Origin of the sequence: Streptomyces sp. NPDC020362, from assembly GCF_040642095.1 — a bacterium.
GTDB lineage: Bacteria > Actinomycetota > Actinomycetes > Streptomycetales > Streptomycetaceae > Streptomyces.
The window spans coordinates 1-57,671 of the sequence record NZ_JBFAET010000034.1 but is presented as its reverse complement, the minus strand read 5'-3'; the positions used below and the strand labels follow the sequence as shown (position 1 = coordinate 57,671).

Sequence of the window (57,671 nt, the reverse complement as noted above, 5' to 3'; positions counted from 1 at the left end):
CCATGCCGCCTGGTGTCGTACCGGATTCCGGAGCCACCACAGGAGCCAGCTCAGCCTCCACCGTCGGTAAGGGCGCAACAATGCTTGCTGTTGTCGGCAGAAGATTTCTGGAAACTCCGCCCGCTGTTGCTGGCCCTTCGCCGGATACGGGCACATCTCGAAGGGGCAGTCCGGCATACACATGCTGCCTGGCGCCGCATCGTCGGCTCTGCCAACGGTTCGGTCGGGGTGCAGAGGTTCACGACTCTTCGTGAGGCAGGGCGGGAGAATTGTCTGGTTCGCTTTCTCCAGGCGCGCGTCCACTTCGTCCGGATCCCCCTCGCGCTCGGCAAGATTGATGAGCAGGAGCACATCGGCGAGCAACTGCTGAGCCCGGGGGTGAAGGGCACTCCAGCCGGCCGACGGCGGGATCCAGAGGTTGTGCTTTCGGGGGGCGCTGGGATTGCAGGACGCAGAGCCCACGTTTTCCATCGCCCCCTTCTCATCGATCCACAAATACCTTTCCGGGCGTCCCGTCTCGATCGCCAGGGCCCCCAGCTCGGCGGCTTCCGCCACAAAGGGGTGCAGCCGCTCCCTCCCATCGCTCCCGATGTCCCCGAATTTTATACTCCTTGGATCTCGTTTGCTGCCTGCCATACCCAGCCAGCGCCCCACGATCCGCGAAGCATCACCCTTCGGGACAGCCCTGCTGTCGCCCAATGACGTCTCCCCCAGAGCATCGGGAAGCTTCCACAGACACAGCGCATGTATGAGCGTGAGCTGCGAATACCAGTAGCGTGCCCGCGAAAGCATGAACTCGGCTTGCTGCACCATGAACTCACGGGTCTCCTCATTTGCACTCGGATGCCGCCGACGCCGATTGGCCGCGAATTTGAAACCCTGCGCCAGGGAAATCTCCAAAATTACCGGAAGTTCCGCCCTGCCAGCACCCGGCCTGTCACAGTCCAAGTGCCGAAGCCACAATTCCACCCTCTCCTTGGCCTGCCTCCGGTACCTCTTGGTGACCGAGCCCACCATCATGGGTACCAGCCACGCCCGCGCAATGTATTCGCGACGGATCCGCAATTTTTTCTCACTGTAATAGCGCTCACGCTCACGGAATGCAGGATCCACAGACCCTCGCATTTCACCTTCACGCGTCAGCCTCTCAAGTTCAGCCCTCTCCTCCCTCTGCACCTTTCGATATGTCGTTCGATACTGTTTCCATGGGTCGTACTGGATAGGCGAGGGCCGTTTGCCGGTGGAGACGGGGAACCGGCGACGCAGCTCCCCGAAGGCATCGTCACCGGAAGCACCAAATTCCTGTACCGCGGCCAGCCTGATGTGGTAGGTCGGCTCCTTGAGGACGATTTCAAAGAGCTGATCGAAGGCCGGCCTCTTCGCATGCGCCGGGTCGCTCGGGTCTTTCCTTGCCCTGGCCGCACCGAGTTCTCGAGCGGTCTCTCCAAACCTGTGGACAAGATTCTCCTTTGCCGCATCAATCGATTGCTTGTCACCAACGGTGACTTCATTCCAATTCCGAACGATCTCCTCGGCGATCCACTGATGCAAGTCTCCTTCAGATTGACCTGCCATTCTGTCGATCTGCAGCGCCGCGGCGTACATGTCGAAGACTTTCCCATCCTTTCGGGACCCGAACTCACCTACAAGCAGATCCGCTGCGGCAAGCCTGCGGTACTGCTGCCGCGTCCGCCAGCTCAGGCCAAGATCTGGTCTATCCGCTTTCCGCCCAGCCATCCGCGAGTTGAGAACCAATGCCATAAGAAGTTCCCGGCCGGGCTTTGGGGCACGGAGTGCATTCCGGAGATGATCATCAGAAATCACGCTCATGAAGCGGGATCCCAGATATGCCTGGATGATGCTGTGATGGAACCTGACTTTGTCGCCCTTCGTCTCTACGAGACCCAAATTATCCCCTTGGGTCGCATAGAGGCAGAGGGCGTTGAGGCAGGCAGACACATCCCGGCCATACGGCAGAGAATTGCCAGCACCATCAGCCACTCGATCCCTGAGCGCCTGCCAAATCTCAGGGAACTCGGATGCCGATACCGTCCGACGCCTACGCGCCATGGCCTGACGCCCCAGGCGCAACGCGGCGATCGCCACTTTCTCAAGACTGGACGTGTCTGTCGTGTCCTCGGTCCGCTCCTTCTGATCCTCGGACGAAACTTCTGCCGGGTCGATCAGCTCATTGAATCTCACTTCTATCGTGTCTTTCAGAAGACCTATGCACGCCAATGCCGAAATAACCTCCAACGTCTCGTAGCGGTGCCTGGCGGGCAAGGCGTACTTCTCGTAGATGCGCCCCTTGATCAGCGCGTTTTTCCATTCGTCGAGCAAACGCAGCCGCAGCGCCCAACGGTCGGCGCGACGGGTGTCAAGATCCTCCCATTCTTTTTTGTTGGTCAAATACTCCAGGCGATGATGCTGGCGCAACTGTCGTGCTATTTGCAGATACAGCGGAGACTCGGACACCACGGCGGTTTCGACGATCCAGTCCAGCCGCAGCTTGTCCGGAGCCGGGTAATTTGCAGCCAAATAATCGAGTGCCGCCTCCTCGCTCAACGGTTCCAGATTGATGATGGCCGCATCAGACTCCTCCAACGGCGGGTGCGGACGGGAGGCGATCACCAACGGAAGCCGCTGTTTTTCCGCCAGTTTGATCGCGTTCCGAATGGCAATGTCCCGCTCTTTCTCCTGCTCCCCTTCCGCGAACAGCTCCTCAAGTCCGTCCGCGATGACGACCGCTCTCTCGTCGGCGAGCAGCTGCCGCCACGCCCGCTCACCATGCTGCCCGGACACGAGGTCGGTATCGACTATTTCACAGAACCGTTTTCTGGCGGCCTCCGCGAAATCAAGCGACGAATCACCTTTGCTGACGTCACGAAGGCGCACCGGAACAGGCACGGCATTCTTTTGAGCCAGCATCTGAGTGAGTTGAACGAGAACCGCCGTCTTCCCGGTACCAACACTGCCCACTACAATGTAGGGCCGCCGAATTTTTCGGTCGTGGAGTGCCCTCATGAGGATCTGGCAGAGCTCCTGCCGACCGACGACATCCTCAATGATGGTGCCGGCCGTCGGCACCAAAGAGTGAGGGTCTTCCTTGGCCAGTTTTCTGGCCCTGCGGGAGGCCTTCGGATAGAAGACGATCAGGAAAACCGCTGTTGTGAAGCCCAGGGTCAGCAGCGGGCTCAGGGTGCCGCTGACGATGCCGCACGCCATTCCTGCGTCGCCACACCAGCGCGCGAGCCAAGTTCCCGAATAGCCGAATACAAGAGTGTACAATCCGAGCAAGAACCAGAAAATAAAAACCGCAGCCAATATCCACGCCATGCATCTCCACAGCGGCCACTTCATACGCCAGGTGCTCGGCGAAGGGATCCGCCGCTGCGCCACCAGCCGCATGTGGAATGAATTCCATGCCTGTCGCATGGAGTGCGTGACTCGACTGGCGTAATTCCGCACGAACAGGGGCCACCATGAGCGGTGCTCCCAGTTCTTCCCTTCGGGCGTATTGACGATTCTCGTCATGTCTCAGACCTCCCGCCTGACCTGCTTCAACGGTCATCGCGCGACGGCCGGAGGAGCAGCGCGTCATGGCAAGGTCCGACCCGCGGGCGGGCGGCGGCTGGAGGGAGGTGACCGGCTTTGCATGATGTCTTCAGCGGCGGCCACTGCGGAGCGCCAGGAGCCACGCCCGACAAGCTGCCGCCCTCCTGTTGACGAATCAACTCCCTGCTCGCGCAACAGAGGTTCAACAGGGGTTGCAGACCCCGCCTTCTCCCAGGATGCAACGGTTCTCGAGCGCGCGCACGTGGCCGCACACGCAGCTGGGCGGGGCTGTTTGTTCAAGGTGAAACTGACGCAGCCTCGGAAACGGCCCTGCCCAGTGAGTCGATGTGATTCCGTGGATTGGAAAGCCTGACAACGGCCAGGTGCCCGGGACGAGCCCTGGGCACCCGTGGCGTCTCGGATGCCTGGCAGAGGGATGCTTCTACGTCATCCCTCGCGCTTCGCCGCCATCATGCCGACGCATTCGTCGAGCGCCGCATGCAAGGGCGGTACGAAGGCGGCGAGTTCGGCGTCCGACGCCTCGCCGGCCTCCAGTACGGCGCCGACGACTGCCACCAGGACGGCGGCGGCCTCCAGGGCATGCGCGTCGGCCAGCGACTCCAGCAGTCCGCCAGGGCGCGCGACCACGAACGCTTCCTTGCCGGTGGCCGGGTCGACACCGAGGCTGCGTGGGCGCCAGGCGCTCATACGGCGGCCTCCCACGGGCAGTAGTAATGCCGCTCCCGTTCGTCACGCTCGCGTTCCCAGACGACGACGTAGGGCCGGACCAGCGGCAGACCGTCGGCGGCGATGACGTCCGTCGGGTACGGCCTCGTCCTTCGCACGGGAGTGAGTCGGTACGCGGGAACCGACGGGCAGGCGAGGAGGGGCGGGGGCGTGTCGGCACGGCGCGCTCCGCGCGGAGGCAGGAAGAGGCTTAAGAATGCGGCCAGTAGGCTGCGCATAGGTCGACTCCAGTTCAGTCGGCTGAGGCCCCGGTGAGGAAGTGGCCGCTTCCCGTCGGGGCCGTCCTGTGTGCAGAGCCTACCGTGGATAACCGCAGATAACCACGGATGCGCAGAATGCCATGGTCACCCACGCTGGAGTTCATGGAGCTTGACCGCACGCGCCCGCTATGGCGTCAGATTGCCGCGGAGATCATCCAGCGCATCAAGGACGGCACGTATCCGCCGGGAAGCCGCGTGCCGTCCACTCTCGAGATCGCCCAGGAGTTCGGCGTGGTGAACGCGACGGCCGCGAAAGCCATGCGTCATGTACGGGAACAGGGCTGGACGCGGGGCGAAGTCGGACTGGGAACCTTCGTGGTCGACTCTCTTCCGCCCTCCCCCACCTCCCCCGCCTAGCCGAAGCAGCCATCACGGCAACACCCTGCACAACGCCGCCAACGCCCCCGCCCACGCACTGTCCGGCGGTGTCCCGTACCCCACCACCAGCGCGTCCAGCGGCTCGGCGATCGCCTGCTCGTGGCGGTGGAAGGCGAGGCCGTGCAGGGCCAGGCCCTGCCAGGTGGCTGCCTGGATCACCGACTGCTCGGTGCCGGGCGGCAGCCGTAGTACGGCGTGCAGGCCGGCCGCGATGCCGGTGACCCGGACGTCGGGCGCCAGGTCGGCGACAGCCGCGGCGAGGGCGTCGCGGCGGCGCCGGTAGCGCAGGCGGGCCGAGCGCACGTGGCGGTCGTACGCGCCGGAGGCGAGGAACTCGGCCAGCGTCAGCTGGTCCAGCACGCCGCAGGTGTCGATCTGCCCCTTGGCCGCGGCCGCCTCCTCCACCAGGGACGGCGGCAGCGCCATCCAGCCGAGCCTGAGGCCGGGGGCGAGGGACTTGCTCGCGGTGCCGAGGTACACGACCCGGTCGGGGTCGAGGCCCTGCAGGGCGCCGACGGGCTGGCGGTCGTAGCGGAACTCGCCGTCGTAGTCGTCCTCCAGGACCAGCCCGCCGGTGCGCCGCGCCCAGTCCACGACGGCGGCCCGCCGGTCGGGGTGCAGCGGCGTGCCCATCGGGAACTGGTGGGCGGGGGTGAGCAGGACCGCGCCCGCGCCCGACTCCTCGTCCAGCGGGCCGGGGTCCGTGCCCAGGCCGTCGTAGGGCAGCGCGGGGGTCGTGAGGCCCGCGGCCCGCAGCAGGCCCCAGTGCACGTCGAGGCCGTACGACTCCACCGCCACCGAGCGCACCCCGCGCGCCCGCAGCAGCGGGCCGAGGATGCGCAGTGCGTGCGAGAAGCCCGCGGTGATCACGATCGCGTCGGGGTCGGTGCGCACGCCCCGGGCGCGGGCGAGGTAGCCGGCGAGGGCGGTGCGCAGTTCGGGGCGGCCGCGCGGATCGCCGTAGCCGAGGGCGTGGAAGGGGGCGGTGGCCAGGGCGCGGCGGGCGGCCTTGAGCCACTCGGTGCGCGGGAAGGAGGCGAGGTCGGGGGTGCCGGGGACGAGGCTGTGAGCGGGCTCGCCCGGCTCGCGGCGCCGGGGTGCCGTGGGCGCGGCCGCGGGCCTCCCCCGCTGCCCGGAAGGCGTGGCCGGCATCCCCGTCGCCACCCGGGTGCCGGAGCCCTGGCGGGCGCTGAGCCAGCCCTCGGCCACCAGGTCGGCGTAGGCCTCGGCGACGGTGTTGCGGGCGATGCCGAGGTCGGCCGCGAGGGTGCGGGAGGAGGGCAGCCGGGTGCCGGGGACCAGGCGGCCGCTGCGCACGGCCTCCCGCAGCGCGTCGGTCAGGCCCCTGCGCAGTCCGCCGGAGCCGGCCGGTTCCAGGTGCAGGTCGACGCCCAAAGTGGCCCAAGGATTCGCCATGGAAATGGACCATACTCCTGGGCTGCCTCGCTCCTAGGGTCGAGGACATGAGCACTGCACAGAACACCGCACAGGGAACCGCCGAGTACGCCCCCGAACACGCCCCGCGGATGGAGTGGGCCAAGCACGCGCCCGAGGTCTACCGGGCGATGATCCGGCTGGACTCGGCCGCCAGGAAGGGCCTGGACCCCACGCTGTACGAGCTGGTGAAGATCCGCGCCTCGCAGATCAACCACTGCGCGTTCTGCCTGGACATGCACACCAAGGACGCGCTCGCGGCCGGTGAGAGCGTGGAGCGGATCGTCCAGCTCAGCGCGTGGGAGGAGTCGCGGCACTTCTACACGGAGAAGGAGCTGGCGGCGATCGAGCTGACCGAGGCGATCACCGTGCTGACCGACGGCTTCGTGCCGGACGAGGTGTACGACCGGGCCGCCGAGCAGTTCGAGGAGGCCGAGCTGGCCCAGCTGATCGCGGCGATCACCGTGATCAACGCCTGGAACCGGTTCGGCGTGAGCACACGGATGACGCCGGGGCACTACCGGCCGGGGCAGTACAAGTGAGCCGTACCCAGCTGCTGGACCCGGAGGTCGGCCGGGCCATGTCCCGGCTCAGCGCGGCCGCCAAGAAGGGGCTCGGCGATCCGGTCCTCGCCGAGCTGGTCATGATCCGCGCCTCGCAGATCAACCACTGCGCGTTCTGCCTCGACATGCACCTGCGGGTGGCCCGCGAGAACGGGGAGTCGCAGGACCGCCTCCAGCTCCTCGACGCCTGGGAGGAGACCGAGGACCTCTACAGCGAGCAGGAGCGGGCCGCGCTCGCCCTGACCGAGGCCGTCACCGTCCTGACCGGGGGCACCTCCCGGACGAAGTCCGGGGGAGGCTTCGTGCCCGACGAGGTGTACGACACCGCCGCCAAGCACTTCGGCGAGGCCGAACTCGCCCATCTCATCGGCCTGATCACCGTCATCAACGGCTGGAACCGCCTCATGGTCAGCCGTCGCGTCCCACCAGGGGGGTACCAGCCGTGAGCAAGGTGGATGTGTTCCGCGCGCTGCATCTGCATCGTGTTCCGGGCGACCCGCTCGTCCTGCCCGGTCCCTGGGACGCGGCCAGTGCGCGGGTGTGCGCCGAGGCCGGGTTCCCGGCACTGGCCACGCCGAGCGCGGGCGTCGCCGCCTGTCTCGGGTACGAGGACGGGGCGACCCCGGCCGACGAGATGTTCGCGGCGGTGGCCCGGATCGTGCGGGCGGTGGACGTACCGGTGTCGGCGGACGTCGAGAGCGGCTACGGGCTTGCGCCGAAGGAACTGGTGGAGCGGCTGCTGGAGGCCGGTGCCGTGGGGTGCAACCTCGAGGACTCCAGCGGGGGTGTCCTCAAGGACCCGCACGAGCAGGCCGAGTTCCTCGCCGAGGTCCGCTCGGCCGCCGCCGACCGGCTGTTCGTCAACGCCCGCGTCGACACCTTCGTCCACGGGGACGGCGACCCGGAACGGGCCGTCGAGCGGGCCGCGTTGTACGTGGCGGCAGGGGCGGACTGCGTGTACCCGATCCTCGCCCCCGCGGACGTGCTGCCGCTGCTGCGGTCCGCGATCCAGGGGCCGCTCAACATGCTGGCCCGGCTGGACGGCGAGGGCCCCTCGCCCGCCGGACTCGGCGAACTCGGGGCCACCCGCATCACGTTCGGGCCGGGACTCCAGCGGCGGGCAGCGGCCGCGCTGCGGGAGATCGCCGACGGGCTCCGCTAGACCGGCTCGGGACAGCCGCTGCGACGGGCTCCGCCGGACCGGCTCAGGACAGCCACTGCTTCCACACGGAGGGGTGGCTGTCCACCCACTTCTTCGCCGCGTCCGCCGGTGAGAGCTTCTGCTGGGCGATCATCAGCGAGACCTCGTTCTGGTCCTCGGTGGTCCACTTGAACTTCTTCAGGAAGGCCGCCGCCCTGCCACCGGACTTCGCGAAGTCGGCGTTGAGGTACTTCTGCAGCGGGGTGTGCGGGTACGCGCAGGCGATCTTGGCCGCGTCCGCGTCGCAGCCCTCCTTGTACGGCGGCAGCTTCACCTCCGTCATGGGGACCTTCTTGAACAGCCACTGCGGCGAGTACCAGTAGGTCAGGAAGGGCTTCTTCTCCTTGGCGAACTGCTTGATCTGGGTGATCTGCGCCGCCTCGGAACCGGCGAAGACGACCTGGTAGTCCAGCTTCAGGTTGTTCACCAGCGCCTTGTCGTTGGTGACGTAGGACGGGGAGCCGTCCATCAGCTGGCCCTTGCCGCCGCTCTCCGGGGTGCGGAACAGCGAGGCGTACTTGTTCAGGTTCTTCCAGTCGGTGATGTCCGGGTGCTGCTCGACCAGGTACGTGGGCACGAACCAGCCGATGTGCCCGGTCACCCCGAGGTCGCCGCCGTGGGCGATCGTCTTCTTGTCGGTGACGTACCGCTTCTCCTGGTCCGGGTGGCCCCAGTCCTCCAGGATCGCGTCGACCCGGCCCTGGCTGAGCGCGTCCCAGGCGGGCACCTCGTCCACCTGGACCGTGTCGACGCGGTAGCCCAGCTTGTGCTCCAGGAGGTACTGGGCGACGGCCACGTTCGACTGGGCGCCGACCCAGGACTGCACGGACAGGGTGACCGTCTTCGAGCCCTGGGCGTTCGCGAACGGCGAGGCCTGCTTGGTCATGTCGGCGGCGCCACAGCCGGTCAGCAGCGCGAGCGAGCCCAGGGCCGCGGTCGCGGCCACGGCAGTCGTACGGATGCGCATGTCAGGCTCCTTCCCTCGCGCGGCGTTCGGTCGGCTGGGTCACCCGGTCCAGCATCAGGCCCAGGCAGACGATGGCCGCACCGGCGACCAGGCCGGTCGCCAGGTCGCCCTGGGCGAGGCCGAAGGCGACGTTGTAGCCGAGGGCACCGCCGCCCACCAGGCCGCCGATGATGACGACGGCGAGGACCAGGACCACGCCCTGGTTGACGGCGAGCAGCAGCGACCGCCTGGCGAGCGGGAGCTGGACCTGCCACAGCTGCTGGCGGCCGGTCGCGCCGAGCGAGCGCGCCGACTCCAGCGCGGCCGGGTCGACCTGGCGCAGGCCCTGCGCGGTGATCCGGACGACGGCCGGCAGGGCGTAGACGACGGCCGCGGCGACGGCGGGGGCACGGCCGACCCCGAACAGGGCGACGACCGGGATCAGGTACACGAACTGCGGCATGGTCTGGAAGACGTCCAGGACCGGGCGCAGCGCCCTCTCGAAGCGGTCGCTGCGGGCGGCGGCGATGCCGGCGGCGAAGCCGAGGACGAGGGTGACGGCGACGGCCGCGAGCACCTGCGAGAGCGTGTCGAGGGACGGCTCCCACACCCCGAGCACACCGATCGCGGCCATGGCGAGGACAGCGGTCAGCGCGGTGCGCCAGGTGCCGATCACCCAGGCCAGCGCGGCGACAATGAGCAGCACCGACCACCAGGGCAGCCACTGCAGGCCGCTGCGGACCGGGTCCAGGATCCAGGTGGTGAAGTGTCCCGCCCAGTCGGCGGTGCCGCCGACGACCGGGACGCCGGAGTAGAGGTGGGCGGTCATCCACTCGACGGCGCGGTTGACCGGATCGGCGATGGGCACCGTCCAGCCGGAGGGCCAGTCGAGGCGGCCGAGGAGACGGGCGGCCAGGGCGACGGCCACGGTGACGGCGAGCGCGTACGGCCGGCCGATCGTGCGGGGGCGGTCGCTCGCGTCGGTGCCGTCGCCGGCCGCCGCGGTGACGCGGTCCAGGACGACCGCGAGCAGCACGATCGGGATGCCGGCCGAGAGGGCCGCGCCCACGTCGACGGAGGCGAGCGCCTGGTAGACGCGGTCACCGAGGCCGCCGGCGCCGATGACCGAGGCGATCACGGCCATGGACAGCGCCATCATGATCGTCTGGTTGAGGCCGAGCAGGAGTTCCTTGCGGGCCAGCGGTATGCGGGCGGTCAGCAGCCGCTGCCGGCCGGTGGCGCCGAGCGACTCCACGGCCTCCAGGACCTCGGGGTCGGCGCCGCGCAGGCCGAGTGCCGTGAGGCGGGCCATCGGCGGGGCGGCGTAGACGACGGTGGCGAGGACGGCCGCGGGGACGCCGATGCCGAAGACCAGGACGACGGGGAGGAGGTACGCGAACGCCGGGAGCACCTGCATGGTGTCCAGCACCGGGCGCAGGGCGCGGTTCAGACGGTCGGAGAGGCCGGCGGCGAGGCCCAGCACGGCGCCCACGGCCACGGAGGCGAGGACGGCGACGACCATGAGCGCGAGGGTCTGCATGGTCGGCACCCACATGCCGAGCGCGCCGCAGGTCAGGAAGGCGAGCGCCGTGCCGGCGGCCAGGCGGACGCCGGCGACCCGCCAGGCGACGAGGGCGCCGAAGACGGTGACGCCCGTCCAGCCCGCCGCGAGCAGGGTGAGGTAGACGGCGCGTACGGAGAGGACGACCGCGTTGCTGATGTAGCCGAAGAAGTAGAGGAACAGGGGGTGGCTGTCGCGGTTGTCGATGACCCAGTTGCTGGCGCTTGCGAGGGGTTTGGAGAGGTCGACGGTGAGCGCGTGCGGCCAGGCGCCGCCGCCCCAGTGGGCGTTCAGCGGGGGGACGACGACCGCGGCGGCGAGCGCGAGCAGGAGGAGTTTGGCCACCGCGCGGTTGTTGAGGACGGGGAGTCTGCGGCGGGTGGGGACGGTGAGGGTGACCATCAGACGTCCTCCGGGCTGGTGCGGGGACGGGGTACATCCGTGTCCGCGTCCGCGGCCACGCCTGCCACCACGCCCAGCAGTTGCTCGTGGCCGACCACGCCGACGCACCTGCCCTCCTCCATGACCCGGGCCGGGGCGCCCGCGCGGGCCACTGCCTCGATCGCCTCGGCCACCGGGGCCTCCGGGCGGACCACGGGGCCGCCCGCCGCGTCCTGCGGGGACGCCGGGCGCATGGCCGTGCGGCAGGTGACGACCTGTTCGCGCGGGACGTCGCGGACGAACTCACGGACGTAGTCGTCGGCCGGGGAGGAGACGATCTCCTCGGGGGTGCCGAGCTGGACCACACGGCCGTCGCGCATCAGGGCGATGCGGTCGCCGAGCTTCAGGGCCTCGGCGAGGTCGTGGGTGATGAAGACCATCGTGCGGCCCTCCTCGCGGTGCAGGCGGGCCACCTCGTCCTGCATGTCGCGCCGGATGAGCGGGTCGAGGGCGCTGAACGGCTCGTCGAACAGGAGGACCTCGGGGTCGACGGCGAGCGCGCGGGCGAGTCCGACGCGCTGGCGCTGGCCGCCGGAGAGCTGGCCGGGGCGGCGCTTCTCCATGCCCTCCAGGCCGACCTTGGCGACGATCTCGGCGGCCCGCTCGCGCCGTTCGGCCTTGCCGACGCCCTGGATCTCCAGGCCGTACGCCACGTTGTCCAGGACCGTGCGGTGCGGGAGCAGGCCGAAGTGCTGGAAGACCATCGCGGCGCGGTGGCGGCGCAGTTCGCGCAGGCGGGCGCGGTCCATGGCGCGCACGTCCTCGCCGTCGATGGCGATGGCGCCCGCGGTCGGCTCGATCAGCCGGGTCAGGCAGCGCACGAGGGTGGACTTGCCGGAGCCGGACAGGCCCATCACCACGAAGACCTCGCCCTTGCGCACGTCGAAGGAGACGTCCCGGACGGCGGCCGTGCAGCCGGTGCGGGAGCGCAGGTCGGCGGGGCTCAGCGCGCTGAGTTCCGGGTCGGCCGGGACACGGTCGGCCTTCGGGCCGAAGACCTTCCACAGGCCGTCCACGGAGAAGACGGGGGTGCCGGCGGTGGGGGGCTTGCGAGTGGGAACAGTGAGCGTCATCGCGCATCACCTCCTATCAGGTCGACGGCCTTCTCCCCGACCATGAGCACCCCGATCATCGGGTTGACGGCGGTCATGGTCGGGAAGACGGAGGCGTCGGCGATGCGGATGCCGTCGAGACCGCGGATCTTCAGATCAGGGTCCACTACGGCGAGTTGGTCGTCGGCGGCGCCCATCTTGCAGGTGCCGGCCGGGTGGTACACGGTGTGGGCGACCTTGCGGGCGTACTCGCTCAGCTCGGCGTCACCCACGACGTCCGGGCCGGGGCAGACCTCGCGCTTGAGCCAGCCCGCGAGCGGCTCGGCCCGGGCGACCTCACGGGCGATACGGATGCCGTCGACCAGGGTCCGGGCGTCGTAGTCGTCCTCGTCGGTGAAGTACCGGAAGTCCAGCGCGGGCTTCACGGACGGGTCGGCGCTGGTCAGGTAGAGGCGGCCGCGGCTCTTCGGCTTGGGGATGTTGGGGGTCATCGAGACGCCGTACTGCGGGCGTTCGTAGCCGAGGCGCTCGGGGTTGTCCGTGAACGGGACCTGGTAGAAGTGGAACATCAGGTCCGGGCCCTCGTGTTCGGGGTCCCGGCGCACGAACAGGCCCGCGTCGGAGTCCATCGCGGAGTTCTCCGGGATCGGTCCGTGGGTCTCCCAGACGATGACCGACTCGGGGTGGTCGAGCAGGTTCTCGCCGACGCCCGGCAGGTCGTGCACGACGGGGATGCCGAGCGCCTCCAGGTCCGCGCGAGGCCCGATGCCCGAGTGCAGCAGCAGACGGGGCGAGTCGACGGCGCCCGCGCTCAGGACGACCTCGTTCCGCGCCCTGATCAGCAGTTCCTCTCCGTCCTTGGTGCGCACGTGCACGCCCTCGGCACGGGTGCCGTTCAGCTCCAGCCTGTGCGCCCAGGTCTCCAGGAAGATGCGGAGGCCCGGGCGCTCGTCCATCACCGGGTGCAGGTAGGCCACCGAGGCGGAGGAGCGCTTGTTGTTCTCGGGGTGGTAGGCGAGGTCGAAGAAGCCGACGCCGTCGGTGAACGGCTTGCGGTTGAAGCCCTCGACGAGGGGGACCCCGAGCGCCGACCGGGCGGCGTCCACGAAGTCGCGGGCGATGGCGTTCCGGTCCTTCTCGTCCACGGAGACGATGTTGTTGAGGAGGCGGGCGAAGTAGGCCTCCATGGGGACGGCGCCCCACCCCTTGGCGCCGGCCGCCTCCCACTCGTCCCAGTCGGACGGGAGCGGCTTGAAGGAGATGAGGGTGTTGTGCGAGGAGCAGCCGCCGAGGACGCGGGCGCGGCTGTGCCGGATGCGGGAGTTGCCGCGGGGCTGTTCGGTGGTCGGGTAGTCGTAGTCGAGGTCGCCGCCGAGCAGGCCCATCCAGCGGCGCAGGGTCAGCACGTCGTCGCGGCCGACGTCGCTGGGGCCGCCCTCGATGACGGCCACGGTGACGTCGGGGTTCTCGGTGAGGCGGGAGGCGATGACGGATCCCGCGGTGCCGCCGCCGATGACGACGTAGTCATAGGTGTGGGTGTTGTCGGGCAGGGGGTGGGGCATGGGGTGGTACTCCAGATAGAGGGGTCGGCTGGGGGCGGCGGCTCAGCCTGCGAACCAGCGCACCGGCTTCGGCGCGAGGTTCTGGTACACGTGCTTGGTCTCGCGGTACTCGGCGAGCCCGGCCGGCCCCAGCTCGCGGCCCGTGCCGCTCTTGCCGAACCCTCCCCACTCCGCCTGCGGCAGGTAGGGGTGGAAGTCGTTGATCCAGACGGTGCCGTGGCGCAGCCGTCCCGCGACCCGCCGGGCGCGGCCGGCGTCGGTGGTCCAGACGGCTCCGGCAAGGCCGTACTCGGTGTCGTTGGCGAGGAACACCGCCTCCTCCTCCGTGCGGAAGGTCTCGACGGTGAGGACCGGTCCGAAGACCTCCTCGCGGACGACCTTCATCTCGCGGTGGCAGTGGTCGAGGACGGTCGGCTCGTAGAAGTAGCCGGACTCCGGCCTGTGCGCGGCGGGCTCCGGGCGCTTGCCGCCGCAGCGCAGCACCGCACCCTCGGCGAGCGCGGAGGCGACGTACGTCTCGACCTTGGCGCGCTGCTGTTCGGAGACGAGCGGGCCGCACTCGACGCCGTCCTCGGTGCCGCGGCCGAGCCTGATCCGCTGGGCGCGGCGGGCGAGTTCGGTGACGAAACGGTCGCGGACGGACTCCTCGACGATGAGGCGGCCGCCGGCCGAGCAGACCTGGCCGCTGTGGATGAACGCGGCGTTGAGGGCCTGGTCGACGGCGGTGTCGAAGCCCTCATCGGTGGCACAGGCGTCGGCGAAGACCACGTTGGGGTTCTTGCCGCCGAGTTCGAGGGCGACCTTCTTGACGGTGGGGGCGGCGGCCTGGGCGACCTTGGTGCCGCTGACCAGGCCGCCGGTGAAGGAGACCAGGTCCACGCCGGGGTGCTCGGCGAGGCGGGCGCCGACGGTGTGGCCCGCTCCGGTGACCAGGTTGGCGACGCCGGCAGGCAGGCCGGCCTCGGCCAGCAGGTCGATCAGCGCGATGGTCGTCATCGGCGTGATCTCGCTGGGCTTGATCACGAAGGTGTTGCCCGCGGCGAGCGCCGGGGCGATCTTCCAACTGGCCTGGAGCAGCGGGTAGTTCCAGGGCGTGATCATGGCGCAGACGCCGACCGGCTCATGGACGACGACGCTGTGGATGTCGGGCGAGCCCGCGTCGACCACCCGGCCGGGCGCCTCGGCGGCGACCAGGTCGGCGAAGTAGCGGAAGGCGTCGGCGACGCAGTCGATGTCGACGCGTCCCTCCTCGAGGGTCTTGCCCGCGTCCCGGCTCTCCAGCAGGCCGAGTTCCTCACGGTCGCGGACGAGGAGGTCGGCGACGCGGCGCAGCAGGGCGGCGCGCTCGGCGACGGGGGTGCCGGGCCAGGGGCCCTGGTCGAATGCCTGCCGGGCCGCGGCCACCGCCCGTTCCGCGTCCTTCTCGTCGCCCTCCGCGACCACGGCGAGGGGCCGGGCGTCCGCGGGGTCGAGGATCTCGCGCGTCGCGCCGGAGATCGCTTCCAACCACTCGCCTCCCGCGTGGATGGTCGCCCGGGCCTGTCGTTCCGTTCTGTCCGCCATGATCGGTATTGCCTTCCGTTCCTGTTCAGTGCCCCTGTGTCACAGACGTGTCACAGTCAGGGACCGTCACCGCCTGCCCCGGGGGGCGCATCGCATGCGCAATCGACGACCGAAAGTGCGCCGGGTCACTGAAAGGCGTGGATGTATGCGAACAATTCGGACATCGTCGGTGAGGTTGTCCGGTGGATGAGCGGGCTCGGCCACGTCTCCCTGCGCTCGGGCGGGCCGGACGGTCACCACCGGCCGCGTGCCCGGCCGGGCACGGCTACGGATGCGTCACGCCCTCGGGCGAGGCAGACTGGTCAAGGAGTGCGAGGCACTCAAGCCCCCCTGACACACCGTTCCCACCTCGCTGGACACATGTGGGCGACGAAAGGTCGAGTCGGTGGACGGCATACGAGAGCATCGCCGGGCAACCGCCTGGTTGCAGCAGGCTCGCGCCGCACAGACCCGCGGCTCCCCTCCTGGAATCGCACGCACCACCAGCCACGCCGTCCTGGACGCCCTGGGCGATACGGACGTCGAGGGCCGGGAAGCGCCGAGGCTGTACCGCTTCGTCGTGGGCGTCGACCGGCAGGCCCGTCCGCTGGACGCCCAGGAGCTGGCGGCGCTGGGGGATCCGATGGCGGCGCTGTTCTTCCGCAAAGGCACCTTCCCGTCGACGGTGCATGATCTCCTCGCCGGGCTGCCCGAGCCGGCGACGAAAGAGAACCAGTCCGTCTATCTGATCGGCGAGGCCGGGCAGGTGCCGCCCGGCTCCGCCCCCGAGCTGCCGCGTGCCATGCGGTTCGCCGTCGCTCGGGCCGCCACCGGCCGGGACGTGGACCTGCTGGTGAGCACAGGGGCGAACGAGGATCCGGCCGCGACGTTCCTGCAGGTTGCCGCCTGGGATCCGGCCGCGAAGGTCTTCAACTACTACATGCGGATCAGCCCCGTGTGGGTGTGGGCGGGCAACTCCTGGTCCGCTCTCGCCCCCGGCTCCCGCGGGCACGGCTGCTTCGACAGCCACATCAACGGCAGCGTCGTGATGAAGGAGCTGAAGGAGCCCTGGATCAACTGGCAGTCCCAGGCGGCGGCGATTCGGCTGGCCCCGGACGACCCCTTCCGCGACGACCCGCTGTATCAGCAGGTCATCGGCGCCGAGAACCTCGAACTGACCGTCCGCGCGCTGATCAGCCGCTGGACGGCCGCCCGCCTGGCAGCCGTCACGCGGGACGGCACCGTGGAGCATCCCGAGCAGCTGATGCGCCATCTGTTCACCACGAGCGCCGTGAACCTGACGAGTACGGCGACCCAGAGTTCGACGATCACCCCTTCCAGCGGTGACCTGCTCCTGCCCCCGGGCTTCTGGCTGAACGGCGACGCGCTCCTGGGGGATCTCGAACTGCCCGTCACGGCCGCCCTTCCTCCCATGGCGCCCGCCGCCCACTACGTGGCGAGCCTGGCGGCCTTCGGCTTCGCCCTGGAGGAGAAGAGCAGCGGTTTCTCCCAGCCTGGGGACACCTTCTTCGCGTTCGTCGTACCGGAGGCGGCCTGCGAGGACAACGACGTGGTGCGGCAGATGGTGGAACAGGGCCTGATCACGGCCAAGTTCGCCGCCTGCGCCCTCATGGTCGATTTCACCAACCCGGTCTTCAGCTCCGCCCGCACGCAGTTGACGGCCCACGTCCCCACCGCGCCGACCGCCGTGACCGAGCTGCAGGACCACATCGCACTGGCGATCGCGGATGCCGCCACCGGACTGCCGCCCGGCAGCCCTGAAGGCCGTTTCACCGCCGACTGGGCCCTGGCCGACGACACCTGGCCCAAGGTTTTCGCCCAGCGGATCGACGACTACCTCGGACACGTCGGCCGACGGATCCGCGAGTCCGCCGGCTTCGACGACTACGTCCGGCTGGCGGAGTCCCGCCGCCGCGACTTCAAGGCGATGCGGCTCAACGAGTTCGAGCTGACGCTGCCGACCACCGACATCCCCGCGGACGCCCTGCGGCTCGGGATGAACGACGACGGCACGGTCGCACCCGCCTCGTGACGGCCGCCGCCGTCCGCGGCTCGTCCGCCCCCGGCCACCTCTCAGCGAAGGAGTGCCCCATGAGCCTGCTCGCCGCCTACGGCCCGCCCGGTCGCCTCGACGATCTCGACGAGACCGGCCTGAAGGCCTGGAACGTGTTCATCAGCGACCGGGTCGACGCCTCGATCTCGGGCCCCGATCCCCACCAGGTGCTCAACGACAGCCCGCGCAGCCAGTTCTACAACCTCACCAGGACCGACACGGCGGACGACGCCCGGGAGGCCACCGTCACCTGGACGGCCTTCCCCCGTCTGATCAAGATCCAGTCCCTGTCCGACGCCCAGCGGTGGCAGCGGGCCGACGCCAGCCGGGACGTCCAGGACGAGTACTGCGAGTGGAGCGTCTCCCGCAATGCCGCCGGGAAGATCACCAAGGTCATGTTCACCTGCGAGGGCCCCGAGTACTGGCACCTGCTCGCCCAGTCGGACCCCGCCAAGGTTCTCGAGCTCTACCGGACGCACATCAGCCCGGACGTCCAGCACGGCGACCTCTTCGGAGCCACCGGCACCTACAACCCCCGTAACCGGTGGAACGACTCCACGGCGCACGGCGCCATGCATCTGATCCAGCCCAACAACACCCTGGGCGCCGAGATCGAACTCGCGGCCGCGGCCACCATCGTGCGGGTCATCGACGGCCACGAGCTGACCACCGAGCAGGAACTCGTCCACTGCAGCAAGTACGGCGAGCCCGAGCGCAACAGCGACCCGCACATCGGCGGAGCCGTGAACGACCTCGCCCGGCAGAAGGCGGACGTCTCCCTCGCCGACCCGGTCGGTCTCTACTTCGAAAAGCTGGCAACGGACGGCTGGGCCACCCCGGACGGCTCCGATCCCAAGGACTACTGGGTCAGGCAGCGCGGCGACGTGACCCACCCCGTTCGGTTCGTCTACGAAGTGCCCGAGGACAAGGGCTTCACCGTCGGCGACATCAAGATCAACGGCAGGCCCGTCCAGTTCGGCGCGCAGATCGCCGACTTCATCACCATCAAACTGACCGGCGTGGCCTGCCGGTTCGGGCAGAGCACCACGACGCCGAAAACCGCCTGCGTGCAGATGGCCCCCGCGCCCGTCGAGCCGGACGCGGTCGCACGGAACCTCAGCGCGGCTTCGGTCCCCGGCTACCGCGCCGCGCCACTCGCCACCTCCTGGACCCGCCGCCGCTGAGCGGTCCGCACGGACGGCGCACCCGGTCACCGGTGCGCGGCCGGCTCCGGGACCGTCAGCTCCCGTACGCAACCGCGCAGCCAGGCATGGGACGGGTCGCCGTCGTGGCGCGGATGCCAGGCCATCCCCAGCCGCAGCGGGGGCAGGGGCACCGGCACCGGGAAGGTCCTCAGACCGAGCGCCGTCACCATCGGCTCGGTCCTGCCGCCGATCATCCCCACCAGATCGGTGTCACGGATGGCGAAGAGGGAGGCGAGGAAGGTTGCCACACTGCCCACCACCCGCCGTTCGAGGCCGAGTTCGGCGAGCGCCGCGTCAACGGGGCCGTACAGCCTGCCCCGTCGCGAGACGGTGATGTGAGGGGCCTCGGCGGCGAACCGCTCCGGTGTCACCTCCCCCTCCAGGAGCGGGTGTCCGCCACGGACCACACCGACCATCCGGTCCTCGGCCAGTGCCTCCACGTGCACCTCGGGCGCCACCGTGTCGATCACCCCCAGTTCCAGGTCGGCGGTTCCCTCCCGCAGGAACGGCACGTCCACATGGCTCTCCGCCAGAAAGCGGATACGGATGCCGGGCGCCTCCCGGGCGGCGCGCGCGAAGAGGGCCGGGCCGAGGGACGCGGCGATCATGTCTTGGCCGAGGATCGTGAAGGTGCGCTCCACCGTCCTGAGGTCGGTGTCCCGGCCGGGCCGGAACAGCGCACGGGCCCGCTCCACCACCGCGCTCACCTCGGCGCGCACGGCGAGCGCGTGCGGTGTCGGCACCATGCGACGGCCGGCCCGGACGAGGACCGGATCACCGAGGGCCTTGCGGATCCGGCCGAGGGTGCGGCTCATCGCCGGCTCGGACAGGTGCAGCCGGCGGGCGGCGCCCTGCACGCTCTGCTCCTCCAGCAGAACGTCCAGCGCGAGCAGCAGGTTCAGGTCCAGGCCCGTGGATTGCGTCATGCGCAAGTATCCCTTGCAAAGGTTGCACTGGAAAGCAAGTCAGGGGCGAGCCTACGGTGAGAGGGCATCCCACACCAACCGCCCAGCTCCCGGGAGGAGCCGTGCCCTCGCACGCCCCGAAACGCTCGACACTCCTCGCGCTGTGCGCCTGCGTCCTGGTCGCCCAGAGCATGGTCGCCGCCATCAACCTGCTGATACCCCAGCTGAGTTCGTCGTCGCTGCACCCCTCGCACAGCGAGATCCTGTGGACGGTCGACGCGTACGTCATCGTCTTCGCCGGGCTCCTCGTCCCGGCCGGTGCGCTCGGCGACCGGCACGGCCGCAAGGGTGCGCTGCTCGCCGGGCTCGGCCTGTTCGCGGCGGGCGCCGCCACCAGCGCGCTGGCGTCCGGCCCGGCCGTACTGATCGCGGGCCGGGGGCTGTCCGGCGCCGGAGCGGCCCTGATCACCCCGGCCACCCTGTCGATCCTGATGCAGCTGTCCGGACCCGAGCACCGGGCCCGTTCCATGGCCGCCTGGACCCTGTCGCTCGGCCTGGGCGGCGCGGCGGGCAACCTGGGCGGCGGGCTGGTCGGCCAGTTCCTGTCCTGGCGCGCCCTGTTCGCGGTCATGGTCCCGCTCGCCGCGGTGCTCGCCGCCGCCGTCGTCGTCACCACCCCGCGCACCGACCGCTCCACCGCCGGAAACCTCGACCCGCTCGGCACCCTCCTGCTCACCGCGGGCCTGGTCGCGGTCCTGTTCGGCATCATCGAGGGCCCGGCCCACGGCTGGGCCTCCGCACGCATCCTCGGCGCCTTCACCGCGGGAGCCCTGCTCGTCGCCGCCTTCACCGTGCACGCACTGCGCTCCACCGCCCCGCTGTTCGACCCGCGCGTCTTCGCCTCCTCCCGGCTGCGCGCCGCCTCCCTCGGCACGGCCACCGGATTCTTCGGCCTGTTCTCCCTCTTCTTCGTCAACTCCCAGTACCTGCAGGAGCTGAAGGGTTTCGGGGCCGCCGTCACCGGCGTCGCGATCCTGCCGCTGCCCTTCGGGATGGCGCTGTTCCAGAAGCTGGCGGGCCGCTGGGCGGGCCGCCCCCGCGCGGTCATCGGCACCGGACTCGCCCTGATCGGCCTCGGCCTGCTCGGCGTCTCCACCGTGGACGCGGGCACCCCCTACACGGTGTACGCCGGCTGGCTGCTGGTCATCGCGGCCGGCACCGGTCTGTCCATGCCCGCCCTGACCTTCGGCGTGGTCACCTCGCTCCCGCCCCACCAGGCGGGCCTCGGCTCCGGCCTCGCCACCACCGCCCGCGAGACCGGCGCGGCCCTGGGCGTCGCGGTCACCGGAACCGTCCTGTCCTCCCACACCGACCTGGCCGGCGGCATGGGCCCGGCCCTGCGCACGACCGCCCTGGTGGTGCTGGCCGCGACCGCGCTGGTGGTCGTCGGACACGGCGACCGGGCCCGATCGCGCTCTATCGCGTCCGGCCCCGAACGCGTAATGTCGCGTTCGGCGCGCTCCTGAGCTCCGGCGCCCGCCGCAGACAACCGGGTTGCCCCCTCCCCCGTTCACCACGACACCCACGACACCGAGGAGCCGTCCGTGCCGGCCCTGCTGAACCCCGTCCTCGACCTGCTGATGCTCCGGGGCACCGTCACCGGGACCGAACCGATCGCCGCGCGCATGCGACGCCTGCGCATCGAGGGCGACGCGCTGGCCGGGCTGGAGGTGCGGCCCGGCCAGCAGATGCGGGTCCTGGTCGGCACCGGGCTGACCCGGCGCACCTATTCGGTGTGGCGCTACGAGCCCTCCGGAGCCGTCGAGTTGTGCGTCCTGGACCATCCGGAGGCCGGGCCCGGCGCACGCTGGGGACGGGCCGCCGGGGTGGGCGACGAGGTGCGGCTGGGCAGACCGGAGGGTTCGTTCGTGCTGCGCCCCGAGGCCGCGCACCATGTGTTCGTCGGCGAGGAGACGGCGTCCGTCGCCTTCGGGGCCATGCTCGCGGCACTGCCCGCAGGGGCGCGGATCTCGGGATGCATCGAGACGGGGACGGTGGCGGACCGTCTGCCGCTGTGCCACGCGGAGCGCCTCGACTGGTCGCTGCGCGACGACACCTCGCTGCCCCAGTCGGTACGACGGCTCGCCCCCGAGCCCGGCGGCGTCGCGTACGTCGCCGGTCAGGCACGGACCGTCCAGGAGGTACGGCGGGTGCTCGTCCGGGAGGCGGGGTGGGACCGGCGCTCGGTCCTCACCAAACCGTTCTGGGCGCCGGGCAAGCGCGGCATGGAGTGACCGCGCCCGCTACGCGCATGCGGCGCCCGTCGGGCAGAAGGACGCAAGCGCCGTCGTGAGCGGCCCGCGGACCTGGCCGTCGGGCAGGCTCTCGGGGCCACTTGCGCGGATCGCGTACAGCGTGCCGTCGGCCGCCCGGAAGCGGTGGTCCACCACCTGGCGGGCCCCCTTGCTCCGGTCGTCGTAGCGGTACGACAACTCGGCCCAGCCGGCTCCGGAGCGGCGGGCGAGGGCCCGGTAGCCGGGCTCGTGGGAGTAGCCGTAGCCCGGGGCGTTCTCGGCCAGGTCCAGGGACTCGGTCACGGTGGGCTCGGCCAGCTCGAAGATCTGCAGCAGTCGGCCGTCGGACGGGGAGTCGTAGAAGACCACGGCCGCCTTCTCCCCCTGCTCCTGCCGCCTGGTCCAGCCATCGGGGACGGCGAGGGCGTAGCCGACGGGGTCGTGGACGAGGCGGTAGCCGACGGGGGGCCGCGCGGATGCCTGCGGAGTGGACGGGGAGGCGTCGGGTGCGGTGGTACCGGCCCGGGGCGAAGGGGCCGAGGCGGAGACGGTGACGCCGGTGGCCCCGGAGGACGCCGCCGGGGAGCCGCTGCCGCCGCGGTCCCGGCCGAGGTACCAGACCCCGAGGCCGGAGCCGGCACCGACCAGGACCATGGCGACGACGAGGGCGACCAGCCTGTCGCCCCGGGCGCGCCGGGTGTCGTACGACGGTGCGGGGGCCGCCACGGGTGTGCCGCCGGCGTGGGTGGGGACGGGGGCCGCCACGGGCGTGCCGCCGGCGTGGGTGGGGACGGTGGCCCAGGGCGGGGGCGGAGGCGGCGGGGTGGCGGCGGGGCCGGGGTCCGCGGTCGGCGGTACGGGGGTCGTGCGGGTCTCCTCGTAGGCCCAGGGCGGCGGGGCGCCCGCGGGTGACCAGACCGCCCGGCCCCTGTCCTCACCGGGCCCGCCGTCGCGCCCCTCCTCGCTGTTGAAGCCGCCGCTCCAGCCGCTCATCACGAACCCCCCGAATCACCCTTGCGCGCACTGCTTTTGACAGTAGCGCCGAAAACGGGCACGGGCCCCGCTCCGGACGAAACCGGAACGGGGCCCGTACAGGGTCGCTGCGAAAGCGGCCGGAGGCGGACTCAGATGAGGCCCAGGCCGCGGACCGCCTCGCGCTCCTCCTCGAGCTCCTTGACGGAGGCGTCGATGCGGGCGCGGGAGAACTCGTTGATGTCCAGGCCCTGGACGATCTCGTACTTGCCGTCCTTGGTGGTGACCGGGAAGGAGGAGATCAGGCCCTCCGGGACGCCGTAGGAGCCGTCCGACGGGATGCCCATGGAGGTCCAGTCGCCCTCGGCGGTGCCGTTGACCCAGGTGTACACGTGGTCGATCGCGGCGTTGGCGGCGGAGGCCGCGGAGGAGGCGCCACGGGCCTCGATGATCGCGGCACCGCGCTTGGCGACGGTCGGGATGAAGTCCTCGGCCAGCCACTTCTCGTCGTTCACGGTCTCGGCGGCGTTCTTGCCGGCGACCGTGGCGTGGAAGATGTCCGGGTACTGGGTGGCGGAGTGGTTGCCCCAGATGGTCAGGCGCTTGATGTCGGCGACCGTGGAGCCCGTCTTCTTCGCGAGCTGGGTCAGCGCGCGGTTGTGGTCCAGGCGGGTCATCGCGGTGAAGCGCTCGGCCGGGACGTCCGGCGCGGCGGCCTGCGCGATGAGCGCGTTGGTGTTGGCCGGGTTGCCGACGACGAGGACCTTGATGTCGTCCGCGGCGTGGTCGTTGATGGCCTTGCCCTGCGGCTTGAAGATGCCACCGTTGGCCTGCAGCAGGTCACCGCGCTCCATGCCCTTGGTGCGGGGGCGGGCACCCACCAGGAGGCCTACGTTGGCGCCGTCGAAGGCGACGTTCGGGTCGTCCGTGATGTCGATGCCCTGGAGCAGCGGGAACGCGCAGTCGTCCAGCTCCATGGCCGTGCCCTCCGCGGCCTTCAGCGCCGGGGTGATCTCCAGGAGGCGCAGCTTGACCGGCACGTCCGCGCCGAGCAGCTGGCCGGAGGCGATGCGGAAGAGCAGGGCGTAACCGATCTGGCCGGCCGCGCCGGTGACGGTGACGTTCACGGGAGTGCGGGTCATGGCGTTCTCCGTATGACAGCTGGCGGTGGGGCGTCACTGCCCCGGCGGATGATCGATCTCTTGGCGTCAAGAGAATCCAGCGGTCAGGCTATCGCGCATCCGGCATGCGAGATGTCCGGGGCCATGTGGCTCAGCCCACAGACCGGACCCACCGGGCGAATCCCGCAAGCCGGGCCCGCCACCTGAACGGCGGCCGCCCGTCCGGGAGAGGAGGACGAGGACGGCCGCCGATGGGGGTACCGGTTCACCGGATCCCGTGGGGGTACGGTTCGCGTGCCCAGGATCCGGCGGCCCATGCATCCGCATCCCGAATTCCACCCGAATTGATTCGTGATCCCCGTTACTTCGTGCACCCCGTCCGCCCGGAGGCGAGGGTCGCGCAGGCCTTGGCCTCGGCCGCGTCCTTCACGGCGACCATCGGCGTGTAGGCGATGGTGTCCCCGACGTCGGTGATGTCCCCGGTCCGGCGGGCCTTGCCGGCCGAGACCTGGACCCGGTCGCCCCGGGAGGCACCGGTGATCCGCCCCCAGGCCGCGCCGCAGGCCTTGCTGTAACGAACCTCCAGGGTGGTGGTGCCGACGGTGGCGCTCTGCGCGGTGGTCACCAGGTCGCCGGTGCATCCCATGGCCTCCGCGTCCTTGCCCGCGCAGGCGGAGCCGCTGCACTTGACCCCGGGGGGCAGGCTCGTGCGGGCCGTCGGCGACGGCGACTTGGCCGCTTCCGGCTTCTTGCCGCCGCCGTGGTGGGTGAAGAAGAAGACGGCCGCGACCACGACGAGGACACCGACGGCGCCCGCGAGGAACATCGTCAGCCAGGCCCTGCCGCCGGACCTGCCGCCCGAGGGGCCGGTGCCGGGCCGCTGGGCCGGCGGCTGCTCGTCGAAGGGGTTCGGCGTGCCCGGCGTCCCGCCGGGAGCGGCCGGCATGGCGGAGGGCCGTTCGCCGGCACCGGGACGGCCGGTCGCCTTCGAGGGGCCCTCGTAGCCGGCCAGGCCCCAGGAGTTGATGCCGGGCGAGGCCTCCGGACGCTCCGTCTTCCCCTGCCCGTCGGCCTCGGAGGCCGTCGGCTGGGACGGGATCGTCGGCTGCGGCGGGGCCGGCGGCCGGGACGGGGCCGTCGGCTGCGGCGGGATCGTCGGCGACACCCCCGCGGGGCCGGCGATGCCCGGGATCGGGTTGGCGCCGGGGCCTCTGCGGGCGGTCTTGGTTCCGCTCGCCTCTTCGGCCTCGGCCGCCCCGAACTCCCCGAGCGCGGCCCGCGCCTGGGAGATACGGATCTGCTCCATGGTCCGGTCGTGCCGCATCTCCGCCCGGCTCCAGGCGCGTTCGGCCAGCTCCCACATGGTGGTGAGATGGACCGGATTGGTGCCGGTGACCTCGGCGAGCGCGACGATCGCACCCTTGGGCGCGAGGAGCCGGCCGCCCAGGTAACGCTCCCAGGACGTCTTGCTGTAGCCGGTCCGGTCGGCCAGCGCCGCGATGCTCAGGCCGCTGCGGTCCACGAGCCGGCGCAACTGGCTCGTGAACTCCTTGATCTGCGGATCCAGCTCATCCGGCAATGCTTTCCATCGAGGCATTGCTTCCCCCCACTTCCCCCCGCGGTTCGTGCTCTTGGTTCTCCGCGCCTGCCCCGCACGTGGCCCCGTGCCGGTCCGGTGGTCGCGTACCGGGACGGCCCCGTTCTGGCTACCCACAGGGATGCGCTGACTAAGGATCCCAGTTCCCGAAGCGGGGGCGCACAGGAGCATCGGTTCCGCCCGCCGTGCCCCTGTTTCCACCGGGTCTTCGTACCGTATCCCCGTTTCGTCGGGACATAGACACGATGGCGACACATGTGGCAGGGCGCGGACACCGTAGCGGAACGGTCACCTCCGTGCCACAGCGTACAGAGGGGCGTTGAACAGGCCGTTCACAGCGGGAAGTCTGGGTCTCGACGGCGGTTCGTCCTTGCTCGGGGGAGGGGACGGGCCGCCGTTCTCCCCGGCCCCTGCCGGGCGTTCAGCCGCCCGGTGTGACCAGTCCCGTCTCGTACGCCACCACCACCGCCTGGGCCCGGCTGCCCAGTTCGAGCTTGGTCATCGTACGGTTGAGGTGGGTCTTGACGGTGGCCTCGCTGATGTAGAGGCGGTCGGCGATCTCCAGGTTGGACAGGCCGCGGGCGGTGAGTCTGAGGACCTCGGTCTCGCGCGCGGTGAGCACCCCGAGGTCGGGCGGCGGGTCCGCGGCCTCCTGGACGGCGGGGGCCTGGGGACGGGTGAAGGCCTCGACGAGGCGGCGGGTGACGCTCGGCGCGAACAGGGCGTCGCCGCCCTCGACCGCGGTGATGGCGGCGAGCAGCCGCTCGGGCCCGGAGTCCTTCAGCAGGAACCCGGAGGCCCCGGCGCGCAGCGCCCCGTACACGTACTCGTCGAGGTCGAAGGTGGTCAGCACGAGCACCCGGGGGGCTTCCCCGGCGGCCTGGGCGAGGATGCGCTCGGTGGCCTCGATGCCGCCCATGCCGGGCATCCGGATGTCCATCAGGATCACGTCGGGCCGTGTCTCGGCGGCGAGCCGCACGGCCTCCTCGCCGTCACCCGCCTCGCCCACCACCTCGAAACCGGGCACGGCGTCCAGCAGGCCCACGAGCCCGGCGCGGATGAGGAACTGGTCGTCGACGACGAGCACTCTGGTCATCGCGTACGGTCGTCCCCCCGCCGTGTGTTCGTGGCCGAGGTGGGCAGGGTCAGCTGGACCTGGTAACCGCCCTCGGCGCGTGGGCCGACGCTGATCGTCCCGCCGTAGAGCTTGGCCCGTTCGCGCATGCCGATCAAGCCGTGTCCGGCGCCCGTGGAGACTCTGGCCGGATTCACCCCCTCCCCGTCGTCGGTGACACGGACGGTCAGGTCGTGGGGCCCGTAGCGCAGTTCCACGCGTGCGCGTGCCGGGCCCGCGTGCTTGATGGCGTTGGTGAGGGCTTCCTGGACCACGCGGTAGGCGCACAGTTCGACGCCGGGCGGCAGCGGCCGTTCGGTGCCCTCGACGGCCAGGTCCACGGGGAGGCCGCCGGCCCGCACCCGCTCCAGGAGGTCGCCGAGCCGGGCCAGGGTGGGCATGGGGGCGCCCTCGGGGGCCTGCGGGTCCTCCTCGCGCAGCACCTGGAGCATGCGCCGCAGCTCCTCCAGGGCCTCGCCGCTGGTGTCCGCGATGGTGCCGAGCGCCCCGTGGGCCTTGCCGGGGTCGGACGCGAAGACGAAGCGGGCCAGGCCCGCCTGGACGGAGATCACCGACATGTGGTGGGCGACCACGTCGTGCAACTCCCGGGCGATCCGCCCCCGTTCCTCGGCGACCGCGCGCCGGGCCCGCTCGGCCTGCTCCGCGTGCAGCCGGCGGGTCAGTTCGGCCGAGCGGCGGGCCAGATGCCCGAACCAGACCAGCACCGAGCCGTACAGCAGCGCCTGCCCCAGCACGGAGGCCATGGACGGGGTGTGGCTGACCACCCCGGCGTACGCCCACAGTGCGGTCATGCAGGCCGCGCAGACGAGTGCGGTGCGCACCGGGCGGACCGAGGCGACCGTGTAGAGGGCCAGCATCGAGCCGAAGGTGCACACCACCGGCCAGTAGCCGAGGGTGATGTAGACGAGCGCGGCCGCCTGGACGGCGGCGAAGACGCCGACGGGCCACCGGCCGCGCAGCGCCACCGGCAGGTGCGCGAGGGCGACCAGGACGTAGGCGCGGGCGTCGAGATCCGGCCAGCCCTGCGACCGCGACTCCCGTCCCAGCAGGACGGCGACCACGGCCATGGCTGCCGCGATCAGCGTGTCCACGACGAGCGGGCGGGGAGTCCTCGGGTGCATCGCCGCAGGGTAATGCCCGAGGCCGGGCCGAGGAGTCAACCGGCCGCGGTACCGCTGAAGTTGCAGGTTCAGGACGGCTACCTCCCCCGTCCGAGGGAGGAGGTCACCCCGGAGGGGGACGCGGGTGCCGGGCGGGCGGCCGTAGCGTCGGCGACGGGGGACAGACCGGTGGCCCGCGCCCCCGGGGGAGGCGCGGGCCACCGTCGTGCGAGCGGCGCTACTTGGTGAGCGTGAAGTGCAGCGTGTCCTTCAGGAACGGGATCTCCAGCCAGGGCTTGGGCTGGGCCATCATCGTCAGCAGGACGATCGCGAGGCCCAATATCCCGTAGGTGGCGACGTCCGTGAAGCGCGAGCGGACGGCGAGCATGCCGACGCGCGGGAGTATGAAGCGCATGACCGCGCCGGCCAGCAGGGCGGCGCCGATCAGCAGGGTGCCGAAGCGGAACACGTCGAGCGCGGTCAGCAGCAGGCCGAGCGCGACCCCGCCCAGCACGACCAGCATCGGCCACTGCCGGGCCGGCGCCGGGGCGTCGCCGGGCGCGGCCCGGCCGCCGCCCTCGGGGCGCGCGGTGTCCTTGGTGAACAGCGGGAAGCGGCGCGTGGCACGCCGCGGCCGCCCCTCACGGTCGGGGGCGCTGATCGCGTCGCGTGCGGCCGGCCCGGTGCCGGGGGTGTTCTCAGCCGGCACTGCGCTCCGCCGCCTCGACCACGTTGACCAGCAGCTGTGCGCGGGTCATCGGGCCCACGCCGCCGGGGTTCGGGGAGATCCAGCCGGCCACCTCGGTCACGTCCGGGTGGACGTCGCCGACGATCTTCCCCTCGGCGTTGCGGGAGACGCCGACGTCCAGGACGGCCGCGCCGGGCTTGACGTCCTCGGCGCGGATCAGGTGCGGGAAGCCCGCGGCCGCGATGATGATGTCGGCCCGCTTGAGGTGGGCGGACAGATCACGGGTGCCGGTGTGGCACTGGGTCACCGTGGCGTTCTCGCTGCGCCGGGTGAGCAGCAGTGGCATCGGGCGGCCGATGGTCACGCCCCGGCCGACCACCACGACCTCGGCGCCCTTGATCTCGACGCCGTGGGCCCGCAGCAGGGAGATGATGCCGTTGGGGGTGCAGGGCAGCGGCGCCGGCTCGTTCAGGACGAGACGGCCGAGGTTCATCGGGTGCAGGCCGTCCGCGTCCTTGGCCGGGTCCATCAGCTCCAGGATGCGGTTCTCGTCGATGCCCTTGGGCAGCGGGAGCTGGACGATGTAACCGGTGCAGGCCGGGTCCTCGTTCAGCTCGCGGACGACCGCCTCGATCTCCTCCTGGGTGGCCGTGGCCGGCAGCTTGCGCTGGATGGAGGCGAGGCCGACCTGGGCGCAGTCGCGGTGCTTGCCGGCGACGTACTTCTGGCTGCCGGGGTCGTCCCCGACCAGGATCGTGCCGAGGCCGGGCGTGACGCCCTTCTCCTTCAGCGCCGCCACGCGGGCGGTCAGATCGGACTTGATCGCGGCTGCGGTGGCCTTGCCATCGAGAATCTGGGCGGTCATGACTCCATCCTCGCGGATGACCGGCTCCGGGTTCCAATCCGGGTGGCCGCGGGCCCGTCCCCGGGTTCCCGTCCGGCCGGCTGCCCTTGATCGATGATGTTGCACTTGCACAACACCTTTTGAATCGAACTGGACAAGAATCAGCCTTTCCGACGACCATGAGCGGCGCAGTATCGCGGTCCGGTTGGGGGGCAAACCGCTCAGATCCTGACGTTCCTCCGTGCCTTCCGCGTCGTCCCCACAGCGTCAACGGAGGAAATCCGCCATGAGTTTCGGCTCGCCCAACAACCCCTACGGACAGCCCCAGAATCCCCAGCAGGGCTACGGCTACCCACAGCAGGGGCAGCCCGGTTACGGCTACCCGCAGGCGCCGGGCGTGCCGCCGCAGCAGGGCTACGGCTACCCGCAGCAGCCGGGGTACCCGGGCGGTGCCGGTCCGCGCGTCGCCACGATGGGCCGCCGCTTCGGCGCCCGCATGATCGACGGCGTCGTCTTCGGTGTCATCTACGGTGTCCTGATCGCCGGCGGTGTCGCCAGCTTCGCGGGCGACGCCCAGAACTGCGACCCGGGCGCCGTCGACTACAACACCTGCATGAACAACGCCAGCTCGGACTTCATGTCCAAGTTCGGCGCGATCTTCGGTGTGCTCGCGATCATCGGCCTGCTCTACGAGTGGCTGATGACCGGCCTGGTCGGCGCGACCCTCGGCAAGCTGGCCGTGGGCATCCGCGTGGTCAAGGTCGACACCGGCCAGAAGCCCGGCCTGGGCTCGGCGTTCATCCGCTGGATCATCCCGATGGTCGGCAGCATCCTCTGCGGCATCGGCCAGCTGCTCGTCTACCTGTCCCCGTTCTGGGACAAGTCCGGCCGCCAGCAGGGCTGGCACGACAAGGCCGCGAGCACCATGGTCGTCCAGAACTGACGCACGGCACGCAACAGAACAGTTCGCGCCATTCCACGTCGAGGGCCGTGTCTCACCCGTCCAGGGGAGACACGGCCCTGGTGTGTCCGCCTAGTCTGACTGGGGTAGCCGTTCTGACCGGGGTAGCCGTCAGGCACGGGGAGACGCACCTTGTACAGCATCATCGTCGTACCTCCGCCGACCCCGGAGGACCGACAGCACCGCACCCAGATCCGGCTCGCCCCCGGCGAGCGCCTCACCTTCGGGCGGGCACCCGGCAACGACCTGCCGATCCCGCACGACGGGGTCTCGCGCCGGGCCGGCGAGCTGAGCGCCCAGGGCGCCTTCTGGATACTGAGCAACCTGTCCGCGCACCAGACGTACGTCGTGGAGAACCCGGAGGGCGCCGGCGAGCACATCAAGGTCGGCCCGGGCAGACTCGACGCGCCCGTCCCGTTCGAGTTCTCCCGGATCGTGCTGCCCGCCGCCGGGGACCTGCTGCCCATCGAGGTGTGGGCGCCGCGCCACGACTATCTGCGCGACGGCGGCGGAGCGGACGGCGACACCACCGCCCCGGCCTTCTCCGTCGACCGCACCAAGCGCTACTTCGCCGTCCTGGCCGCCCTGTGCGAGCCGCGGCTGCGCGGTGAGCCGCACGCCCCGCTGCCCACCGTCGACCAGGTCGTCGACCGGCTGCGCCCGGCCTGGCCGGCCGCCTCGCGCACCTCGGTGCAGTGGAACATCGACTACCTGGCCGTGAAGCTGCGGCTCAAGCCCGGCCCGGACACCGCGGACACAGGTCCCCGCCTCAACGGCAAGAAGGAGTCACTGGTCTCCCTGGCGCTCCGCTTCGACCTCGTGCGGGAGGACGACCTGGTCGTGCTGTCCGCGCCGGCGAGCCGGGCGGCCCGGTGACCGAGCCGTACGCCGTGCCGGTGCCCCGGGGCTACCGGGTCGGCGTCTGGGAGGTGCGCGAGCCGATCGCGACGGGTGCTTTCGGCAGCGTGTACGCGGGCCGGCGCACCGGCGGCTCCCCCACCGGCGTCGGCACGGACGAGGCGGACAAGGACACCGTCGGCTCCGACCTGCCCAGGGCCGCCGCCCTGAAGTTCCTGCCCACCGGCACGGGCACCCCACGCCAGCTGACCCACCTGCGCGAACTCATCGAGCGTGAGATCGACCTGCACCGTCGGCTCAGGCGGCCGCGGCTGATCCGGATGTACGAGACCCTCGTCGTCGACGACCCGGAGCGCCCGGCCCTCGACGGCGCCACCGTCCTCGTACTGGAGCGAGCCGAGGCCTCCCTGTCCGCCCTGCTCGCCACCTCGCCCCGCCCGGCCGCCGGGCCCGCCCTGCTCGCGCAGGTCTGCGAGGGACTGGCCCAGCTGCACCGGGCGGGCTGGGTGCACGGGGATCTCAAACCGGCCAACGTGCTGCTGATGGCGGACGGCTCGGCCCGGCTCGCCGACTTCAACATGGCCGCTGAGCTGGAGGGCACCCACGCCTACACCCCGGCCTTCTCCACCCCCGACTACACCCCGCCCGAGCTGTTGTGGGCGGAGATCGGCGAACGCGGCCGCCGGATCCGCCCGTCCGCCGACGTCTGGGCCTTCGGCGTGCTCGCCCACCTCGTCCTCACCGGCTCCTTCCCGCTCTCCGGCGCCACCCCCACGGCCCGCCGCGCCGCGGCGCCCGCCTACGCCCGCGGCGCCGACGAACTGCGGCTGTCCACCGAACTGCCGGACTCCTGGCGGGAGATCGTCCGGGACTGCCTGGCGCGCACGCACGCCGCACGCATCACCACACAGGTGCTGCTGCGCCGCGTCGAGGCGGCCGCCGGTACGGGCCGCTCGCCGCGCCTGCCCCGTCTGTTCCCGCGCCGCAGACGCCGGTCGGCGGTGATCGCCGGCGCCGCGGCCGCCACCGTCGCCGTCGCGGCCCTCGGCTACGGCATCAGCGGCTGGGCCGAGAGCGGAAGCGACCGGTCCCACGAGGGGGGTCACGATGTCTCCCCGGCCGCCTACGGCGCCTCGGAACTGCGGACCGACCAGGGGATCCCGGCGGCCTATCGCAAGCTCATCGTGGACTCCGCCCACGCCTGCCCCCGGCCCGACGTCTCACCCGCGCTCATCGCGGCGATGCTGAAGGCCGAGAGCAACTTCGACCCGAATCTCTTCGACCCCGGCGAACAGGAGTACGGGATCGCCCGCTGGACCCCCGCCGTCCTGCGCTGGTGGATGCGCGACGACGGCGTTCCCGCTTCGGCGACACCCACACCGCCGCTGACCCCCTCCGTGTCCGTCCCGGCCATGGGCCGCTACCTGTGCTTCATCGACTCCCACCTGAAGGCCGGACTGCCCGGGGACAAGCGGGTGCTGGACGCGGCCGGCTACCGGACCTCGTACAAGAGGGTGAACGACGCGGGCGGAGCTCCCCCGGAGTACCGCACCTACTGCGCCCGCGTCGCGCACTACCTCAAGGAGTACACGCCCGCGGGAAAGAAGTGACCCTGAGACTTCCGAGGTACCCGCGGACGGGCGCCGCTGGGACGGTGGAACCACTCCGCCACGGCGGAGTGACCACTCTCTTCGTTCACATGGGGGAACACGTGAACATCGCCAAGCCCGCCGCACTGTTCGTCGCGACAACCGCCCTGCTCGCCGGATCCACGGCCTGGGCCACCGCCGCCGTCCCGGACGGAACCAGGGTCACCGGCATCCAGCGGACGGCCGACCAGGTGCTCGCGGGGCACCCGAAGCCCCTGAAGGTCGCCGCCGACAAGGTCCAGTACGACGGCCTGACCCTCACCGCAGCCCCCAGGGGGAAGGCCGCCGCCAAGGACCTGGACTGCGCCTACGGTCACCTCTGCATGATCGTCAACGGCACCAAGTTCGACTTCTACAAGTGCCAGACCTGGGACGTCCACAACTGGACCGGCGACGGCCCGTTCACCAACAACCAGACGCCGGGCACGGTCGCCCGGTTCTACAACCAGGACGGCAGCGTCCGCTGGACCTCGACGGCCTACCAGGCCGGCACCGCGACCTGGGACCCGATCTGGTCCCTGCGCCCCTGCTGAACCGGCAGGGCAGGCGGCCTCCGGCTCCCTCGGGGGAGGGCCGGAGGCCGTCCGACGTGGCCGGCCGGTGTCAGTGGAAGAAGTGGCGCGTGCCCGTGAAGTACATGGTCACGCCCGCCTTCTTCGCGGCCTCCACGACGAGTTCGTCACGGATCGAGCCGCCCGGCTGGACGATCGCACGGACGCCGGCGCCGATGAGGATCTCGGGGCCGTCGGGGAAGGGGAAGAAGGCGTCGGAGGCCGCGTAGGAGCCGCGCGCCCGCTCCTCGCCGGCCCGCTCGACGGCGAGCTTGCAGGAATCGACCCGGTTGACCTGGCCCATGCCGACGCCGACCGAGGCGCCGTCCTTGGCGAGCAGGATCGCGTTGGACTTCACCGCGCGGCACGCCTTCCAGGCGAAGGCCAGCTCCTTCAGCTCCGCCTCGGAGAGCGCCTCGCCGCTGGCCAGCGTCCAGTTGGCCGGGTCGTCGCCGTCGGCCTGGAGCCGGTCGGTGACCTGGAGCAGCACACCGCCGTCGATCTGCTTGGCCTCCAGCCGGTTGCACGGGCCGTTCGGGGCCTTCAGCACACGGATGTTCTTCTTCTTGGCGAGGGCCTCCAGGGCCCCCTCCTCGTAGTCCGGCGCCACGATGACCTCGGTGAAGATCTCCGCGACCTGCTCGGCCATCTCCTTGCTGACCGGGCGGTTCACGGCGATCACACCGCCGTACGCGGACACCGGGTCGCAGGCGTGCGCCTTGCGGTGCGCCTCGGCGACGTCCGCGCCGACCGCGATGCCGCAGGGGTTGGCGTGCTTGATGATCGCGACACAGGGCTCGTCGTGGTCGTACGCGGCACGGCGGGCGGCATCCGTGTCCGTGTAGTTGTTGTACGACATCTCCTTGCCGTGCAGCTGCTCGGCGTCGGCGAGGCCGCCATTGCCGTCGACGTACAGGGCGGCGTCCTGGTGCGGGTTCTCGCCGTAGCGCAGGGTGTTCTTGCGCTCGTAGGTGGCGCCGAGGAAGTCCGGGAAGCCCGACTCGTCCACGGGGGCGTAGGAGGACGCGAACCAGGAGGCGACGGCCACGTCGTAGGCGGCCGTGTGCTGGAAGGCCTCGGCGGCCAGGCGCCCCCGGGTGGCGAGGTCGAACCCGCCGGCCTGCGCAGCGGCGAGGACGTCGGCGTACCGCTCGGGGCTGGTGACTACGGCCACCGACGGGTGGTTCTTGGCGGCGGCGCGCACCATGGACGGGCCGCCGATGTCGATCTGCTCCACGCACTCGTCGTCCGAGGCGCCGGAGGCGACCGTCTCGCGGAACGGGTAGAGGTTGACGACGACCAGGTCGAACGGCTCCACACCCAGTTCGGCGAGCTGCTCGCGGTGGCTGTCCAGACGCAGGTCGGCGAGGATGCCGGCGTGCACCTTCGGGTGCAGGGTCTTGACCCGGCCGTCCAGGCACTCGGGGAAGCCGGTCAGCTCCTCCACCTTGGTGACGGGGACACCGGCGCCGGCGATACGCCCGGCCGTGGACCCGGTGGAGACGAGCTCGACACCGGCCTCGTGCAGCCCGCGCGCGAGGTCCTCCAGCCCGGTCTTGTCGTAGACGCTGACGAGCGCCCGGCGAATGGGCCGCTTGGTGCTCTCGGCGGTGGCGGTCACTGGATAACTACCTTTCGTCCCTCAATGCGATAGCCGTTGCGGGCGAGCCGCCCCACGACCTCGACGAGCAGCCTTCGCTCGACTTCCTTGATGCGCTCGTGCAGCGCGCTCTCGTCGTCCTCGTCCCGGACCTCGACCACGCCCTGGGCGATGATCGGGCCGGTGTCGACGCCGTCGTCGACGAAGTGGACGGTGCAGCCGGTGACCTTGACGCCGTACGCGAGCGCGTCCCGCGCGCCGTGGGCCCCGGGAAAACTGGGCAGCAGGGCAGGGTGCGTGTTGACGAACCGCCCGCCGAACCGCGCGAGGAATTCCTTCCCGACGATCTTCATGAACCCGGCGGAGACCACGAGGTCGGGCTCGTACCCGGCCACGGCCTCGGCGAGGGCCGCGTCCCACTCCTCGCGCGTCGCGTGGTCCTTCACCCGGCACACGAAGGTCGGCAGCCCGGCCCGCTCGGCACGGGCGAGCCCCTCGATGCCGGTGCGGTCCGCCCCGACCGCGACGATCCGCGCGCCGTACGAGTCGGCTCCGGTCCGCTCGATCTCGTCCAGCAGCGCCTGCAGATTGGTGCCGGATCCGGAAACCAGCACGACGAGGCGCTTGGCCGCTGGGCCAGCGGGGGTGGCGGCCACGGTGGGGCCCTTTCTCGGGGAAGCGGGTGTCCGGCCGGCGGTTTGTACAGTCGTACGAATGCATCGCGCTCCCGTATACGGGGAAGTCTACGAAGCGGCCGACCGTCAGCAACGATACCGGCACTCCGGAAGGCCCCCACGGGACGGGTGCGTGGCCGGAAGGTAGCGTTCGGGAGGTATCGAGAACGAGCAGCCTCGGGAACGTGGTCGCCGTGCGGCGCGTTCACGGGGTGGAAGCTCTCGTCGGACTGCCGTATTCACCTAGGGGAAGACGCTCTTTTGATGCCCGATCGCAGCCTGCGACTCCTCACGTTCCCCCCGCGCCCGGCCCAGGGGGGCGAGCGTGGCTCCGTGCTGCTGCGGGAACGGCCGGCTTCGCCGCCCGAGGCGCCCACCGGCGGGCAGGACAGCGACCGGCGGGGCGGTGAGCAGCAGGACGACAACCCGTTCGCGCCGCCGCCCGAGGGCACACCCGACCAGCCGTGGCAGCCCCGCCACCCCGAGGGGTCATCGGGCTCCGGCCCCGGGAGCGGCTCCCACTGGGGCAACCAGTGGAGCGACCGCCAGCCCGGCCGCTCCCCCGGCGGCTTCGGCGAGCGGCCCGGCGGCGGTCCCGGGGGCCCGGGCGGGCCGACCGGTCCCGGCATGCGCTGGGACCCGACGGACCCGGCCCAGCGCCGCGCCCGCTACGCGCTTCTCTCCGGCATGTGGGCCATCTTCTTCGTCCTGTTCAGCTGGCCGTACGTGGCCCTGCTGCTGGGCGCGCTGGCCGTGTACTGGGGCATCAGCGCCCTGCGTGCAAAGCCCCGCACCCCCGAGCCGGACGCCCCCGCCGCCCCCGCGGGTGCCCGCCCCCAGACCACGGCGGCGATCGGCGGCCTGGTCACGGCCGCCCTGGCCCTGGCCCTGGTGGGCACGTCCTTCGCCGTGCAGTTCGTCTACCGCGACTACTACACCTGCGTCAGCGACGCCCTGACCCACGAGGCCAAGCAGTCCTGCGACCAGCTTCTGCCGAAGGAGCTGCGCGGGGTGCTGGGCGTCGAGAACAGCTAGGGCCACCGTCCGGCGGCTCATGCCGGATGCCGGAATCGGGGCCCGGCCCGCCGTCTGCGGAGTGCGGCCGTCTGCGGGAGGTGTGGCCGTCCGTGAGGGTCCGCCGGTCTGCGGGGGCGCCTACGGGGTGTCTGGTGAGTCGGGTCGCTCGGCGGGTGGGTGCGGGTCGTCCGTGGGGAGTGACGGCCTCGGCAGGGACGGCCGGTCGGCGGGGGCGGACCGTTCCGCGGGGGCGGACCGTTCCGCGTCGGCGGGCGGAGGTACGTCCGTCGCCGGGCCCGGTTCAGGTGACGGATCCTGCGGGCCCGGGGCGGGTGAGGGTTCCCGCGAGGCGGGTGTGGGTGACGGATCCTGCGGGGCCGAGACGGCTGACGAGTCCCACGAGGCCGCGGCCGGCGACGAATCCCGGGAGGCAGCACCGTCGTCGGCGCCGGACGAGTCGGATGGGGCCTGAGGCGCGCAGCCCTGGGGTGTGGAGGCCCGGGGCGTGGAGGCCTGGGGCGTGGAGTCCTCGCGCAGAGCGGATCGGCGGGGGGCCTGGGCGAGGTCGTCGTGCCAGGCCGAGGCGAACGGGTCGGCGGCCGGCAGGAAGTCGTACAGCTCCGCCTCGTCCGGCTCGGCGGTGGTGAGCCCCGGCTCCGGGTGACCCCGGCCCTTCGCCGAGCCCCTCCCGGTCTCTTTCCCGGCGTCCTTCCCGTCCGCGGTTTTCTCCGCGGTCCCCTGTCCGCTCGTCTGCCCGGTCTCCTGCGCCGCCTGTGCCCCGCTCTCCGTCCCCTGCCCGGGAACCGTGCCCCGGGCCCGTCGGCCCCGCATCCTCCACGCTCGCACCACGAGCACCACCGGCATCCCGGTCACCGCGATCCAGAGCCCGGCCGCTCCCCCGCTCTGCCACCACACCGGGCCGAAGCGGGCCAGCGCGGCCCCACCCAGGGCGCCACCGGACAGGTCGGCGAGGAGGGCGAAGACGGCCGCGCACACCAGCGAGGCCAGCAGGTGCACCCCCATGGTCCGCACGGCCGACCAGCGCACCAGCGGCGTCCCCGCCCCGTCGGGCGCCCCTTCGGCCACCCGTTCCTCCTGCTCCCCGCGCGCCACGGCCGCCCGTGCCACGAACCATGCGACCGTCACCCCGGCCGCCACCGGCACCAGTCCCGCCGCCCAGTTCAGCGGGGTCCCGGCGCCCGCGTCCGGTACCGCTGCGAGCAGCGGGAACGGCGGCAGCAACGGCGCGGGGTCGGAGGCGAGCGGGTGCACCAGGTGTCCGGTACCAAGGGTGAAACCGGGGCCGAGGGCGTAGGACGCCGACCACACCGCCCCGTTGGGGATCAACGCAGCCCCGAGCAGCAGCACCGCGAACCGTCCGGTCCAGCCCTCGGTCAGCTGCACGAAGGACGCCCGCGCCAGCTCGCCGTGCAGCACCAGCGACACCCCGAGCAGCAGGGTCCCGCCCCCGAAGAGCACCGTCGTCCCGGCTCCCGCGGCGCGTGCGGCCGCACCCAGCCGCGCCCCCGCGTCCGCCCCGGACAGCAGCCGCCGGGCCGGACCCAGCAGCGTCCGCAGCAGGCCGAGGACGGGCTCGCTCGGGCAGCCGTGCGCCGACCAGATCCCGGCCGCCGCCGCGCCCGCCGCGACGAGCGGCAGACACACGATCACCCACCCCCACTCGGGCCGCAGTTCACTGGCGGAGCAGTACAGCGCGGCCGCGCCGCCGACCGTCAGATAGCCGAGGAGCACTCCCGTCCACGCCGTGCGCGCCGGAACCGGCGGCGGCCCGTCGGGCTCGGTGGACACGTCCGCCGCGTCCCGCGCCGCCCGGTACAGCAGCCACACCGGCAGCGCGAGGAGCAGCAGCGGGGTCAAGCCCACCGGTTGGGGCACGCCGGAGAGCGTCTCGGTGCGGGCCAGTTCGACCCCGTGCGCCAGCAGCCACAGCGCGGCGGCGATGTGCAGCGCGCCGCCCGGCCCGCTGTCGGGGTACGGCGAGCTGACCCACAGCGCGAGAACGAGCACGGCGAGCGAGCCGAGTCCGAGCCCGGCGGCGGCCGCGCCGCCCACGAAGCTCTCGCCCAGCCCGGGCGAGCGGTTGCGCATCCGGTGCAGCAGGAGCGACAACAGCATGCGGCGAGCGGTCATCAGGGTCACGCCCGCCATGCTCCCAACGACACGCGCTTTCCCGTCGTAACAGGCGAACCCCCGATGTGTCGCTCAATATATGTTTATGTTCTTTTTCGTACGAAGGGGTGTCTTGTGACGGAGTGCCCTGCCGACCGGCCGCCATCGCCGAAGGAACGCCGACGCCCGCGCGACACCCGGGCGCTGACACGGACTCAGGAGGCGCACGCCCTGACACCCGCTCAGGCCTTCGACGCGCTGTACGCGTTCTGCGCCCCCGCCCTCGTACGGCAGACCTACCTGCTCACCGGGCGTCGGGAGCTGGCCCGGGAGGCCGTGGAACGGGCTTTCCAAATCGCCTGGCAACGCTGGCCCGAGGTGGCCCGGGACCGGGACCCGGCCGGGTGGGTACGGTCGCTGGCGTACGAGTGCGCGCTCTCCCCCTGGCACCGGTTCCGTCCGCGCCACCGGTCCCCGGAGCCTTTGCCCGCCGACCCCGCAGACCGCACGCTGCTGCACGCCCTGTTGCAGCTGCCGCCGTCGTACCGGCGCACGCTCGTGCTGTACGACGGCGTCGGGCTCGACCTGCCGGAGACCGCGGCGGAGACGGAGGCGAGCACCCCGGCGGCCGCGAACCGCCTGACCCACGCGCGCGCCGCCGTGGCCGCCCGGGTGCCGGAGGTGGCCGACCCGGCCGCACTGCACCGTCGGCTCACCGAACTGGCCGCCGCCGAGCACCTGCGCCCTGCGAAGCCGCCGACGGTGCGGACCTGCGGCGAGCGCCGAAGCCTGTTCTGGACCCGGGCGGCCATCGCCTTCACGGTCACGATCGTCGGAGCGACGACACTGACCCTGCGCACGGCCCCCACGCACTACGTAGCACCCATCGCCCCGGCCCAGGCGGTACAGGGCGTTCCCCCACCGCCGGCCCTGGGCCCCCTGTCCCGAGAGGAACTGGCCCTGCGCACCAAGCTGCACGGCTCCGAGGCCAACGGACCGGACCGGTTGGTGCCGGCGGCGAGGTGAGCGGGGACGGCCTGTGACCGGCTGAGGGCAGTCGTTCCGCAGGGCGACGGGGGTCCCCCGCTCGAGCGAAGCCGAGAGTGGGGGAGGGCGGACACAGCCACCGGCACCGACACAGCCACAGCCACCGGCACCGGCACTGGCACAGCCACCGGCGACGGCACCGGCACCGGCACCGGCACCGGCCAACCGATTGGGCCACGGGACATTCGGAAACGCCGGTGGGCCCGCCCCCGCAAGGGGAACGGGCCCACCGGCGTGCAGCTGGGAAGCTCAGGCGCTCAGGATCTCCCGCGCCAGCTTCGCCGTCTCGGTCGGCGTCTTGCCGACCTTGACACCGGCGGCCTCCAGGGCCTCCTTCTTCGCCTGGGCGGTGCCGGACGAGCCGGACACGATGGCACCGGCGTGGCCCATCGTCTTGCCCTCGGGCGCGGTGAAGCCCGCGACGTAGCCGACGACCGGCTTGGTCACGTTCTCCTTGATGAAGGCCGCGGCCCGCTCCTCGGCGTCGCCACCGATCTCACCGATCATGACGATGATGTCGGTCTCGGGGTCGTCCTGGAACGCCTTCAGCGCGTCGATGTGGGTGGTGCCGATGATCGGGTCACCACCGATGCCGACGCAGGTCGAGAAGCCGATGTCGCGCAGCTCGTACATCATCTGGTACGTCAGCGTGCCGGACTTCGAGACCAGGCCGATGCGGCCCGGCTTGGTGATGTCGGCCGGGATGATGCCGGCGTTCGACTGGCCGGGGGTGATCAGGCCGGGGCAGTTCGGGCCGATGATGCGGGTCTTGTTGCCCTTCTTGCCGGCGTACGCCCAGAAGGAGGCGGTGTCGTGCACCGCGATGCCCTCGGTGATGACGACCGCGAGCGGGATCTCGGCGTCGATGGCCTCGACGACCGCGTCCTTGGTGAACTTCTCCGGGACGAAGATGACCGTGACGTCGGCGCCGGTCTTCTCGATCGCCTCGGCCACGGACCCGAACACCGGGATCTCCGTGCCGTCGAAGTCGACGGTCTGGCCCGCCTTGCGCGGGTTCACGCCACCGACGATGTTCGTGCCGGAGGCCAGCATGCGCTTGGTGTGCTTCTGGCCCTCGGAGCCGGTCATGCCCTGGACGATGACCTTGGATTCCTTGGTGAGGAAGATAGCCATGGTTGTCTTTGCCCTCGTCCCTTACTTCGCGGCAGCAGCCAGCTCGGCGGCCTTGTCGGCCGCGCCGTCCATGGTGTCCACGCGCTGCACGAGCGGGTGGTTGCGGTCGTCGAGGATCTTGCGACCCAGCTCGGCGTTGTTGCCGTCCAGACGGACGACCAGCGGCTTGGTGACCTCTTCGCCCTTGGACTCCAGGAGCTCCAGGGCCTGCACGATGCCGTTGGCGACGGCGTCGCACGCGGTGATGCCGCCGAAGACGTTGACGAAGACGGACTTGACGTCCGGGTCGCCGAGGATGATCTCCAGGCCGTTCGCCATGACCTCGGCGGAGGCACCGCCACCGATGTCGAGGAAGTTGGCCGGCTTGACGCCCTTGTGGTTCTCACCGGCGTAGGCGACGACGTCCAGGGTCGACATGACCAGACCCGCACCGTTGCCGATGATGCCGACCTCGCCGTCGAGCTTGACGTAGTTGAGGTTCTTCTCCTTGGCGGCGGCCTCGAGCGGATTGGCCGCGGCCTTGTCGTGGAGCGCCTCGTACTCGGGGTGACGGAACTCGGCGTTCTCGTCCAGCGACACCTTGCCGTCGAGGGCGATGACCTCGCCGGAGGCGACCTTCGCGAGCGGGTTGACCTCGACGAGGAGGGCGTCCGACTTGATGAAGGTGTCCCACAGCGTCACGAGGACGTTCGCCACCTTGTCGGCGACCTCGGCCGGGAACTTGGCGGCCGCGACGATCTCGCGGGCCTTGGCCTCGTCCACACCGTCGATCGGGTCGATCGGCGTCTTGGCGACGGCCTCCGGACGGGTGGCCGCCACCTCCTCGATCTCCATGCCGCCCTCGACGGAGGCGATGGAGAGGAAGGTGCGGTTGGCACGGTCGAGGAGGAAGGAGACGTAGTACTCCTCGACGATCTCCGGAGCGGTCTCGGCGATCATGACCTTGTGGACCGTGTGGCCCTTGATGTCCATGCCGAGAATGTCCGTCGCGCGAGCGACGGCCTCGTCCGCGGAGGCGGCCAGCTTGACGCCGCCGGCCTTGCCACGACCACCGACCTTCACCTGCGCCTTGACGACGGACTTGCCGCCCAGCCGCTCGGTGATCTCGCGCGCCGCCTCAGGCGTGTCGATGACTTCACCGGCCAGCACCGGTACATCGTGCTTGGCGAAGAGGTCCCTCGCCTGGTACTCGAACAGGTCCACGCGCTTCCGTCCCTATCAGTGATCTCGCGGTTCGTTGGATGCGTGGGCGTGCCGCGAAGGGCAACGTGACGTCCGCTGTCACAAGGGAGGCGCACACGGTGTCCGAGCGCGCGGCATGTCCGTCTCGCAGGTTATCGCCGCTCGCGGGGGCTCTCTAAATCAGGGGTCACACCTGAGCGGTGATACCTGTCACATGATGCCGCACATGCTGGCACGGCGTGCCGTCGAGGCGAGGCCTCACCGGGCTGGGGTTGACCCGGTGAGGCCTCTGACGGGCCTCGGAGGGCCCTGAAGCGGTTGATCCCCACCCCAATGGGGACCAGCCGCACTGTCCCGCGGGGCCCGGCCGAACGGGCCGACGGCATTCGGCCGTCCGGGTCGGTCACCCCGCGGAGTCCTTCCGGGGCACTCAGCCCCGCTGCTGAATGCCCCGCAGCACGCCGTCCTGCACGTCTCCCTGCACACCGTGCGCATACGCGCCGTCCACGTACGCGCCGTGCACATGGGTGCCGTGCGCATTGGTGCCGTGCGCATTGGTGCCGTGCACATAGGTGCCTTGCGCATTGGCGCCTTGCGCATTGGTGCCGTGCGCATTGGTGCTGTACGTATGCGTCAGGCCCTGGACATGGCCGGGGGCAACGGACCGGGCCACTCCTTCGGCGCCCGCGACGGCATGCGTGGCCGCCGGACCGCCGGCCACCCGGACCGTGCCGGCGACGTCGTACGCGAAGGACCCGGCCTGCTCCGTGAGCGGCCCCGTTTCGCCGGCGACCCCACCGACGAAGGGCTGCACGTCCCCACCCACGCCGTACACCAGCCCGTCCGCGCTGCCGCCCACACCGCCGACAGCCGGCCGCACGGTCCCGGTCACGTCGTCGACGACCGGCAACACGGTCCCGCTCACCCCGTCGACGACCGGCAGCACGGTCCCGGCCACCCCGTCGACGACCGGCAGCACGGTCCCGCTCACGGTGTCGGCGACCGGCCGCACGGCACCGGTGGCTCCGGCCGCGAAGAGACCGGCCCGGCCGGTCACACCTTCCGCGAAGGCACCGGCCTGCCCCGTCACCCCGTGCGCGAGCGGCGGCACGGCGCCCACGACCCCGCCCGCGAAGGGCCGGACGTCGTCGGTCACGCCGTACGCGAGCGTCCCCGCGTCCGCCACGGCCTGCCCCGCGACCGGCACGACCCCGTGCACGGCGGTCCCGGCAACCGGCGGCAGCACGGCGTCGGCTGTGTCATGGGCGACCTGGCCGACCGGCCCGGCGGCGTAGGGCGGCACGTCCGCGACGAGCCCACCGGCGACGGAGTACGCATCGCCCGCAGTGCTCGCGGCCACGCCGTGCACGCCGCCCACGGCGCCCATGACCGTCCCGTGGACGCCGCCCACGGCGCCCGTGACCGTCCCGTGGACGCCCGCCACCGCCGCCGAGGCGGTGCCGTACACGCCCGCCGCCGCATGCCCGGCGGTGTATGTCACGCCTGCCACCGCATGTCCGGCGGTGTGCGTCACGCCCGTCACCGCGTACCCCGCGGTGTGCGTCACGCCTGCCACCGCCCCGTCGGCCACCGGGAGCGCCCCCGCCACGGCGGCGGAAGCCACCGGCGGGACGGCCGCGGCCGTCGTGTCGTCCACGACCGGCGTGACCGTGCCCGGCACGGCCCTCACCGTGCCGACGACACGCTGCTCGACACCGTCGGCCGTGCCGGTGACGTGCGCGGGCACGGAGGCGACGGTGGCCTCGGCGGCACCGGTCGCCCGTGCCGCCGAGCCGCCCGCGAGGCCCACCGCACCTGCGGTCCGGCCCTGCGCCCCGGCCGCACTCTGCTGTGCCGTCGTCCGTACGGCGCCCTCGACCCCTGCAGCGCGCAGGCGCGCGGCCGCCTGGGTGGCCTGGAGCTTGGTCTGGGCGGCGGCCAGGGCCTCCTCCACCTCGGGGGCGAAGGAGGAGAGGGGGCCGAAGAGGTAGTCGATCTCGTCCTGGGAGGAGGGCGCGGAGTGCGCGGCGAGGTGGGTGACCGGGTGGGCGGCCTCGGCGGCGGTGGCGGCCTCGGCGGCCGTGGTCCGGGCGGCGGCCCAGGCGCCCTCTGCCTGCACCTTCCGCGTGTGTGCCTCGGTCTGTGCCTGGGCCTCGCGGGCGGCCCGGGCACCGCTGATGGCCCGGCCGCCCCTGATCTTCGTGGCGGCCGGGACCTTCGCGTCGACGTAACCCCGCACGCGATCGGCCGAACGGGTGACCGTCCGGGTCTGCTGCTGCGCCTTGGCCACGGTGCCCGAGACGGACGAGGGAGCCGCGACGGCCGAGGCGGTCGAGACGGTCGTGCCGGTGAGGTCGGAGGCGGTGTCGTGGACGTCGGTGAGGACGCCGTCGACGGTGCCGGTAATGGCGTCGGTGCCGGTGCTGACGTCCGTGCCGGTGCCGGCGTCGGGTGCGGAGAGCGCCGGGGTGGACAGTTCGTCGGCGCTGGCCGCGGCCGAGCCGAGCGCCCATGCGCCGGTGACACCGGCGGCTATCACGATCGAACGGCGGATGTTCTTGTTCATGTGTGCGTCAAGTCCTTCGGAAACGGCTGGAGGTTCCGTCCGGAGAGCGCCGGGGAGGCCGGCGGGTCCGGCGGGGCGGGCAGACCTGTTCCGCCCCCGCGCGACAGGTCAGTGGCGGGGAGGAGGGGTCTGCTGCCTAGCCGGGGAAGACAGGGATGTCCCGGTGCCGTTCGAGGGTTCCGGGCACGTCGGTGCGCGCGGTGGTGCCGGGCAGGAGACGCAGGGGCGCCCGGCCGTCGAGGGTGACGGCCTGTGCGTCACCGTGGCGGGAAGCGGTGCCGTCGACCGCCTGCTTGCCGAGCACACCCTCCGTGTCGCCGCCGGGCGCGGGCTGAGCAGGCGCCTCGACGGGTGCGGTGGTGCGCTGGGCGGGGATGTGAGCCGCGGGCTGCGGGGCGGCGGGCGCGAGGTCCGGCCCGTACGCGGGGGCATGCGGCCCTGCGACAACAGCGGTTCGGGCCCCGGTGCCGGTCCCGGTGGTGCCGTGATCGCCCTTGCCCGGTGTCGGCGCCGACACCGGCGCCGGGCTGCCGGGCCGGTGCGACCGGGGTTCCGGCCCGACCGGTGCGGGCACCGGATCCACCGGCACCTCGGAGACGCCGGGGAGCTTCGGCAGGGGCACGGAGGGAGCGGCGGGCGGCGTCGGCGCCTCGGCACGCGTCTCCTCGAGGGCCTGCGAGGCCGTCTGTACGACGTGTACGACGTCCCGTACGGGAGTGACGGCCCGCTCGGTGACCGCGCCTACCGTGTCCCGAACCGCGTTCCGTGTCCCGTCCCGTACGGCGTCCCGTGTCCCGTCCCGTACGGCGTCCGGTGCCGTGTGTCGTGCCGCGCTCTCCTGCCCGGCCGTCGGATGCCCCGTGTGCACCGGGACCACCGGCGTCCCCTCGGCCGCGTGGGCCTGTGCTCCACAGAGGAACCCGAGCATCAACAAGCCGCCGACCAGCAGCGCCAGTTGCAGCGCACGCCGCCCCGCCACCGTACGCAGCGTGCGCACAGCGGTTCCGGACAGAGCTGCTGACAGGGGCAAGAGGCCGGGCTTCCTCAGGTCGGTTCAGGGCGAGCGGGTGTGCGCCGGGGGGCGTTCGGAACGTCGATCCTCGCACGGTCGGACCGAGGTAGCGCAAGCCCCCTGTTACCGATGGGTAGTCATGTCCCTTTTACAGCCCACCGTCACGCGGTGTCCGGTATCGGCAACGGCCGCTTCTCGATCGCCGCAGCCATCACCTCCGGGAACAGATCAGGCGTGCAGGCGAAAGCCGGTGCGCCGAGCGCCGCGAGAGCCGCTGCGTGCTCCCGGTCGTACGCGGGCGCCCCTTCGTCCGACAGCGCGAGGAGGGCCACGAACTGCACCCCGGACGCCTTCATCGCCGCGACCCGTCTGAGCATCTCGTCGCGTATGCCGCCCTCGTACAGGTCGCTGATCAGCACGACCACCGTCTCGGCGGGCCGGGTGATGTGCGACTGGCAGTAGGCGAGCGCCCGGTTGATGTCCGTGCCGCCGCCGAGCTGGGTGCCGAAGAGGACGTCGACCGGGTCGTCCAGCTGGTCGGTGAGGTCCACGACCGCCGTGTCGAAGACGACCAGCCGGGTGTCGATCGACCGCATGGAGGCGAGCACCGCCCCGAACACCGACGCATGGACCACCGACGCCGCCATCGAGCCCGACTGGTCGATGCAGAGGACGACCTCCTTCTTCACGGACTGCGCGGCCCGCCCGTACCCGATGAGCCGCTCCGGCACCACCGTGCGGTACTCGGGCAGGTAGTGCTTGAGGTTGGCCGCGATGGTGCGGTTCCAGTCGATGTCGTGGTGGCGCGGGCGATTGATGCGCGCACTGCGGTCCAGGGCGCCGGTGAGGGTGGCCCGCGTGCGCGTGGCGAGCCGTCTCTCCAGGTCCTCGACCACCTTGCGCACGACCGCCCGAGCCGTCTCCTTCGTCGTCTCCGGCATCGCCTTGTTGAGCGAGAGCAGCGTGCCGACCAGGTGGACGTCGGCCTCGACCGCCTCCAGCATCTCCGGCTCCAGCAGCAGGGCGGACAACCCCAGCCGGTCGATGGCGTCGCGCTGCATGACCTGGACGACGGAGGAGGGGAAGTAGGTGCGGATGTCCCCGAGCCAGCGGGCCACGGACGGCGCGGAGGCGCCGAGCCCCGCCGAACGCTCCCGTCCCGCCTGTGGTTTGTCCCCCTTGCCGTACAGCGCGGCGAGCGTGCCGTCCATGGCAGCGTCGCGGCCCGACAGGGCGCATCCGGTGCCGTCGGCCCGGTCGCCGCCGAGCACCAGCCGCCAGCGCCGCAGCCGCTCCCGGGCCGGGTCGCAGCCGTCGGTTCCGATGCCGGTGACCATCGGGTCGGTTGTCATGTGCCCACCCCTGCGTAGCTGTTGGCGTCGGTCGACTCCTGCTGCTGCTCCGCCTCCAGACCGAGCAGCAGCCGCAGCACCGGGAGTACGGCGTCGGCGCGCTCGGTGTCCGGCTCCGTGGCGAAGCCGGGTGTGCGGCTGCCCCGAGCGGCCGCGCCGGCCGTCTCCCCCGGCCCACGCCGCACCAGTTCACCGAGGGTTCTGCGCACCCCGGGCTCGTACGCCGAGAACGTGCGCCGCAGCAGCGGCAGCACGTCCGTGAACGCCTCCGCGGGCACCCCGGTCAACCAGGCGTCGACCAGGCCGAGCAGCCGCTCGTCGTGGACCAGCAGCATGCCGCCCCCGCCGCCCACGAAACCCTCGATCCAGGCGGCCGCGTCCGCGGGCAGTGTCCCCGGCGAGAGCACCAGCCCCATCAGCCGGGCCGCCTCCTCGGGGCCCAGTTCGCCGTCGTCCAGCAGCAGCCGTACGGCTCGCCCCCGGACGACACCGGCCACGGTGTCCCGCAGAGCCAGGGTCCCCAGAACGGAGCGCCAGCGGCCGCGCAGATCCCCGTGCCCTGCGGACGAGACCCCGGACAGGGTCTCCGACAGCAGCCCCACCGACGTGTGCACGGCGTCCACATGGCCCCGCATCTCCTCCGCCGCGTCCGCGTCCAGAGCGGCACAGGCCGGCGGAAGTCCCACGAAGACCCGCTCGGCGAGGCCCGCCGCGACGTCGGCCAGGGCGCCGGTGTCGGTGCCGCGCACATCGCCGTAGCGCAGGGAGCGGACCAGGGCGGGCAAGGCCTGGGCGAGATGGCCGACGTCCGCGTCCAGCGCCGCCCGGTCGGCGAGCGCCCGCATCACCACGGGCAGCGCGTCCGGCAGCCCGGCCAGCAGACAGCGCTCGGCCAGCGCGGTGACGTCGGCCAGGGAGCCGGCGGCCGTCGCGTCCGCCTCGGCCCTGGCCGTCGCCGCGGCGAGCACGGTCGTCCCCCACACTCCCGCCTCGGCGACCCGCACCGACAACTCCGGCTCCCAGCGCAGCCGCCAGGTCTCCCGGAAGGTGCCCGTGCTCCCCCGGGACCGGACCGGCTCGCCCCAGTCGACACCGAGCAGCCGCAGCCGGTGCAGCAGCCTGCTGCGGCCGGCGTCGGTCTCCTTGCGCAGGTCCAGTTCCAGCTCGCGCTCCAGCGCCTCCGGCTTGAGCCGCAGCCCGCGCTGCTCTCGGACCAGGTCACGCTGCAACGGCACCGCCGGAGCCGTCTCCGGCACCTCCCCCAGCACGTCCCCGACCACCAGGCGGTCGTGGACCAGGGCCAGCGGTACGTCCGAGCCGTCGCACATCACCGCCCGTACGGCGTCCGTGGTCTCGCTCAGGCCGGGCAGCGGACGGCCGCGCATCGCAGCGAGGGTCTCGGCGAGCCGTACCGCCTCGATGACGTGCGCGGAGGAGACGACCCGGTCCTCCTCGCGCAGCAGCCTCGCCACCCTGGTCAGCCAGCGTTCGACCGGCCGGTCCGGCGCCCGGAACAGGTGCCCGTACCAGCCCGGGGAGTCGATCCCCGCGCCGTACCCGCTGGACCGGGCCAGCCGTCGGTGCGTCCACGGCACCCAGGTCAGGTCGGCCTTGACCCTGGGCAGCCCCTTCAGCAGCGCCCGGTCGGCGGTGACGGCGGTCTTCTCCCGCAACGCGGGCACATGCCACGCCCCGCACACCACGGCCACCGCGTCACCGAACTCACGCCGGGCCGCTCGCACCTGGAGCCGCATGTACGCCTCCCGCACCAGGTCCCGGGGCCGCCCGCCGACGCCGTACCGCTCCCGCAGCGCCGTCATGGCCTCCTCCAGCGCGGTGAACGGCGCGAAGGGGTCCCGGCGGCCGGGACCGCGGTGCTCCACGACGTCTTCCCACCACCGCTCGGGATCGTCGTACCCGGCGGCCTCGGCGAGCACGGCGAGAGGATCGACCCGGACCTGCTCCTCGACGTCCTCCCCGTCCTCCCCGTCCTCGCCCCCCTCGACGTCCTCGACCTCCCCGGAGTCCTCCGCGCCCCCGGGGTCCACAGTGCCCTTGCGGTGCTCCGCCTCCCCGGGGTCCTCCGCGCCCTCGTCGTCCTCGTCCGCCTCGGCCTTCCCGGTGTTCCCGGTGTTCCCGGTGTTCCCGGCGTTCCCGGCGTTCCCGGTGTTCCCGGGGCCCTGGGTCCCCTCGGCCTCCTCCGCCGCAGGTGCGCCGGCCGTTCCGGGCCCGGAGGGGGACTCCTCCTCCCCCTGCCAGGCCAGGGTGTGCGTGGCCGGCAGGTCGATGAAGCGGGCCGGGACGCCCTGTTCCAGGGCCCAGCGGATCGCCACCCACTCGGGGCTGAACTCGGCCAGGGGCCAGAACGCCGAACGGCCGGGCTCGTCCACGGCATGGGCGAGCAGGGCGACCGGCGGCCGCAGATCCGGGTCGGCGGCCAGCGGGATCAACGCGTCGGCCTCGGGCGGTCCCTCGATCAGCACGACGGCGGGCCTGGCGGCTTCCAGGGCGGCCCGCACGGCACGCGCGGACCCGGGCCCGTGGTGCCGGACGCCGAGCAGCAGCGGTCCGCAGGCATGGCGCCGTTCCCAGGAGGAATCGTCCGCGCGGGTGGAGCCGTCGCTCATACGCCCGCCTCCCGGCAGGCCCGGTAGAAGTCCTTCCAGCCGTCGCGCTCGCGGACGACCGCCTCCAGGTACTCCTGCCAGATGACGCGGTCGGCCGCCGGGTCGCGGACGACGGCGCCGAGGATGCCGGCGGCGACGTCGCCCGGGCGCAGCACGCCGTCGCCGAAGTGGGCGGCCAGCGCGAGGCCGTTGGTGACGACGGAGATCGCCTCCGCGGTGGACAGGGTGCCGCTCGGCGACTTCAGCTTCGTCCGGCCGTCGGCGGTCATGCCGTCACGCAGCTCGCGGAACACGGTCACGACCCGGCGGATCTCCTCGATGCCATCGGGTGCGGCCGGCAGTTCGAGGGAGCGGCCGATCTGCTCGACACGGCGCGTGACGATGTCGACCTCGGCATCGGCGCTCTCCGGCAGCGGCAGCACCACGGTGTTGAAGCGGCGACGCAGCGCGCTGGAGAGGTCGTTGACGCCGCGATCGCGGTCGTTGGCAGTGGCGATGAGGTTGAAGCCGCGGACCGCCTGCACCTCCTGGCCCAGCTCCGGGATCGGCAGGGTCTTCTCGGACAGGATCGTGATCAGTGTGTCCTGCACGTCGGCCGGGATACGGGTCAGCTCCTCCACGCGGGCCGTCATGCCTTCGGCCATGGCCCGCATGACGGGGCTGGGCACCAGGGCGTCGCGGCTGGGCCCGTGCGCGAGCAGCTGCGCGTAGTTCCAGCCGTAGCGGATCGCCTCCTCCGGTGTGCCGGCCGTGCCCTGCACCAGCAGCGTCGAGTCACCGCTGACGGCGGCCGCCAGATGCTCCGACACCCAGGTCTTGGCCGTGCCGGGCACGCCGAGCAGGAGCAGGGCGCGGTCGGTGGCGAGGGTGGTGACGGCGACCTCGACGATGCGGCGCGGGCCCACGTACTTCGGGGTGATCACCGTGCCGTCCGACAGGGTGCCGCCGAGCAGATACGTCGCCACGGCCCACGGCGACAGCTTCCAGCGGGCCGGGCGCGGACGGTCGTCCCGGGCGGCCAGCGCGGCGAGCTCGGCGGCGAAGGCGTGCTCGGCGTGCGGTCGCAGCGCATGCGCCTCCTGGCTCCCGTTCGCTTCGACGGACGTCGGTTCCACGGACACAGTCATGGCTGAGGTCCCCTCCAGCTCGGCCGGTTCGGATCTGGCATCCACCGTGCACCACGCCACTGACAATCGCTCTGACCTGCACAAATACGACCTCAGGGCCGATTGTCAGTGGCGGGTCCTACCGTCGTTGGCATGACTGAGCAGGGGGTGCGCTGGACCGCGGAGCAGGTGCTGGCACTGGCGCCTGACGCCGCGTCACGCAAGGCGGGAAGCAAACTGGGCGCTGCCGGGCCGTGGTCAGGGGCGGGCAGCGGAGAGGGGACGGTGTGGGGGCTCTGCAAGGGCAGCGGCAGCAGGCCGTACCAGACGGTGGTGGACCTCGCGGACGCCACCGGACCCGCGTACAAGTGCAGTTGTCCGAGCCGGAAGTTCCCGTGCAAGCACGCGCTCGGACTGCTGCTGCTGTGGGTGGACGGGGACGGCGCGGTGCCGGCGGTGGCCGAGCCGCCGGACTGGGCCGAGCAGTGGCTCGCGGGCAGGCGCAGACGCGCGGAGAACAAAGGGACGGAGGCCGGGGGGAGTTCCGCGTCCGGGTCCGCTGATCCGGAGGCGGCGCGGCGGCGGGCGGCGCGCCGTGCCGAGCGGGTCACGGCTGGTGCGACGGAGCTGGAGCGGCGTCTGGCCGACCTGTTGCGCGGCGGCCTGGCCCCGGCGGAGCAGGCGGGGTACGAGCTGTGGGACGAGACGGCGGCGCGCATGGTCGACGCACAGGCTCCCGGACTGGCAGCCCGGGTACGGGAGTTGGGGGCGATCCCCGCCTCCGGACCGGGCTGGCCGGCCCGCCTGCTGGAGGAGTGCGCCCTGGTGCACCTTCTGGACCAGGGCTGGCTGCGTCGCGACCGGCTGCCGGAGGCCCTCGCGGCCACGGTCCGCTCCCGGCTCGGCCTGCCCGCCTCGGCGGACGGCCCGCCGGTGCGCGACCGCTGGCTGGTCCTCGCCCAGTACGACACGGTGGATCCAAAACTGACGACGCGCCGGATATGGCTCCACGGCGCCGAGTCGGGACACACCCGGCTGCTCCTCTCCTACGGCGCGGCAGGCCGGGCCCCGGAGCTGTCGCTGCCGGTCGGCCTGGCGCTGGAGGCCGACCTGTCCGTGTTCCCCGGCGCCGGGCAGATGCGGGCGGCCCTGGGCGAGCAGTACGCCCCGCCCGCACCGGCGGCGCTCCGCCCACCGGGCATGAGCACGGCCCGGGCGGCTGCCCGCTACGGCGAGGCGCTGCGCGAGGACCCCTGGCTGGACTCGGTCCCGGTCACGCTCGCGGGGGTCGTCCCGACGCCGGACGCGGAGCCGGGCGGGTGGCAACTGGCCGACGCGCAGGAGGACTCGGCGCTGCCGCTCACCCCGGCCGCCCGGTCCCGCCCGGGCCTGTGGCGGCTGGTCGCCCTCTCCGGCGGCGCCCCCGTCACGGTCTTCGGCGAGTGCGGCCATCGCGGCTTCACCCCGCTGACTGCGTGGCCCCAGGGCCCGGGTGAGCCGGTGACGCTGTGCTGACCTGCCCGACGACTCAGGGACACCCAGGGAAGGGAACGTGATGGACGGAACCTCGACCGCACCCGACGACCGGACGACCGGCAACACCGCAGGCGGACCCGCACCGGCGGTCTCCGAGCACACCGGCGGCTCCCCGATCCCGTCCTCCTGGGAGGACCTCGTCACCACCGCGCTCCTCGGCACCGACCGCCGGCCGCCGGCGGTCGCCGTCTCCGGCCGGGAGGCTCCCGTGGCGCTGCTGGACGCCGCGGCCCTGACGACCGTACGGCGGCGGGCGGGGCTGCGGCCCGCACGGGCGGCGCGGCGGCCGGAGCGTGCGCCCGAGGATCCGCGTCCGGCGCTGCCCACGGCCGCTTCCCGCAGGCTCACGATGCTGCTGGCCGACCGTTCCGGCGGCACGGGCAGCGGCCGACGGGGCAGCTCACCGGACCTCATGGAGCTGCTCCCGCAGTGGCTCGCGACGGCCAACGCCCACGGGTACGCGGCGCCCCCGCAGGCACTGCCCGCGCTCTTGGACGCCGCCCGGGGCCGCACGGACCTGCGGCCGGCGGCGCTCGCGTTCGCGGGGCCGCGGGCGCTGTGGCTGGCCCGGCTGAACGCGGACTGGCGGTTCGCCCTGCGCTCGGCACCCGGCGGTGGCACGGCACTGCCGGACACCGAGGACGAAGCGGCGGTCCAGCGGCTTTGGCAGGAGGGGCTGTTCGCCGAGCGGGTCGCCCTGCTGGCCGCGCTGCGGGCCCGTACGCCCGCCCTTGCACGGGAGCTGCTGGCGGCGACGTGGGCGACGGAGCGGGCCGAGGACCGGCTGATGTTCCTCGACTCGCTGCGCACGGGCCTGTCGCCCGAGGACGAGCCGTTCCTGGAACAGGCACTGAGCGATCGCAGCCGCAACGTCCGGGCGACGGCGGCGGAGCTGTTGTCGGCGCAGCCGGGCTCGGCGCTCGCCGGGCGCATGGCGGCGCGGGCCACGGCCTGTGTGGCCGTCGACCGTACGGAGAACGCGCCGATGGTTGTCGTGGAGGCGCCGCACGAGTGCGATCCGGGCATGGAGCGAGACGGCGTGGCGGCCAAACCCCCCACAGGCAGGGGGGAACGGTCGTGGTGGCTGGGCCAGTTGGTGGAGGCGGCGCCTCTCGGGGCCTGGCCGGCGAGGCTCGGCGGGCGCTGCGCCCAGCAGATCGTGGCGCTGCCGGTGGCCGACGGCTGGCAGGGCGAGCTGCACGCCGCATGGTGCAGGGCGGCGGTGCGGCAGGGGGACGCCGAGTGGTCGAGAGCGCTGCTCGGGGCGCCGTCGGCACCGGAGGCCGGCGGGCCGGGTGCGGTCTCCCTGGCGGAGCGCGCGAAGCTGCTGGCCACGCTGGAGGCCGGTGAACGGGCCGCGTGGGTGGCGGGTTTCATCGCGACGCACGGCCTGTCGGAGGCGTTCCAGCTGCTCGGAGTGTGCGCGGTGCCCTGGGCCGCACCGCTGGGCCGGGCGGTGGTGGACGCTCTCAACATCGCCCGGGACGCGGGCAGTTACCCCTGGAGCTTCAGCGGGGTGATGGGACTGGCCGAGCGCTGCCTGGATCCGGCGGAGGCCGCCCGCCTGGACGGCCTGCTGGCGATACCGGACGAACAGGAGGACGCGTCACCGGGGGCCGGCGGGTACTGGGCGGAGGCGTTCCAGCGCCTGGTGAGCACGTTGCGGTTGCGGGCGGCGATGGCGGACGAGCTGGCACCGGCCGGCGGGGACAGCCCTTCCGGCGCTTGAGGAGGGAGCCGTTCAGACAGGGAGCGGTGGCCCGGAGGCGGCAGCCCCCGGTGGCTGCAACGTCAGCTCGACGCACCGCCGACACAACGCCGGAAGCAACGCCGGAGGCACCGGCTCAACCACCGAAGTCACCAGTTCAACCACCGAAGTCATCGGCTCAACCACCGGAGGCGCCGGATCAGCCTTCGGAAGCAGCCGACTCAGTCACCGCAGGCACCGGCTGGGCCTCCGAGAGTGGTCGACTCAGTCACCGCAGGCACCGGCTGGGCCTCCGAGAGCGGTCTGCTCAGCTACCGCAAGCAGTCGGTTCAGCTACCGCAAGCGGTCGGTTCAGCCTCCGGAAGCAGCCGGCTGGCGCACGTTCTCCCGCACCCACTCCACGATCGACGTGGTCGTCGCGCCCGGCGTGAAGATCTCCGCGACGCCCTTCTCCTTCAGCGGCGGAATGTCCTCCTCGGGGATGATGCCGCCGCCGAAGACCAGGATGTCCTCGGCGTCGCGCTCCTTGAGGAGGTCGATGACCGCCGCGAAGAGAGTGTTGTGGGCGCCCGAGAGGATGGACAGGCCGATCGCGTCGGCGTCCTCCTGGATGGCGGTGTCGACGACCTGCTCCGGCGTCTGGTGAAGCCCGGTGTAGATGACCTCCATGCCGGCGTCGCGCAGCGCCCGCGCGATGACCTTGGCCCCGCGATCGTGACCGTCGAGCCCCGGCTTGGCCACCACCACACGGATCGGACCGGCTGCCACACCCATCACTGCCTCCATCAAGCGACCACGGAAGCGACCGCTTCCGCCCGTACCGACAAGTACCGCACATCCGGCGCGTTCCGCCACCCGTCGGCAAGTGAACGAACGTTATCTCCAGCATCCCGCAACCGGCGGTTTTACGGTGCGGAGCGAGGGGGAAATCACACGGTGGGACATAAGGGCACACGGGGGATCGAGCCGTTCCCCTGCGTGCCGACAGGAGGTCGGCCCATGAAGGTCACCGGGGTACTGCCACTCTTCATCCCGTTCTACCGGCGCCTGTGGCCCGGCAGACTGACCGACCTTTCCATGGCCCTCCTCAAGGCGACCGCGCTGGAAGCCGCGATCCTGGCCGGTCACCTGCTGCTGTATCCGACCGGCCTCACCCAGGAGCGCCGGATTCCCGCACTCCCCGCGCAGGAGGGGGCCACCCGGCTGCCCGGCAGGACCGCCCCGCCGGTCGTCCTGCTGCACGGGTTCATCGACAACCGCTCGGTCTTCGTCCTGCTGCGCCGCAATCTCGCCCAGAACGGCAGGCAGCGCATCACATCGCTCAACTACTCCCCGCTGACCTGCGACATACGCAAGGCGGCGGAACTGCTGGGCCGGCACGTCGAAGAGATCTGCGAGCGCACCGGAAGCGGCCGGGTCGACATCGTGGGGCACAGCCTGGGCGGGCTGATCGCGCGCTACTACGCACAGTGCCTCGGCGGCGATCTGCGGGTGCGCACGCTGGTCACCCTCGGCACCCCGCACTCCGGCACCCGTGCGGTGCCGCTGGCCAGCGCGCATCCGATCGTGCGGCAGATGCGGCCGGACTCGGAGGTGATCGAGGAGCTGACCCGGCCCGCGCCCGGCTGCCGTACGCGGTTCGTCAGCTTCTGGAGCGACCTCGACTCCGTGATGGATCCACTGGAGACCGCCTGCATCGACCACCCCGACCTGGACGTGCAGAACGTCCGCGTCTCCGGGATCGGACATCTCGCGCTGCCGGTGCACCCGGCCGTCGCGGCGGGGATACGCGAGGCCCTCGACATCGCGCACTCCGAGAGCCGGCGCTCCGACGGCCTGACGGTGGCCTGAGGCACGGCCGGGAGCCGCCCGAGGGCGCCCACACACACGGAACACAGCCGCGGCACAGGCGACGCACCGCCACCGGACATCGAACATCCCTCGAACACAAGGCCAAACTCGCGTCCACCGACCCCCGAATCACGGCCGAATGCCCGTTTCGGTCCAACGCGAAACAAGCCGAAGATTGTCCCGCCCGCGTACCGACGGGTACAGTCGCCGCACTGCTCTGGCAGCCCCTGTTGTCGAGGCGAAAGAGAAGTTGGTGAACGACCGTCACCCGTCGGGGACCATGACCACCCCGGCTCCGGCTTCCGCCGCCTCCACTGCGCACTACGCGCCGTACGGGGCACAGGAAGCGCCTTACGGCGACCTCACCACGTACGGCGGCTACGACACCACCGGTTTTACTGCCGGCTCCGGCGGCACCGCGGCCTTCGGCACCGACCCTCTCTTCGGCACCTTCCCGGGCGAGCAGCAGCACACCGGCGCGTACGACACCACCCAGTGGCAGGCCGGCACCGGCCAGACCCTGAACTACGACCCGTACGCGGCCCAGCACCACGCCGCCTACGACTCGGGCGTGTACGACACCACGGCCTGGACGGTCCCCGCGCAGGCCACTGGCAACGACATCAGCGGCCAGTGGGACGCCGGCGCCTGGCTGCAGCCCGACCAGTCCGCCGGCGCCGCCCCCACGCAGCAGTGGGACTGGGGCACCCAGACCTTCGACACGGGCGCCTACGACGCCACGCAGTGGAACTCCGACGGCTCGGCCGTGGCGCACGAGCGGCTTGCCGAACCGTTCGACCAGCAGGCCACGGCGACGTTCGAGCAGGTCGGCGACGCGCAGCAGACCGGCGCCTTCGAGCAGCCGGCGTACGAGAGCGCCGCGGCCGACGAGTTCGGCGAGTACGACGGCGGGTTCGGTGAAACGCCCGCCGGGGACAGCGGGTTGGGTGCGACGGGCGAGATGCCTGCCGTGCCGTCCCTGCTGGAGGACCAGGAAGAGTTCTCCCCGGCCCCGGCGTCCCGCGCGGGCTCCCGCAGCGCGGCGCGCTCCCGCCGCCGTACGCCCCCCAAGCGCTCCGCGCTGCTGACCATCGCCGTGCCCTCGGCCTGTGTGATGGGGGTCGCCGGGATCGCCGCCGCCTCCGTCGGCAGCCTGACCGGCGGCGGAGGCGACACCTCCGCCTCCGCCTCGGACGCGCACGCGGTGAAACCGTCCGTCGCCAACAGCAAGCTGGACGCCCAGCTCAAGACCCTCTCCGCGGGTGCCGACGACTTCGCCGACCGGGCGAGCCGCACGCAGGACCGCATCGACCTCAAGACGCAGCAGGTGCTGGAGAAGAAGAAGGCCGCCGCGGAGGCCGCGCTCAAGGAACGGCTGCGCCCCAAGTTCGTGCTGCCGGTCACGCAGAAGGGCCTCAGCGCATACTTCGGCCAGGCCGGTGTGAACTGGATGTCCGTGCACACGGGCATCGACTTCCCGGTCTCGTACGGCACCACGGTGATGGCCGCCACCGACGGCGTCGTCTCTACCAAGTGGAACAGTGCCTACGGCAACATGCTGATCGTGACGGCCAAGGACGGCACGGAGACCTGGTACTGCCACCTCTCCAGCTACCGGGTCGCCTCCGGTACGACCGTCAAGGCGGGCCAGCCGGTCGCCTACTCCGGCAATTCCGGCAACTCCACCGGTCCGCACCTGCACTTCGAGGTGCGGCCTGCGGGCGGGGCGGCCATAGACCCGCTGCCGTGGCTGCGCAGCCACGGTCTGGACCCGACCTGAACCCGGCCACAAGGCGCCTGAGCCCAGTCACGCAGTGAGCCCCGCCGGACCGGCGGGGCTCACAGCGGGTCTGGGCTCAGGCGCCGTGTGGGCGGGTTCAGGTGGGGTCCCGACCCGGGGGGGGGCGCCCCCGCCCCCCGGGGCTGGGCGGCC

At 71.9% G+C, this 57,671-nt stretch carries 46 protein-coding genes (1 of these 46 running past the window's edge); 18 read left to right on the top strand and 28 right to left on the bottom strand.

Going from position 1 to position 57,671, the window contains the following annotated elements; translation table 11 throughout:
- From AB0H32_RS15975 to AB0H32_RS15965, 3 genes are all read right to left on the bottom strand, one after another.
- A protein-coding gene (locus tag AB0H32_RS15975) for an ATP-binding protein (RefSeq protein ID WP_361119853.1) crosses the window boundary here: on the bottom strand, window positions 1-3,534 show its 5' portion. 75 nt of this gene lie to the left of the window's left edge; 3,534 of the gene's 3,609 nt are visible here — the first part of the coding sequence; it begins with the start codon at window positions 3,532-3,534; its stop codon lies beyond the left edge, outside the window.
- A gap of 468 nt (window positions 3,535-4,002) precedes the next feature.
- Entirely contained in the window at window positions 4,003-4,263 is a 261-nt protein-coding gene (locus AB0H32_RS15970; protein ID WP_361119851.1) for a hypothetical protein, read from the bottom strand.
- Entirely contained in the window at window positions 4,260-4,400 is a 141-nt protein-coding gene (locus tag AB0H32_RS15965) for a hypothetical protein (protein WP_361119849.1), read from the bottom strand. The genes AB0H32_RS15970 and AB0H32_RS15965 overlap by 4 nt, the downstream gene beginning before the upstream one ends.
- A 264-nt stretch (window positions 4,401-4,664) precedes the next feature.
- On the opposite strand from AB0H32_RS15965, the gene AB0H32_RS15960 reads away from it, so the two are divergent.
- On the top strand, window positions 4,665-4,919 hold the full coding sequence (locus AB0H32_RS15960; protein ID WP_361119847.1) for a winged helix-turn-helix domain-containing protein: 255 nt from the start codon (window positions 4,665-4,667) through the stop codon (window positions 4,917-4,919).
- A gap of 12 nt (window positions 4,920-4,931) precedes the next feature.
- Here AB0H32_RS15960 and AB0H32_RS15955 read toward each other — a convergent pair whose 3' ends face one another.
- On the bottom strand, window positions 4,932-6,356 hold the full coding sequence (locus tag AB0H32_RS15955; RefSeq protein WP_361119845.1) for a PLP-dependent aminotransferase family protein: 1,425 nt from the start codon (window positions 6,354-6,356) through the stop codon (window positions 4,932-4,934).
- A gap of 47 nt (window positions 6,357-6,403) precedes the next feature.
- On the opposite strand from AB0H32_RS15955, the gene AB0H32_RS15950 reads away from it, so the two are divergent.
- Genes AB0H32_RS15950 through AB0H32_RS15940 form a run of 3 tightly spaced genes read left to right on the top strand, consistent with a single transcriptional unit; the run spans window position 6,404 to window position 8,099 of the window.
- On the top strand, window positions 6,404-6,916 hold the full coding sequence (locus tag AB0H32_RS15950; RefSeq protein ID WP_361119843.1) for a carboxymuconolactone decarboxylase family protein: 513 nt from the start codon (window positions 6,404-6,406) through the stop codon (window positions 6,914-6,916).
- The gene (locus tag AB0H32_RS15945) at window positions 6,913-7,383 is read left to right on the top strand and encodes a carboxymuconolactone decarboxylase family protein (protein WP_361119841.1); all 471 of its coding nucleotides are present in this window, start codon (window positions 6,913-6,915) and stop codon (window positions 7,381-7,383) included. The genes AB0H32_RS15950 and AB0H32_RS15945 overlap by 4 nt, the downstream gene beginning before the upstream one ends.
- The gene (locus tag AB0H32_RS15940) at window positions 7,380-8,099 is read left to right on the top strand and encodes an isocitrate lyase/phosphoenolpyruvate mutase family protein (RefSeq protein WP_361119839.1); all 720 of its coding nucleotides are present in this window, start codon (window positions 7,380-7,382) and stop codon (window positions 8,097-8,099) included. Before AB0H32_RS15945 ends, AB0H32_RS15940 begins: the two co-directional genes overlap by 4 nt.
- 43 nt (window positions 8,100-8,142) lie before the next feature.
- On the opposite strand, the gene AB0H32_RS15935 is transcribed toward AB0H32_RS15940, so the two are convergent.
- The 5 genes from AB0H32_RS15935 to AB0H32_RS15915 are packed head-to-tail and all read right to left on the bottom strand — an operon-like array spanning window position 8,143 to window position 15,263.
- On the bottom strand, window positions 8,143-9,105 hold the full coding sequence (locus AB0H32_RS15935) for an ABC transporter substrate-binding protein (protein WP_361119837.1): 963 nt from the start codon (window positions 9,103-9,105) through the stop codon (window positions 8,143-8,145).
- A 1-nt stretch (window position 9,106) separates the two neighbouring features.
- Complete coding sequence (locus AB0H32_RS15930) at window positions 9,107-11,047, bottom strand: ABC transporter permease subunit (RefSeq protein WP_361119835.1); 1,941 nt, start codon at window positions 11,045-11,047, stop codon at window positions 9,107-9,109.
- Complete coding sequence (locus AB0H32_RS15925; RefSeq protein ID WP_361119833.1) at window positions 11,047-12,159, bottom strand: glycine betaine/L-proline ABC transporter ATP-binding protein; 1,113 nt, start codon at window positions 12,157-12,159, stop codon at window positions 11,047-11,049. The genes AB0H32_RS15930 and AB0H32_RS15925 overlap by 1 nt, the downstream gene beginning before the upstream one ends.
- The gene (locus AB0H32_RS15920; protein ID WP_361119867.1) at window positions 12,156-13,688 is read right to left on the bottom strand and encodes a GMC oxidoreductase; all 1,533 of its coding nucleotides are present in this window, start codon (window positions 13,686-13,688) and stop codon (window positions 12,156-12,158) included. The genes AB0H32_RS15925 and AB0H32_RS15920 overlap by 4 nt, the downstream gene beginning before the upstream one ends.
- 54 nt (window positions 13,689-13,742) lie before the next feature.
- Entirely contained in the window at window positions 13,743-15,263 is a 1,521-nt protein-coding gene (locus tag AB0H32_RS15915) for an aldehyde dehydrogenase family protein (RefSeq protein ID WP_361119831.1), read from the bottom strand.
- Window positions 15,264-15,648: 385 nt separating this feature from the next.
- On the opposite strand from AB0H32_RS15915, the gene AB0H32_RS15910 reads away from it, so the two are divergent.
- Entirely contained in the window at window positions 15,649-17,295 is a 1,647-nt protein-coding gene (locus tag AB0H32_RS15910; RefSeq protein ID WP_361119829.1) for a hypothetical protein, read from the top strand.
- A gap of 59 nt (window positions 17,296-17,354) precedes the next feature.
- Complete coding sequence (locus AB0H32_RS15905; protein ID WP_361119827.1) at window positions 17,355-18,500, top strand: hypothetical protein; 1,146 nt, start codon at window positions 17,355-17,357, stop codon at window positions 18,498-18,500.
- Window positions 18,501-18,526: 26 nt separating this feature from the next.
- On the opposite strand, the gene AB0H32_RS15900 is transcribed toward AB0H32_RS15905, so the two are convergent.
- A complete protein-coding gene (locus tag AB0H32_RS15900; protein WP_361119825.1) occupies window positions 18,527-19,447 on the bottom strand; it encodes a LysR family transcriptional regulator in 921 nt (306 codons plus the stop codon).
- Between the two features lie 101 nt (window positions 19,448-19,548).
- On the opposite strand from AB0H32_RS15900, the gene AB0H32_RS15895 reads away from it, so the two are divergent.
- Entirely contained in the window at window positions 19,549-20,952 is a 1,404-nt protein-coding gene (locus AB0H32_RS15895) for an MFS transporter (protein WP_361119823.1), read from the top strand.
- A 78-nt stretch (window positions 20,953-21,030) separates the two neighbouring features.
- Complete coding sequence (locus tag AB0H32_RS15890; protein WP_361119821.1) at window positions 21,031-21,720, top strand: siderophore-interacting protein; 690 nt, start codon at window positions 21,031-21,033, stop codon at window positions 21,718-21,720.
- Between the two features lie 9 nt (window positions 21,721-21,729).
- Here the strand turns inward: AB0H32_RS15890 and AB0H32_RS15885 are convergent, their stop codons facing one another.
- The 7 genes from AB0H32_RS15885 to AB0H32_RS15855 all read right to left on the bottom strand — a co-directional run bounded on the left by AB0H32_RS15885 (window position 21,730) and on the right by AB0H32_RS15855 (window position 29,198).
- Complete coding sequence (locus AB0H32_RS15885) at window positions 21,730-22,713, bottom strand: hypothetical protein (RefSeq protein ID WP_361119820.1); 984 nt, start codon at window positions 22,711-22,713, stop codon at window positions 21,730-21,732.
- Between the two features lie 131 nt (window positions 22,714-22,844).
- The gene (locus AB0H32_RS15880; RefSeq protein ID WP_361119818.1) at window positions 22,845-23,834 is read right to left on the bottom strand and encodes a malate dehydrogenase; all 990 of its coding nucleotides are present in this window, start codon (window positions 23,832-23,834) and stop codon (window positions 22,845-22,847) included.
- A 340-nt stretch (window positions 23,835-24,174) separates the two neighbouring features.
- Window positions 24,175-25,392, bottom strand: a complete 1,218-nt coding sequence (locus AB0H32_RS15875) for a DUF2690 domain-containing protein (protein ID WP_361119816.1) — start codon at window positions 25,390-25,392, stop codon at window positions 24,175-24,177.
- A gap of 439 nt (window positions 25,393-25,831) precedes the next feature.
- Window positions 25,832-26,506: a response regulator transcription factor gene (locus AB0H32_RS15870; protein ID WP_361119814.1), complete on the bottom strand. Its 675-nt coding sequence runs from the start codon at window positions 26,504-26,506 to the stop codon at window positions 25,832-25,834.
- Entirely contained in the window at window positions 26,503-27,666 is a 1,164-nt protein-coding gene (locus tag AB0H32_RS15865; protein WP_361119812.1) for a sensor histidine kinase, read from the bottom strand. The genes AB0H32_RS15870 and AB0H32_RS15865 overlap by 4 nt, the downstream gene beginning before the upstream one ends.
- Window positions 27,667-27,883: 217 nt before the next feature.
- Window positions 27,884-28,354, bottom strand: a complete 471-nt coding sequence (locus AB0H32_RS15860; protein ID WP_361119810.1) for a DUF3017 domain-containing protein — start codon at window positions 28,352-28,354, stop codon at window positions 27,884-27,886.
- Window positions 28,344-29,198: a bifunctional methylenetetrahydrofolate dehydrogenase/methenyltetrahydrofolate cyclohydrolase gene (locus AB0H32_RS15855; RefSeq protein ID WP_361119808.1), complete on the bottom strand. Its 855-nt coding sequence runs from the start codon at window positions 29,196-29,198 to the stop codon at window positions 28,344-28,346. The genes AB0H32_RS15860 and AB0H32_RS15855 overlap by 11 nt, the downstream gene beginning before the upstream one ends.
- 265 nt (window positions 29,199-29,463) lie before the next feature.
- Here AB0H32_RS15855 and AB0H32_RS15850 point away from each other — a divergent pair, with 265 nt between their 5' ends.
- From AB0H32_RS15850 to AB0H32_RS15835, 4 genes are all read left to right on the top strand, one after another.
- Window positions 29,464-30,120, top strand: coding sequence for an RDD family protein (locus AB0H32_RS15850; protein WP_361119806.1), 657 nt, complete (start codon window positions 29,464-29,466; stop codon window positions 30,118-30,120).
- 150 nt (window positions 30,121-30,270) lie between these two features.
- Window positions 30,271-31,014, top strand: a complete 744-nt coding sequence (locus AB0H32_RS15845) for an FHA domain-containing protein (RefSeq protein ID WP_361119804.1) — start codon at window positions 30,271-30,273, stop codon at window positions 31,012-31,014.
- A complete protein-coding gene (locus tag AB0H32_RS15840) occupies window positions 31,011-32,606 on the top strand; it encodes a protein kinase (protein WP_361119802.1) in 1,596 nt (531 codons plus the stop codon). The genes AB0H32_RS15845 and AB0H32_RS15840 overlap by 4 nt, the downstream gene beginning before the upstream one ends.
- A gap of 89 nt (window positions 32,607-32,695) precedes the next feature.
- The gene (locus AB0H32_RS15835) at window positions 32,696-33,178 is read left to right on the top strand and encodes a hypothetical protein (RefSeq protein ID WP_361119800.1); all 483 of its coding nucleotides are present in this window, start codon (window positions 32,696-32,698) and stop codon (window positions 33,176-33,178) included.
- A gap of 70 nt (window positions 33,179-33,248) precedes the next feature.
- Here AB0H32_RS15835 and purH read toward each other — a convergent pair whose 3' ends face one another.
- Window positions 33,249-34,817 (bottom strand): bifunctional phosphoribosylaminoimidazolecarboxamide formyltransferase/IMP cyclohydrolase, encoded by a 1,569-nt coding sequence (gene purH / locus AB0H32_RS15830; RefSeq protein ID WP_361119799.1) that lies wholly within the window; start codon window positions 34,815-34,817, stop codon window positions 33,249-33,251.
- Window positions 34,814-35,452 (bottom strand): phosphoribosylglycinamide formyltransferase, encoded by a 639-nt coding sequence (purN, locus tag AB0H32_RS15825; protein WP_361119797.1) that lies wholly within the window; start codon window positions 35,450-35,452, stop codon window positions 34,814-34,816. Before purN ends, purH begins: the two co-directional genes overlap by 4 nt.
- A 282-nt stretch (window positions 35,453-35,734) precedes the next feature.
- Between purN and AB0H32_RS15820 the strand changes: the two genes are divergently transcribed.
- Window positions 35,735-36,505: a hypothetical protein gene (locus tag AB0H32_RS15820; RefSeq protein WP_361119795.1), complete on the top strand. Its 771-nt coding sequence runs from the start codon at window positions 35,735-35,737 to the stop codon at window positions 36,503-36,505.
- A gap of 120 nt (window positions 36,506-36,625) precedes the next feature.
- Here AB0H32_RS15820 and AB0H32_RS15815 read toward each other — a convergent pair whose 3' ends face one another.
- Window positions 36,626-38,656, bottom strand: coding sequence for a DUF6350 family protein (locus tag AB0H32_RS15815; protein ID WP_361119793.1), 2,031 nt, complete (start codon window positions 38,654-38,656; stop codon window positions 36,626-36,628).
- A gap of 96 nt (window positions 38,657-38,752) precedes the next feature.
- Between AB0H32_RS15815 and AB0H32_RS15810 the strand changes: the two genes are divergently transcribed.
- The gene (locus tag AB0H32_RS15810) at window positions 38,753-39,643 is read left to right on the top strand and encodes a sigma factor-like helix-turn-helix DNA-binding protein (protein WP_361119791.1); all 891 of its coding nucleotides are present in this window, start codon (window positions 38,753-38,755) and stop codon (window positions 39,641-39,643) included.
- Window positions 39,644-39,913: 270 nt separating this feature from the next.
- Here AB0H32_RS15810 and sucD read toward each other — a convergent pair whose 3' ends face one another.
- From sucD to AB0H32_RS15775, 7 genes are all read right to left on the bottom strand, one after another.
- Window positions 39,914-40,798, bottom strand: coding sequence for a succinate--CoA ligase subunit alpha (gene sucD, locus AB0H32_RS15805; protein ID WP_361119790.1), 885 nt, complete (start codon window positions 40,796-40,798; stop codon window positions 39,914-39,916).
- A 21-nt stretch (window positions 40,799-40,819) separates the two neighbouring features.
- Window positions 40,820-42,001, bottom strand: a complete 1,182-nt coding sequence (gene sucC / locus AB0H32_RS15800; RefSeq protein WP_361119788.1) for an ADP-forming succinate--CoA ligase subunit beta — start codon at window positions 41,999-42,001, stop codon at window positions 40,820-40,822.
- A gap of 409 nt (window positions 42,002-42,410) precedes the next feature.
- Window positions 42,411-44,546, bottom strand: a complete 2,136-nt coding sequence (locus AB0H32_RS15795) for a hypothetical protein (protein ID WP_361119786.1) — start codon at window positions 44,544-44,546, stop codon at window positions 42,411-42,413.
- Between the two features lie 136 nt (window positions 44,547-44,682).
- Entirely contained in the window at window positions 44,683-45,543 is an 861-nt protein-coding gene (locus AB0H32_RS15790) for a hypothetical protein (protein WP_361119784.1), read from the bottom strand.
- A 176-nt stretch (window positions 45,544-45,719) separates the two neighbouring features.
- Window positions 45,720-46,895, bottom strand: a complete 1,176-nt coding sequence (locus AB0H32_RS15785) for a VWA domain-containing protein (RefSeq protein WP_361119865.1) — start codon at window positions 46,893-46,895, stop codon at window positions 45,720-45,722.
- Between the two features lie 11 nt (window positions 46,896-46,906).
- The gene (locus tag AB0H32_RS15780; protein WP_361119782.1) at window positions 46,907-49,537 is read right to left on the bottom strand and encodes a DUF5682 family protein; all 2,631 of its coding nucleotides are present in this window, start codon (window positions 49,535-49,537) and stop codon (window positions 46,907-46,909) included.
- On the bottom strand, window positions 49,534-50,664 hold the full coding sequence (locus tag AB0H32_RS15775) for an AAA family ATPase (RefSeq protein WP_361119780.1): 1,131 nt from the start codon (window positions 50,662-50,664) through the stop codon (window positions 49,534-49,536). Before AB0H32_RS15775 ends, AB0H32_RS15780 begins: the two co-directional genes overlap by 4 nt.
- A gap of 132 nt (window positions 50,665-50,796) precedes the next feature.
- On the opposite strand from AB0H32_RS15775, the gene AB0H32_RS15770 reads away from it, so the two are divergent.
- Window positions 50,797-52,158: an SWIM zinc finger family protein gene (locus AB0H32_RS15770; protein ID WP_361119778.1), complete on the top strand. Its 1,362-nt coding sequence runs from the start codon at window positions 50,797-50,799 to the stop codon at window positions 52,156-52,158.
- A gap of 40 nt (window positions 52,159-52,198) precedes the next feature.
- A complete protein-coding gene (locus AB0H32_RS15765; protein WP_361119776.1) occupies window positions 52,199-53,908 on the top strand; it encodes a DUF5691 domain-containing protein in 1,710 nt (569 codons plus the stop codon).
- A 330-nt stretch (window positions 53,909-54,238) separates the two neighbouring features.
- On the opposite strand, the gene AB0H32_RS15760 is transcribed toward AB0H32_RS15765, so the two are convergent.
- Window positions 54,239-54,661, bottom strand: a complete 423-nt coding sequence (locus AB0H32_RS15760; RefSeq protein ID WP_361119774.1) for a cobalamin B12-binding domain-containing protein — start codon at window positions 54,659-54,661, stop codon at window positions 54,239-54,241.
- Window positions 54,662-54,886: 225 nt separating this feature from the next.
- Between AB0H32_RS15760 and AB0H32_RS15755 the strand changes: the two genes are divergently transcribed.
- The gene (locus AB0H32_RS15755; protein ID WP_361119772.1) at window positions 54,887-55,738 is read left to right on the top strand and encodes an alpha/beta fold hydrolase; all 852 of its coding nucleotides are present in this window, start codon (window positions 54,887-54,889) and stop codon (window positions 55,736-55,738) included.
- 253 nt (window positions 55,739-55,991) lie between these two features.
- The gene (locus AB0H32_RS15750; RefSeq protein WP_361119770.1) at window positions 55,992-57,518 is read left to right on the top strand and encodes a M23 family metallopeptidase; all 1,527 of its coding nucleotides are present in this window, start codon (window positions 55,992-55,994) and stop codon (window positions 57,516-57,518) included.
- Window positions 57,519-57,671 lie beyond the last annotated feature (153 nt).

Bases quoted from the DNA above. Each gene is read 5' to 3' on its own strand.
- AB0H32_RS15885 (WP_361119820.1), bottom strand. From the start codon at position 22,713: ATGAGCGGCTGGAGCGGCGGCTTCAACAGCGAGGAGGGGCGCGACGGC.
- AB0H32_RS15765 (WP_361119776.1), top strand. From the start codon at position 52,199: ATGGACGGAACCTCGACCGCACCCGACGACCGGACGACCGGCAACACC.
- AB0H32_RS15770 (WP_361119778.1), top strand. From the start codon at position 50,797: ATGACTGAGCAGGGGGTGCGCTGGACCGCGGAGCAGGTGCTGGCACTG.
- AB0H32_RS15795 (WP_361119786.1), bottom strand. From the start codon at position 44,546: ATGAACAAGAACATCCGCCGTTCGATCGTGATAGCCGCCGGTGTCACC.
- AB0H32_RS15880 (WP_361119818.1), bottom strand. From the start codon at position 23,834: ATGACCCGCACTCCCGTGAACGTCACCGTCACCGGCGCGGCCGGCCAG.
- AB0H32_RS15755 (WP_361119772.1), top strand. From the start codon at position 54,887: ATGAAGGTCACCGGGGTACTGCCACTCTTCATCCCGTTCTACCGGCGC.
- AB0H32_RS15820 (WP_361119795.1), top strand. From the start codon at position 35,735: ATGCCCGATCGCAGCCTGCGACTCCTCACGTTCCCCCCGCGCCCGGCC.
- AB0H32_RS15900 (WP_361119825.1), bottom strand. From the start codon at position 19,447: ATGACGCAATCCACGGGCCTGGACCTGAACCTGCTGCTCGCGCTGGAC.
- AB0H32_RS15855 (WP_361119808.1), bottom strand. From the start codon at position 29,198: ATGACCGCCCAGATTCTCGATGGCAAGGCCACCGCAGCCGCGATCAAG.
- AB0H32_RS15970 (WP_361119851.1), bottom strand. From the start codon at position 4,263: ATGAGCGCCTGGCGCCCACGCAGCCTCGGTGTCGACCCGGCCACCGGC.
- sucD (WP_361119790.1), bottom strand. From the start codon at position 40,798: ATGGCTATCTTCCTCACCAAGGAATCCAAGGTCATCGTCCAGGGCATG.
- AB0H32_RS15950 (WP_361119843.1), top strand. From the start codon at position 6,404: ATGAGCACTGCACAGAACACCGCACAGGGAACCGCCGAGTACGCCCCC.
- AB0H32_RS15760 (WP_361119774.1), bottom strand. From the start codon at position 54,661: ATGGGTGTGGCAGCCGGTCCGATCCGTGTGGTGGTGGCCAAGCCGGGG.
- AB0H32_RS15870 (WP_361119814.1), bottom strand. From the start codon at position 26,506: ATGACCAGAGTGCTCGTCGTCGACGACCAGTTCCTCATCCGCGCCGGG.
- AB0H32_RS15850 (WP_361119806.1), top strand. From the start codon at position 29,464: ATGAGTTTCGGCTCGCCCAACAACCCCTACGGACAGCCCCAGAATCCC.
- AB0H32_RS15925 (WP_361119833.1), bottom strand. From the start codon at position 12,159: ATGACGCTCACTGTTCCCACTCGCAAGCCCCCCACCGCCGGCACCCCC.
- AB0H32_RS15930 (WP_361119835.1), bottom strand. From the start codon at position 11,047: ATGGTCACCCTCACCGTCCCCACCCGCCGCAGACTCCCCGTCCTCAAC.
- AB0H32_RS15915 (WP_361119831.1), bottom strand. From the start codon at position 15,263: ATGGCGGACAGAACGGAACGACAGGCCCGGGCGACCATCCACGCGGGA.
- AB0H32_RS15815 (WP_361119793.1), bottom strand. From the start codon at position 38,656: ATGGCGGGCGTGACCCTGATGACCGCTCGCCGCATGCTGTTGTCGCTC.
- AB0H32_RS15955 (WP_361119845.1), bottom strand. From the start codon at position 6,356: ATGGCGAATCCTTGGGCCACTTTGGGCGTCGACCTGCACCTGGAACCG.
- AB0H32_RS15960 (WP_361119847.1), top strand. From the start codon at position 4,665: ATGGAGCTTGACCGCACGCGCCCGCTATGGCGTCAGATTGCCGCGGAG.
- AB0H32_RS15780 (WP_361119782.1), bottom strand. From the start codon at position 49,537: ATGAGCGACGGCTCCACCCGCGCGGACGATTCCTCCTGGGAACGGCGC.
- AB0H32_RS15785 (WP_361119865.1), bottom strand. From the start codon at position 46,895: ATGGTCACCGGCATCGGAACCGACGGCTGCGACCCGGCCCGGGAGCGG.
- AB0H32_RS15935 (WP_361119837.1), bottom strand. From the start codon at position 9,105: ATGCGCATCCGTACGACTGCCGTGGCCGCGACCGCGGCCCTGGGCTCG.
- AB0H32_RS15775 (WP_361119780.1), bottom strand. From the start codon at position 50,664: ATGACTGTGTCCGTGGAACCGACGTCCGTCGAAGCGAACGGGAGCCAG.
- AB0H32_RS15905 (WP_361119827.1), top strand. From the start codon at position 17,355: ATGAGCCTGCTCGCCGCCTACGGCCCGCCCGGTCGCCTCGACGATCTC.
- AB0H32_RS15865 (WP_361119812.1), bottom strand. From the start codon at position 27,666: ATGCACCCGAGGACTCCCCGCCCGCTCGTCGTGGACACGCTGATCGCG.
- AB0H32_RS15835 (WP_361119800.1), top strand. From the start codon at position 32,696: ATGGGGGAACACGTGAACATCGCCAAGCCCGCCGCACTGTTCGTCGCG.